At 60.4% G+C, this 50,926-nt stretch carries 41 protein-coding genes, 1 tRNA gene and 1 pseudogene; 20 read left to right on the top strand and 23 right to left on the bottom strand.

Annotated features, from left to right (window positions below):
• Positions 1-121: 121 nt before the first annotated feature.
• Positions 122-1,147 (bottom strand): tRNA (adenosine(37)-N6)-threonylcarbamoyltransferase complex transferase subunit TsaD, encoded by a 1,026-nt coding sequence (gene tsaD / locus EGJ86_RS09225; RefSeq protein ID WP_125834882.1) that lies wholly within the window; start codon positions 1,145-1,147, stop codon positions 122-124.
• Between the two features lie 204 nt (positions 1,148-1,351).
• Between tsaD and rpsU the strand changes: the two genes are divergently transcribed.
• From rpsU to EGJ86_RS09195, 6 genes are all read left to right on the top strand, one after another.
• Positions 1,352-1,567: a 30S ribosomal protein S21 gene (gene rpsU / locus EGJ86_RS09220; protein WP_003290642.1), complete on the top strand. Its 216-nt coding sequence runs from the start codon at positions 1,352-1,354 to the stop codon at positions 1,565-1,567.
• A 144-nt stretch (positions 1,568-1,711) separates the two neighbouring features.
• A complete protein-coding gene (gene dnaG, locus EGJ86_RS09215; RefSeq protein ID WP_125834881.1) occupies positions 1,712-3,688 on the top strand; it encodes a DNA primase in 1,977 nt (658 codons plus the stop codon).
• Positions 3,689-3,782: 94 nt separating this feature from the next.
• Positions 3,783-5,630, top strand: a complete 1,848-nt coding sequence (gene rpoD / locus EGJ86_RS09210) for an RNA polymerase sigma factor RpoD (protein WP_106733212.1) — start codon at positions 3,783-3,785, stop codon at positions 5,628-5,630.
• Positions 5,631-5,786: 156 nt separating this feature from the next.
• On the top strand, positions 5,787-9,521 hold the full coding sequence (locus tag EGJ86_RS09205) for an EAL domain-containing protein (protein WP_125834880.1): 3,735 nt from the start codon (positions 5,787-5,789) through the stop codon (positions 9,519-9,521).
• Between the two features lie 494 nt (positions 9,522-10,015).
• A tRNA-Ile gene (locus EGJ86_RS09200) sits at positions 10,016-10,091 on the top strand.
• 124 nt (positions 10,092-10,215) lie between these two features.
• Positions 10,216-12,066 carry a reverse transcriptase domain-containing protein gene (locus EGJ86_RS09195; RefSeq protein WP_125834879.1) on the top strand — a complete coding sequence of 617 codons (1,851 nt, stop codon included), beginning with the start codon at positions 10,216-10,218 and terminating at the stop codon, positions 12,064-12,066.
• Positions 12,067-12,312: 246 nt separating this feature from the next.
• On the opposite strand, the gene EGJ86_RS09190 is transcribed toward EGJ86_RS09195, so the two are convergent.
• Positions 12,313-13,257 carry an SH3 domain-containing protein gene (locus EGJ86_RS09190; RefSeq protein ID WP_125834878.1) on the bottom strand — a complete coding sequence of 315 codons (945 nt, stop codon included), beginning with the start codon at positions 13,255-13,257 and terminating at the stop codon, positions 12,313-12,315.
• 18 nt (positions 13,258-13,275) lie between these two features.
• Positions 13,276-13,437 (bottom strand): annotated as a pseudogene (locus EGJ86_RS25310) (integrase); the annotation flags it as partial.
• 311 nt (positions 13,438-13,748) lie between these two features.
• On the opposite strand from EGJ86_RS25310, the gene EGJ86_RS09180 reads away from it, so the two are divergent.
• The 3 genes from EGJ86_RS09180 (at position 13,749) to EGJ86_RS09170 (ending at position 14,595) form a co-directional block, all read left to right on the top strand.
• Positions 13,749-13,982 carry a type II toxin-antitoxin system Phd/YefM family antitoxin gene (locus tag EGJ86_RS09180; RefSeq protein WP_256672401.1) on the top strand — a complete coding sequence of 78 codons (234 nt, stop codon included), beginning with the start codon at positions 13,749-13,751 and terminating at the stop codon, positions 13,980-13,982.
• Between the two features lie 10 nt (positions 13,983-13,992).
• Positions 13,993-14,277 carry a type II toxin-antitoxin system RelE/ParE family toxin gene (locus EGJ86_RS09175; RefSeq protein WP_125834876.1) on the top strand — a complete coding sequence of 95 codons (285 nt, stop codon included), beginning with the start codon at positions 13,993-13,995 and terminating at the stop codon, positions 14,275-14,277.
• A gap of 132 nt (positions 14,278-14,409) precedes the next feature.
• Positions 14,410-14,595: a hypothetical protein gene (locus tag EGJ86_RS09170; RefSeq protein WP_125834875.1), complete on the top strand. Its 186-nt coding sequence runs from the start codon at positions 14,410-14,412 to the stop codon at positions 14,593-14,595.
• Positions 14,596-15,134: 539 nt separating this feature from the next.
• On the opposite strand, the gene EGJ86_RS09160 is transcribed toward EGJ86_RS09170, so the two are convergent.
• The 12 genes from EGJ86_RS09160 to EGJ86_RS09105 form a co-directional block, all read right to left on the bottom strand.
• Complete coding sequence (locus EGJ86_RS09160; protein ID WP_125834874.1) at positions 15,135-16,364, bottom strand: OprD family porin; 1,230 nt, start codon at positions 16,362-16,364, stop codon at positions 15,135-15,137.
• Positions 16,365-16,408: 44 nt separating this feature from the next.
• Positions 16,409-16,966 (bottom strand): TetR/AcrR family transcriptional regulator, encoded by a 558-nt coding sequence (locus EGJ86_RS09155; RefSeq protein WP_125834873.1) that lies wholly within the window; start codon positions 16,964-16,966, stop codon positions 16,409-16,411.
• Between the two features lie 9 nt (positions 16,967-16,975).
• On the bottom strand, positions 16,976-17,773 hold the full coding sequence (locus EGJ86_RS09150; protein ID WP_125834872.1) for a CoA ester lyase: 798 nt from the start codon (positions 17,771-17,773) through the stop codon (positions 16,976-16,978).
• Between the two features lie 54 nt (positions 17,774-17,827).
• Positions 17,828-19,030: an MFS transporter gene (locus EGJ86_RS09145; protein ID WP_256672395.1), complete on the bottom strand. Its 1,203-nt coding sequence runs from the start codon at positions 19,028-19,030 to the stop codon at positions 17,828-17,830.
• Positions 19,023-19,793, bottom strand: a complete 771-nt coding sequence (locus tag EGJ86_RS09140; protein ID WP_125834871.1) for a GntR family transcriptional regulator — start codon at positions 19,791-19,793, stop codon at positions 19,023-19,025. The genes EGJ86_RS09145 and EGJ86_RS09140 overlap by 8 nt, the downstream gene beginning before the upstream one ends.
• Before the next feature lies 1 nt (position 19,794).
• On the bottom strand, positions 19,795-20,979 hold the full coding sequence (locus EGJ86_RS09135; RefSeq protein WP_125834870.1) for a CaiB/BaiF CoA-transferase family protein: 1,185 nt from the start codon (positions 20,977-20,979) through the stop codon (positions 19,795-19,797).
• Positions 20,976-22,127, bottom strand: a complete 1,152-nt coding sequence (locus tag EGJ86_RS09130) for an acyl-CoA dehydrogenase family protein (protein WP_125834869.1) — start codon at positions 22,125-22,127, stop codon at positions 20,976-20,978. Before EGJ86_RS09130 ends, EGJ86_RS09135 begins: the two co-directional genes overlap by 4 nt.
• 30 nt (positions 22,128-22,157) lie before the next feature.
• Entirely contained in the window at positions 22,158-23,549 is a 1,392-nt protein-coding gene (locus tag EGJ86_RS09125; RefSeq protein WP_125834868.1) for an MmgE/PrpD family protein, read from the bottom strand.
• A gap of 11 nt (positions 23,550-23,560) precedes the next feature.
• Positions 23,561-24,832, bottom strand: coding sequence for a TRAP transporter large permease (locus EGJ86_RS09120; RefSeq protein ID WP_125834867.1), 1,272 nt, complete (start codon positions 24,830-24,832; stop codon positions 23,561-23,563).
• 9 nt (positions 24,833-24,841) lie between these two features.
• Complete coding sequence (locus tag EGJ86_RS09115; protein ID WP_125834920.1) at positions 24,842-25,402, bottom strand: TRAP transporter small permease; 561 nt, start codon at positions 25,400-25,402, stop codon at positions 24,842-24,844.
• Entirely contained in the window at positions 25,402-26,397 is a 996-nt protein-coding gene (gene dctP / locus EGJ86_RS09110) for a TRAP transporter substrate-binding protein DctP (RefSeq protein WP_125834866.1), read from the bottom strand. Before dctP ends, EGJ86_RS09115 begins: the two co-directional genes overlap by 1 nt.
• A 180-nt stretch (positions 26,398-26,577) precedes the next feature.
• Positions 26,578-27,093 carry a MaoC family dehydratase gene (locus tag EGJ86_RS09105; protein WP_125834865.1) on the bottom strand — a complete coding sequence of 172 codons (516 nt, stop codon included), beginning with the start codon at positions 27,091-27,093 and terminating at the stop codon, positions 26,578-26,580.
• A 442-nt stretch (positions 27,094-27,535) separates the two neighbouring features.
• On the opposite strand from EGJ86_RS09105, the gene EGJ86_RS09100 reads away from it, so the two are divergent.
• The 4 genes from EGJ86_RS09100 (at position 27,536) to egtD (ending at position 33,963) form a co-directional block, all read left to right on the top strand.
• Positions 27,536-28,306, top strand: coding sequence for a nuclease-related domain-containing protein (locus EGJ86_RS09100; RefSeq protein ID WP_125834864.1), 771 nt, complete (start codon positions 27,536-27,538; stop codon positions 28,304-28,306).
• Positions 28,307-28,453: 147 nt separating this feature from the next.
• On the top strand, positions 28,454-31,300 hold the full coding sequence (locus tag EGJ86_RS09095) for an ATP-binding protein (protein ID WP_125834863.1): 2,847 nt from the start codon (positions 28,454-28,456) through the stop codon (positions 31,298-31,300).
• A 417-nt stretch (positions 31,301-31,717) separates the two neighbouring features.
• On the top strand, positions 31,718-32,998 hold the full coding sequence (gene egtB / locus EGJ86_RS09090) for an ergothioneine biosynthesis protein EgtB (RefSeq protein ID WP_125834862.1): 1,281 nt from the start codon (positions 31,718-31,720) through the stop codon (positions 32,996-32,998).
• A 2-nt stretch (positions 32,999-33,000) separates the two neighbouring features.
• Entirely contained in the window at positions 33,001-33,963 is a 963-nt protein-coding gene (gene egtD, locus EGJ86_RS09085) for an L-histidine N(alpha)-methyltransferase (RefSeq protein ID WP_125834861.1), read from the top strand.
• A gap of 177 nt (positions 33,964-34,140) precedes the next feature.
• Here the strand turns inward: egtD and EGJ86_RS09080 are convergent, their stop codons facing one another.
• Positions 34,141-34,299 carry a YqaE/Pmp3 family membrane protein gene (locus EGJ86_RS09080; RefSeq protein WP_003084988.1) on the bottom strand — a complete coding sequence of 53 codons (159 nt, stop codon included), beginning with the start codon at positions 34,297-34,299 and terminating at the stop codon, positions 34,141-34,143.
• 160 nt (positions 34,300-34,459) lie between these two features.
• On the opposite strand from EGJ86_RS09080, the gene EGJ86_RS09075 reads away from it, so the two are divergent.
• The gene (locus EGJ86_RS09075; RefSeq protein WP_125834860.1) at positions 34,460-35,095 is read left to right on the top strand and encodes a response regulator transcription factor; all 636 of its coding nucleotides are present in this window, start codon (positions 34,460-34,462) and stop codon (positions 35,093-35,095) included.
• Positions 35,096-35,098: 3 nt separating this feature from the next.
• Here the strand turns inward: EGJ86_RS09075 and EGJ86_RS09070 are convergent, their stop codons facing one another.
• On the bottom strand, positions 35,099-36,730 hold the full coding sequence (locus EGJ86_RS09070) for a hybrid sensor histidine kinase/response regulator (RefSeq protein WP_125834859.1): 1,632 nt from the start codon (positions 36,728-36,730) through the stop codon (positions 35,099-35,101).
• Positions 36,731-36,926: 196 nt separating this feature from the next.
• On the opposite strand from EGJ86_RS09070, the gene EGJ86_RS09065 reads away from it, so the two are divergent.
• Positions 36,927-37,295, top strand: a complete 369-nt coding sequence (locus EGJ86_RS09065) for a hypothetical protein (protein WP_106733238.1) — start codon at positions 36,927-36,929, stop codon at positions 37,293-37,295.
• Between the two features lie 7 nt (positions 37,296-37,302).
• Here the strand turns inward: EGJ86_RS09065 and EGJ86_RS09060 are convergent, their stop codons facing one another.
• From EGJ86_RS09060 to EGJ86_RS09045, 4 genes are all read right to left on the bottom strand, one after another.
• The gene (locus tag EGJ86_RS09060) at positions 37,303-38,403 is read right to left on the bottom strand and encodes a GGDEF domain-containing protein (protein WP_125834858.1); all 1,101 of its coding nucleotides are present in this window, start codon (positions 38,401-38,403) and stop codon (positions 37,303-37,305) included.
• A gap of 83 nt (positions 38,404-38,486) precedes the next feature.
• Positions 38,487-39,782: a TRAP transporter large permease gene (locus EGJ86_RS09055; RefSeq protein WP_125834857.1), complete on the bottom strand. Its 1,296-nt coding sequence runs from the start codon at positions 39,780-39,782 to the stop codon at positions 38,487-38,489.
• Positions 39,772-40,248: a TRAP transporter small permease gene (locus tag EGJ86_RS09050; protein WP_106733241.1), complete on the bottom strand. Its 477-nt coding sequence runs from the start codon at positions 40,246-40,248 to the stop codon at positions 39,772-39,774. Before EGJ86_RS09050 ends, EGJ86_RS09055 begins: the two co-directional genes overlap by 11 nt.
• Before the next feature lie 163 nt (positions 40,249-40,411).
• Positions 40,412-41,413, bottom strand: coding sequence for a DctP family TRAP transporter solute-binding subunit (locus tag EGJ86_RS09045; RefSeq protein WP_125834856.1), 1,002 nt, complete (start codon positions 41,411-41,413; stop codon positions 40,412-40,414).
• A gap of 298 nt (positions 41,414-41,711) precedes the next feature.
• Between EGJ86_RS09045 and EGJ86_RS09040 the strand changes: the two genes are divergently transcribed.
• The 3 genes from EGJ86_RS09040 (at position 41,712) to EGJ86_RS09030 (ending at position 46,744) form a co-directional block, all read left to right on the top strand.
• The gene (locus EGJ86_RS09040) at positions 41,712-43,172 is read left to right on the top strand and encodes a sigma-54-dependent Fis family transcriptional regulator (RefSeq protein ID WP_125834855.1); all 1,461 of its coding nucleotides are present in this window, start codon (positions 41,712-41,714) and stop codon (positions 43,170-43,172) included.
• 563 nt (positions 43,173-43,735) lie between these two features.
• Positions 43,736-45,121, top strand: a complete 1,386-nt coding sequence (locus EGJ86_RS09035) for a GntP family permease (RefSeq protein ID WP_125834854.1) — start codon at positions 43,736-43,738, stop codon at positions 45,119-45,121.
• A gap of 69 nt (positions 45,122-45,190) precedes the next feature.
• Positions 45,191-46,744, top strand: a complete 1,554-nt coding sequence (locus EGJ86_RS09030; RefSeq protein WP_125834853.1) for an acyl CoA:acetate/3-ketoacid CoA transferase — start codon at positions 45,191-45,193, stop codon at positions 46,742-46,744.
• A gap of 156 nt (positions 46,745-46,900) precedes the next feature.
• Here EGJ86_RS09030 and speB read toward each other — a convergent pair whose 3' ends face one another.
• A complete protein-coding gene (speB, locus tag EGJ86_RS09025; RefSeq protein WP_125834852.1) occupies positions 46,901-47,866 on the bottom strand; it encodes an agmatinase in 966 nt (321 codons plus the stop codon).
• Positions 47,867-47,923: 57 nt separating this feature from the next.
• Entirely contained in the window at positions 47,924-48,997 is a 1,074-nt protein-coding gene (locus EGJ86_RS09020) for an extracellular solute-binding protein (protein ID WP_125834851.1), read from the bottom strand.
• Between the two features lie 283 nt (positions 48,998-49,280).
• Here EGJ86_RS09020 and EGJ86_RS09015 point away from each other — a divergent pair, with 283 nt between their 5' ends.
• Both EGJ86_RS09015 and EGJ86_RS09010 read left to right on the top strand, forming a co-directional pair.
• Positions 49,281-50,174 carry a LysR family transcriptional regulator gene (locus tag EGJ86_RS09015; RefSeq protein ID WP_125834850.1) on the top strand — a complete coding sequence of 298 codons (894 nt, stop codon included), beginning with the start codon at positions 49,281-49,283 and terminating at the stop codon, positions 50,172-50,174.
• Between the two features lie 81 nt (positions 50,175-50,255).
• Positions 50,256-50,810: an NADPH-dependent FMN reductase gene (locus EGJ86_RS09010; protein WP_125834849.1), complete on the top strand. Its 555-nt coding sequence runs from the start codon at positions 50,256-50,258 to the stop codon at positions 50,808-50,810.
• The last annotated feature ends 116 nt before the right edge of the window (positions 50,811-50,926 follow it).

Genomic DNA, 50,926 nt, shown 5'->3' with positions numbered 1-50,926 from the left:
GTCCGCCTCCCTCATCGTTTTTTTTCCACCAAAAACATCACCTTCGGGCCCTCTGCCCTCCCCCACAACCAAATCGGCGCCCTCCCGCCCCCCGCTCCTACGCGTAAATACCAAATGGTGCTCAAATCGCCGGCAGCGACTCCATCGGCCAGCGCGCCTGCACCTTGATCGCCAGATCCTCATGCTGCCCGGCCAGCAAACGCTGGCAACCGGCATAGGCGATCATCGCGCCGTTGTCGGTGCAGAAACGCGGCCGCGCATAGAACACCTTGCCCTTCATCTCGCCCAGCATGCGCTCCAGGTGCTCACGCAATGCCTTGTTGGCACTCACGCCACCGGCGATCACCAGGCTGTTCAGCCCGCTCTGCTTCAGCGCGCGCTTGCATTTGATGGTCAGAGTCTCGACCACCGCCTGCTGGAAGGCCAGCGCGATGTCGCGACGGGCTTGGTCGAGGTCGTCACCGCTGTCGCGGCATTGCTGCCAGGTATTGAGCGCAAAGGTCTTGAGGCCGCTGAAACTGAAATCCAGGCCCGGGCGATCTGTCATCGGCCGCGGGAAGACGAAGCGCCCCGGCGTGCCCTGCTCGGCCAGCTTGGCGATTTCCGGACCGCCCGGGTAATTCAGTCCCATCAGCTTGGCAGTCTTGTCGAAGGCCTCACCGGCCGCGTCGTCCAGCGTCTCGCCGAGCAACTGGTACTGGCCGATGCCATCGACGCGCACCAACTGAGTGTGCCCACCGGAAACCAACAAAGCGACGAACGGAAAGGCCGGCGGCTGCTCTTCCAGCATCGGCGCCAGCAGGTGACCTTCCATATGGTGCACGCCGACGGCCGGCGCGCCCCAGGCAAAGGCCAGCGCCTGAGCGCAGGACGCGCCCACCAACAGCGCGCCGACCAGGCCGGGGCCTGCCGTGTAGGCCAGTGCATCGATGTCGCTGGCCTGTTTGCCCGCCTCATCCAGCACCTGGCGGATCAGCGGCAGCATGCGTTTGACGTGATCGCGCGAGGCCAATTCGGGCACTACGCCGCCGTAGACACGATGCAGGTCGATCTGGCTGAACAGGGCGTCAGCCAGCAGGCCACGCTCACTGTCATAGAGCGCGACGCCGGTTTCATCGCAGGAGGTTTCCAATCCCAGTACGAGCATGGAGCTTGAGCCTTGATTTGCCGCGTGGAACAAAGGCGCGCATGATAAGCGCCGCCCGGCGGAGCGGCCAGCGCTTTTCGATCAGAGGCCTTTGCATTCCTCGGCTCGAGGGGGTAACATCCGCAACCCTTAAAAACCGACGCAACCTGAGCCATTTGCCGGGAGCGCGTCGAACACCGGTAATTAAACGAAGGTACGACCTGGATGCCAGCCGTCAAAGTTAAAGAGAACGAACCCTTCGACGTAGCCCTGCGTCGTTTCAAGCGCTCCTGCGAAAAAGCCGGCGTACTGGCTGAAGTCCGTAGCCGCGAATTCTACGAAAAGCCGACCGCTGAGCGTAAGCGCAAAGCCGCTGCCGCTGTTAAGCGTCACGCCAAGAAAGTGCAGCGCGAGCAGCGTCGCAGCGTTCGTCTGTACTAATCCGTACAGCAACGCCCGAATGCCCGGCCCTGGCCGGGCATTGCATTTGAAAGACTCCGCCTCGCGCTTCAGCGAGTAAGCGGAGTTTTTGCTTTTCTACCAATCGTTGTCCCGCGCTCGCGCCGGGCAGTATGCTGAGCGCCTATGGCCGGCCTGATTCCGCAATCCTTCATCGATGACTTGCTCAACCGCACCGACATCATCGATGTGGTAAGTTCGCGCATCCAGCTGAAGAAGACCGGCAAGAACTACAGCGCCTGCTGTCCTTTCCACAAGGAAAAGACCCCCTCCTTCACCGTCAGCCCCGACAAGCAGTTCTACTACTGCTTCGGCTGCGGCGCCGGCGGTAACGCGCTCGGCTTCGTCATGGACCACGATCAACTGGAGTTCCCCCAGGCGATCGAGGAGCTGGCCAAACGCGCCGGTATGGATGTGCCGCGCGAAGAAAGTGGCCGCGGGCACAAACCCAGACAGCCAGTCGACTCACCGCTCTACCCGCTGCTCAATGCCGCCGCCGAGCACTATCGCCAGGCACTGAAAAGCCATCCGCAGCGCAAATACGCCGTGGATTACCTCAAGGGCCGCGGCCTGACCGGCGAAATAGCCCGCGACTTCGGTATCGGCTTCGCCCCGCCCGGCTGGGACAACCTGCTCAAGCAACTGGGCGCCGACGCCCTGCAGCAGAAAGTCATGATCGACGCCGGCCTGCTGATCGAGAACGCCGAGAACGGCAGGCGCTACGATCGCTTCCGCGACCGCATCATGTTCCCCATCCGCGACAGCCGCGGCCGGGTGATCGCCTTCGGTGGCCGCGTACTCGGCGACGACAAGCCCAAGTACCTGAACTCGCCGGAAACTCCGGTATTCCACAAGGGCCAGGAGCTCTACGGCCTGTACGAGGCACGCAAGCACAACCGCGATCTCGACGAGATCATGGTGGTCGAAGGCTACATGGACGTCATCGCCCTGGCTCAGCAGGGCCTGCGTAACGCCGTGGCAACCCTGGGCACGGCCACCAGCGAAGAACACCTCAAGCGCCTGTTCCGCATCGTGCCCAGCGTGCTGTTCTGCTTCGACGGCGACGCCGCTGGCCGCAACGCCGCCTGGCGCGCCCTGGAGTCCACGCTGTCGAGCCTGCAGGACGGCCGCCGCGCGCGCTTTCTGTTCCTCCCAGACGGCGAAGACCCGGATACCCTGGTACGCGCCGAAGGCACCGACGCCTTCCGCGCGCGCATCAACCAGCACGCGCAACCGCTGGCCGATTACTTCTTCCAGCAACTTTGCGAAGAAGCCGACCCGCGCTCACTGGAAGGCAAGGCGCACCTGGTGACCCTGGCCGCGCCGCTGATCGACAAGATCCCCGGCAACAACCTGCGCGCCCTGATGCGCCAACGCCTCAGCGAGATCACCGGCCTTTCCGGTGAAGCACTGAGCCAGGTCGCTAGCGCCCCGCGCAATCATGCGCCGAGCACCACCAGCCAGGCGCCCAGCAGCGACTACCCGGATTACGGCGACATCCCCGACAGCGCCTACTACGACAATCTGCCGGACGTCGGCGGCTACGAGCAGCCCGCCCCACCTCACCAACAGCACTACGAGCGCAACAACGAAGGCGGCAAAGGCAGCTGGAAAAAAGACGGCGGCGGCAAGTGGAACAAGAAAGGCAAAGGCGATTTCGCGCCACGTGCCCCGCGCACCGCGGTAAGCGTCGAATCACCGCACCTGATCGCCCTGCGCACGCTGCTGCACCATCCGCAGCTGGCGCAAAAAGTCGAAGATGTCAGCCATTTCGCCGACGAAGACGACACCTACGCTCAGCTTCTCGTGGCCTTGGTCGGTGCCCTGCAGAAAACGCCCAACCTGCGTTCACTGCAACTGATCGCCCGCTGGCACGGCACCGAGCAAGGCCGTCTGCTGCGGGCACTGGCGGAGAAGGAATGGCTGATCCAGGGCGACAACCTTGAACAGCAGTTTTTCGACACCATTACTACACTTGCAAACAGTCAATCGCAGAGGCGGCGTGAAAAGGCGCTCCGCAGCATCATTCATAAAAGCCCCAGCGAGCTCACCGACGAGGAAAAGACATTGCTCAGAGAGCACTACAGCCTGGCCTCCTCCTAGAGCAGCAAGTCCCCAACTGGCGCCTAAAGCCAAAACCGAGGTATAATCCTCGGCTTGTTTTCAGCCCGCCAAGACCTTCAGTGGATAGGGTGTTATGTCCGTAAAAGCGCAGCAGCAATCTCGTATCAAAGAGTTGATCACCCTGGGTCGTGAGCAGAAGTATCTGACTTACGCAGAGGTCAACGACCACTTGCCTGAGGACATTTCAGATCCTGAGCAGGTGGAAGACATCATCCGCATGATCAATGACATGGGGATCCCGGTACACGAGAGTGCTCCGGATGCAGACGCCCTGATGCTGGCCGATGCCGACACCGACGAGGCTGCAGCCGAAGAAGCCGCTGCCGCCCTCGCCGCTGTCGAGACCGATATCGGCCGCACCACTGACCCAGTGCGCATGTACATGCGTGAAATGGGCACCGTGGAACTGCTGACCCGCGAAGGCGAGATCGAAATCGCCAAACGCATCGAGGAAGGCATCCGCGAAGTCATGAGCGCCATCGCTCACTTCCCCGGCACCGTCGACGGCATCCTCGCCGAGTACACCCGCGTCACCACCGAGGGCGGTCGTCTGGCCGAAGTCCTCAGTGGCTACATCGACCCGGATGACGGCAGCGTGCCTGACGAAGCCGCCGCTCCCGTACCTGTAAAGGATGGCGCCGCCGCTGAAGAAAGCGACGACGACGAGGAAGACGGCGACAGCGACGACGAGGAAGAAGAAGGCGACGGCGGTCCGGACCCGGAAGAAGCCGCACGCCGCTTTGGTGCCGTCTCCGAGCAGCAGGACAAAGTCCAGAAAGCGCTGAAAAAGCACGGCCGTGGCAGCAAGCAGGCCACCGAAGAGCTGGCCACCCTGGCCGAGCTGTTCATGCCGATCAAGCTGGTGCCCAAGCAGTACGACGCCCTGGTCACCCAGGTGCGCGATGCTCTCGACCGTCTGCGTGCGCAAGAGCGCGCCATCATGCAGCTGTGCGTACGTGATGCGCGCATGCCGCGTGCCGACTTCCTGCGCCTGTTCCCGGGCAACGAAATCGACATGGACTGGTCCGCCGGCCTGGCCAAAGGCAAGGCGAAATACGCCGAAGCCCTGGGCAACCTGCAAGCTGACATCCAGCGCTGCCAGCAGAAACTGGCTGACCTGGAAGCCGAGTGCAGCCTGAGCCTGGCCGAGATCAAGGATATCAACCGTCGCATGTCCATCGGTGAAGCGAAAGCTCGCCGCGCCAAGAAGGAAATGGTCGAGGCGAACCTGCGTCTGGTCATCTCCATCGCCAAGAAGTACACCAACCGCGGCCTGCAATTCCTCGACCTGATCCAGGAAGGCAACATCGGCCTGATGAAGGCCGTGGACAAGTTCGAATACCGCCGCGGTTACAAGTTCTCGACCTACGCCACCTGGTGGATTCGCCAGGCGATCACCCGCTCGATCGCCGACCAGGCGCGCACCATCCGTATTCCGGTGCACATGATCGAGACCATCAACAAGCTCAACCGCATCTCCCGTCAGATGCTGCAGGAAATGGGTCGCGAGCCCACTCCGGAAGAGCTGGGTGAGCGCATGGAAATGCCTGAGGACAAGATCCGCAAGGTATTGAAGATCGCCAAAGAGCCGATCTCCATGGAAACCCCGATTGGTGACGACGAAGATTCGCACCTGGGCGACTTCATCGAGGACAGCACCATGCAGTCCCCGATCGACGTAGCCACGGTTGAAAGCCTCAAGGAAGCCACTCGCGAAGTGCTGGCCGGCCTCACTGCCCGTGAAGCCAAGGTCCTGCGCATGCGCTTCGGTATCGACATGAACACCGACCACACCCTCGAGGAAGTGGGCAAGCAGTTCGATGTCACCCGTGAGCGTATTCGTCAGATCGAAGCCAAGGCGCTGCGCAAACTGCGCCACCCGACGCGAAGCGAGCATCTGCGCTCCTTCCTCGACGAGTGATACCAGAACCCCCGGCCCAGGCCGGGGGTTTTGCTTTCTGGGCAGTGCGCCTAATCACTCGCCAGCCACAGGCAAGCACGGGCACTGCAATCAAACTGCCATCCCGGCAATAGCCGATCTACACTAGAGCGATACTGATCTCGAAACGAGGCTGCTATGCCCCGCTTGCCGGCCATTGTGCTGTTGTGCCTGGCGTATTGGATGACCCCGGCCCTAGCCCTGACACTCAACGAGGACGAGCGTACCTGGCTGGCAGCCCACCCCGAACTACGCCTGGGTGTCGATGCATCCTGGCCACCCTTCGAATTTCGTGACGAACAGGGCAACTATCACGGTCTGACCGCCAACTACGTGCGGCTGATCGAGGAGCGCCTTGGCGTCGAGCTGCAACCCGTCGAGCCCAGCAACTGGAGCGCGATACTGGAACGGGCACGCAGGGGCCAGGTCGACCTGCTTCCCGGTGTGATGTCGACACCTGAACGCCAGGAATACCTGACCTTCACCCGCCCCTACCTGGACTTCCCCATCATCATCCTGGCCCGCACTGGCGGACCACAGCCCAAGCAGCTCAAAGACCTCTACGGCCTCAAAGTCGCCGTCGTCAGCGATTACGCCCCGCACGAACTGCTGCGTCAGCAACACCCTGACCTCAACCTGCTGCCCCTGCGCAATACCGCTGCAGCGCTGCAGGCGCTGGCGACCAACGAGGCTGATGCCATGGTCGGCGACCTCGCCTCCAGCGTCTGGAGCCTACGTCAGCTCAAGCTAGACGGCCTCTATATCAGCGGCGAGACGCCCTATCGCTATCAGCTGGCAATGGCCGTACCCCGTGGGCAGACCATGTTGATCGGCATTCTCGACCGCCTCTTCGCCGAACTCAGCGCCGAAGAAATCGCCGACCTGCAGGAACCCTGGGTCGGCAGCGTGCTGGACAAACGCAACGTCTGGCACGAAACCCTGCTCTACAGCCTGCCCGCTGTGCTTGGCCTGCTGGCGATCATCGCCATCATCCTGCGCATCAACCGCCGCCTGAAACGCGAGATGCGCAACCGCGAAGCGCTGGAGCAGGAGCTGCACAACCGCGAGCAGCACTTTCGCGACATGGTCGAAAGCCTCTCGGCCATTACCTGGGAGACCGAGTCCAGCGGGCTCACCTACACCTACGTCTCGCCCCATGCGGAAAAGCTGCTGGGCTATCCCCTGCACGAATGGCTGGAGCCCGGCTTCTGGCAACGCCATCTACACCCGGACGATCACCAGCGCACCCTGCGCAACTGCCTGGAACAATGCGCAAGTGGTAACGACCATGCCCTGGAGTATCGCCTGCTCGCCGCCGACGGGCGCACGGTGTGGGTGCGCGATATCGTTACCCTGCTGCAACGCGACGAACGCCAGGTGATTCGCGGCCTGATGGTCGACATCAGCGACGCCAAGCAGACCGAGCAGGCGCTGCGCCTGTCAGAACAGAAGTTCGCTTCGGTGTTCCAGCAGTGCCCGGACATCCTGATCATCACCCGCCGTGTCGACGGCGTACTGCTGGAGGTCAACAGCACCTTCGTCGAGCAGACGGGGTTCAGCGTCGAGCAATCCATCGGCAAAACCGCCACCGAACTCGACATGTGGGGCGTGCCCGGCATCGGCCCGAGCCTGCTGCTGCGTCTGCAGGACGAAAGCCTGCGCAACCTGGAGATGCCCTTCCGCCGCGCCGACGGCAGCCTGTTTACCGGGCTGATTTCGGCCAGCCCCTTCGTGCTCGACAACACCCCCGCGCTGGTCGTGGTGGTACGCGACATCAGCCAGTTGAAGACCACCCAGCAAAAGCTGCAGATATCCGAGGAGAAGTTCGCCAAAGCCTTCCACGCGTCGCCTGACGGTCTGCTGATCACCCGCTTGCGTGACGGCCTGCTGGTAGAGGCCAACGAAGGATTCAGCCACATCACCGGCTACAGCCTCGACGAGATAGCCGAACAAAGCACCCTCAGCCTGGGCATCTGGGCCGACCCGAAAGATCGTGAACGCCTGGTGCAACGCATTCGCGAGCAAGGCAGCGTGCGCGACCTGATCGCCCCGATACGTACCAAGAGCGGCCACCTGCGCCTCTGCGAACTCTCCGCGCAGCCACTGCCCATCGGCGGCGACGAATGCCTGCTGACCATCGCCCGCGACATCACCGAACGCCAGCAGATGCAGGAAGAACTGCAACAGGCCGCCACCGTCTTCGAAAGCACTGCCGAAGGCGTGATGATCACCGACCTCGAGCAGCGCATCACCGCGGTCAACCGTGCGTTCACCCAGATCACCGGTTACAGCGAGGCCGAAGCCCTCGGCCAGCGCCCCAGTCTGCTAGCCTCCGGGCAGCACGACCAGGCCTTTTACGCCGCCATGTGGCACAGCCTGGCGGCCGACGGTCACTGGCAGGGGGAAATCTGGAACCGGCGCAAGAACGGCGAACTGTACCCCGAGTGGCTGACCATCAGCGCCGTGCGCAACAGCGATAACCAGACCACCCACTTCGTCGGTGTGTTCGCCGACATCTCCAGCCTCAAGCACGCTCAGGCACGCCTCGACCACCAGGCCCACCATGACCCGCTGACCGGCCTGCCCAACCGCCTGCTGTTCGAGAATCGCCTGCGCAGTGCGCTGGATGGCTCACGCGCCGACGATCAACTGGGCGCCGTGCTGTTTCTCGACCTCGACCGCTTCAAGCAGATCAACGACAGCCTCGGCCACCCGGTCGGCGACCAGTTGCTCAAGGCCATCGCCGCGCGCCTGAAACTGCAGCTGCGCGATATCGATACCGTGGCCCGGCTCGGCGGCGACGAATTCATCATCCTGCTGCCCGGCCTGCAACAGCCGCAGGACGCCGAACAGGTCGCGCAGAAACTGCTCGAATGCTTCGGTGCGCCGTTCCAGCTAGATAACCACGAGTTCTTCATCAGCGCCAGTATCGGCATCAGCCTCTACCCCAAGGACGGCCTCGACGTCGCCACCCTGGTGAAGAACGCCGACGCGGCCATGTACCAATCCAAGGCCAAGGGCCGTAACCGCAGCGAGTTCTATACCCGCTCGCTGACCTTCCAGGTCAACGAACGCATGGCCATGGAACAGGAACTGCGCCGCGCTCTGGAGCGCGACGAACTGTGCCTGTACTACCAACCCAAGTTCTGCCTGCGCAGCCAGAGCCTGGTCGGCGCTGAGGCATTGGTGCGCTGGCCGCACCCGGTGTTCGGCGACATCCCGCCGGATCGCTTCATTCCGGTGGCCGAAGAAAGCGGGCTGATCCTGCCGCTGGGCGACTGGGTGCTGGAACAAGCCTGCCGCCAACTGCAGGACTGGCAGGAAAGTGGCCGCGGCTTCGGCACCCTCTCGGTCAACCTCGCCGGCGCTCAGCTGCACCAGCCCAGCCTGCTACCGCGCATCAGCGCACTGCTGCAGCGCTACAACCTGGCGCCGGAGCTGCTGCAACTGGAGATCACCGAAAACTTCATCATGAACCAGGCTGGCGAAGCGCTGGACATCCTCCACCGCCTCAAACAGCTCGGCGTGCAACTGGCCATCGACGACTTCGGCACCGGTTACTCCTCGCTCAGCTACCTCAAACGCCTGCCGCTGGACGTACTGAAGATCGACCAGTCCTTCGTCCGTGGCCTGCCGGACGACCCACACGACCTGGCGATCACCCGCGCCATCATCGCCCTGGGCAACAGCATGCAACTGACCGTGATCGCCGAAGGCGTGGAAACCAAAGCCCAGGAACTCTGCCTGGCCGCCGAAGGCTGCCTGCAGATCCAGGGCTACGTGGTCAGCTGCCCGCTTTCTGCCGAGGCCTTCACCCGGAAATTTCTCCCGCCAGGTCAAGCGGTTGGCGCTGGCGAGAACGCGCCGGTATAATCCGCCGGCCTTCTGGGGGCCTATAGCTCAGTTGGTTAGAGCAGAGGACTCATAAGTGCGCCGTAAGATGGCGCAACAACGTTGTGGTTAATAGCCACCTCCCTGTGACATTGGGAGTAAAACAGCGGCTTACCGGAGGGGGAAACCCCGTAAGGGAACAGAGCATGCCGTGAAAAGGCTCTCTGCGGTGGAATCTCACCACCAATAGAGGGAGTCAGTTAGTGCAGGTCATGGTCAAGGCTGTATTGCTTGAAGCCTAGGTGAAGTGTGGGTAGCTCGGCACCGGGGTGGCACTGAGATTGACGCCACTTCCTTTGTGTGAGGGAAAACGGTTATGAGTTTCCCTCAAGTCACTACAAAGGCACTAGCGCTGGTAGCGTGAAAAACAACCGAAAGGGCGACCTAAAACCTGAGCACGTTGTTGTGTTAACTGCGGGATCACCTAAAGGGAGTAATCCCCATGGTGACGGAAGGTTCGTAGTACCTATTTGCAAGGGCCGGTAGCATAACGGTTAATGCAGCGGCCTCATAAGCCGTTGAGTGCGGGTTCGAATCCCGCCCGGCCCACCATCTTTCGAGGTGAGGGGCTGTGCCCGTCATCTATCGCCACCCACCGCATATACGACCGGTTAATCCCCGGTGAAAGGGAAGGAACCTAGGATGTAACGTTTCTAGGACGGTGAGGGTATGCGCGATGCAGAATAAAAGCTTCACCAGAATAGAGGCAATCAGGAAGGCCAACGCCGACCCGACCTATGTGAATGATCGAATCTATCGACTCATGTTCAAGGAAGACTTGTACATAGCCGCATACGAAAAGATCAAAAGCAAACCCGGCAACATGACAGCGGGTGCAGATGGTACAACCCTAGATGAATTCTCGATTAGAACAATCAAGAACATCATCGAAAAGATGGAAAACGAAAGTTTCTCATTCAGAGGTGCCAGAAGGGTTCTCATCCCCAAGGCAAACGGCAAAACCAGAGCACTATCGGTAGCGCCACCGACTGACAAGGTTGTACAAGAGGTCATGAGAATGATCTTGGAAGCCATCTTCGAGCCTACGTTCAGCTCCAACAGCCACGGGTTTAGGTCTGGAAGAAGTTGCCACACAGCTCTGAAGCAGATCCGGAAGAATTGGTCAGGAGTAACGTGGATCATCGAAGGAGACATCAAAGGCTGCTTCGACAATATCGACCACGAGAAACTAATCAGGGAACTGGCTAAGCGAATCAAGGATGAGCGATTTATTAACCTTGTAAGGAAGGCACTCAACGCGGGCTACTTCGAGGACGGGGCATTCTTCAGCGGTGAACTCGGTACGCCACAGGGAAGCATCATCTCCCCCATATTGGCGAACATCTTCCTGCATCAACTCGACCGTAAGGCTGAGGAGATCATTGAGGAACACGAGATCGGCGAAGAAGATAAGAAAGCCCTCAACCCCGAGTACAGAAAGGTCGTGAAGAGGAGAGCCTACCTCCAGAAAACTCTTGAAAAGAAAGAAGGTGTAGAGCGAGAGGCTGTCATCGCCGAAATTCGAGCGCTGAACAACCAGTCTCTAACCATGCCCCCAAATCTGATCGCGAGTAATGGATTCATCAGGGTTAAGTACGTCCGATACGCCGACGACTGGGTCATAGGGGTCAATGGGCCGAAGGAACTAGCTGAAACGATCCGAGCGGACATCGGGGCCGCCCTTTCCAACATGGGTCTCGAACTCAGTCTGGAAAAGACACACATCCGACACGCAAAGACCGAATCCGCAACATTCCTAGGAACCACCTTCAGGGTGGGCTCCGCAACACCCAAGATCATGAAGGTCAGCCGAGGGGGTAGGATATTCAAGAAGAGAGTAGCGGGGTGGACTCCCCTGATGTACGCGCCAGTCGGCGAAATCATCAAGAGACTAAACGCTAAAGGGTTTTGTGATCCTAAAGGCAACCCCACCACAATCAACAAATGGATATACCTGGACGACACACAAATCGTTGAGCAAGTTGGAGCGGTATGGAGGGGGATCTGCAACTACTACTCCTTCGTGGACGGATTCGCTAAGCTTTCGAGAATCCAGTTCATCCTCCAACACGCAGCAGCCAAGACCCTGGCGACCAAGCATCGGTCGTCGCGTAGCAAGGTCTTCTCTAAACACGGCGCAAGCCTACGATTTAGGGTCAGGAATGGGGCTGGCGAGGTGGTTAAAACGGTGAGCTTCCCGCTTGTAAAAACGTGGAAATCATCGCCAGACAGGTTTAAATCGAATGAAGTTGACATCAACTTCCTCGAACGCAACCTCAGGCTTCGAACGAGGTCTAAACTGGGATCACTATGCGTCATCTGCGGAAGTGGCGACCGTGTGGCCATGCACCACGTGAAACACATAAGGAAGTTGGGCAAAGAGGTAAAAGGGTTCAACCGCGTAATGGCAATCCTAAATAGAAAGCAAATACCGGTATGTCATGAGTGCCACCACAAGATCCACAGTGGGAAGTACGACGGCATCTCCCTTAACCAATTCGCCTTACCTCATGTGGCAGCCGCCTGATTACATCTGGAGAGCGCAGTGCTTGGAAACCTGCACGCTGCGTTCGGAGGAAGCCTGTTGGTCACCTAACTCCGGAAGGAGAAGGTACTGGTAGGCGATCCTACTCCTTTGGTCCACGGTTCGAGTCCGTGTGGGCCCACCACCTTTCAAAGCCGCGCATTGCGCGGCTTTTGTCTTTCTGTGATCAGGAGATCGGGCATTTCTCAACGCATCAACGTCCACAAATCGTCCATACAGAAAACCAAACTACCTCTTCACCTTCTTCAAGTAAGCAGTAGAAACGTATCCCTCGATCATGTACCCCTGGTGCTCGTAAGACACCAAACGCCAGGTTCGCCCCTCCTTCCCATGCACAACAACGACCGAGTCCCTGGGCAAAAGGAGTAGTACGTCTGACTTCATTCCAGGTGCTGCACGCAACCGTACATTGCTACCTGTAACCAGACGGAAGTCACCAGGCTTTCCGGCAAGCTCGGTGCGGATAAAATTCCTGACATTTGCTAACGACTCAGTTTGAGGAAGCCGGGCATTTAGGTCGGCCAAACCTTCCCGCGCGCTCTCCCAGTTCGCGATCAAAAGCAACGTTGGAAGAAACACCCACATCCAAACAATCAGAACCCACGTCGGAACGTCGACAAGAGGTCGGCTCGGAGGCGTAGGTAAAACCACCTCACCGTAAAAGCTATCCGAAATACCTAGAGCGCTTTCAACCCCAGCATCAGGCTGGGGCTGATCAGTTGGGACAGGAGTGTTCTCAACGTGATCAGTAGCCCTGGCAACAAACTCATGAACGACTTCATTGAGCGCTAAAGTGCTAGCACTCCACCATTTATCTGGAGCCAGTAAGGATGAATCAGTATCGGCCAATACCTTTGCAGCAGCGACCATGGCCTTCATCGACGTGCTCTGCTCAAACACCTTTGCAGCATCGATCGTGGCCTTCATCGATGGGCTCAGTTCGAACGCCTTTGCAGCAGCGGCAATAGCCTTCATCGACGTGCTCTGCTCAAACACCTTTGCAGCATCGATCGTGGCCTTCATCGATGGGCTAAGTTCGAACGCCTTTGCACTGGCGAAAGCTACCTTACTCAAATCACCCGCCAGGGCCGCATCACGAGGGTGGCTGGAGAACTTACCGCCTTCGACGCCGTCGTCCTGGGCACTCTTTGTTGCTTCGTCGTCATCACTCATGTCGAGCGCTCCTTGCTGCTATGTGACGGCTTTAGCCAGTGGATTCAGGTTCACCACATCAGCCAAATGCCCTGGGCTGAGGTGGGCGTATTTCTGCGTCATGGCCAGGGTGGCGTGGCCCAGGACGCGCTATAAGGTCAGGATGTCGCCGCCGTTCATCATGTAGTGACTGGCGAAGGAGCACCAGAAGAACCTGGTTCGACTGCTGAGCCTGCGCCTGGCTGAGCAGGAGGCTCCAGAGTGACTGTCCTATAGCTAGCCCCAAATGTAACGCCGCTCGTCGCCCCTATAATGTGCGTATTGTTTTACGCACGATTTAACGTATATTGATGGGGCGCGAGCCAATGTACTGTACGAAAGCACCGTAAAGCTACGCATACTGAAAACGACGAACGTACTTAAAACGAAGAACACACTGGAACTAAGACGCGAGGCAAAAGCGCATGAGTGCACTCCTAGACCGAGCTGAGCAGGCAGTGTCCGCTACAGCAATGGTTCGAGGGTTTAGCGCGAAACTGAAAGAAGTTACGAGCGGTGAAGTAACTCATTTGGTGATTTTCAAGGATAACGAGCCAGCAGCTGTACTGGTGGGTGTAGATGCCTACCAATCGTTGCAGGACGAACTAGAAGATCTTCGCGCTGAGCGTTTGGCCATTGAGCGCCTGTCCACTTTGGACGAACAGAATACAGTGAGCCTTGAGGACATGGAGGCTCGCTTCAATTAGGCAACAGCCAATGAATTGGAAGGTTCGCTTTCACCCAGATGTTGAACATGACCTCACTCAGCTAGGGAACGCTGAAGCCAAAAGAGTCCTTAAGGTGATCCGGGAACGGATCGTTGAAGGAGAACCAGACAAGATCGGCAAGCCCCTTCGCGGTGCTCTGGCCGGTCATCGTCGGATCCGGATAGGTGATGTTCGCATCGTCTATAAGATCCAAGGCAACCAGATCGTGCTGCTCCTGTGCATTGGGGCTCGACGCGACGATGAAGTATATGAGACCGCCAATAAGCGAGTCTGAACCTTGAACCCCGCTTCGGCGGGTTTTTTCATTCAACGCAGACATCGCCCCACCTAGTTCGGGGCTTTTTCGTTTCAGGACTCAGACTCCCGCGCCGCCAATAGTGGCAATCGGATATTAAGGAGTAATGCGATGGAATCCCTGGAGCTGACCCATACACCACCAACCTGGACGAGCTCTGGTCGATCCGCTGATATGAGCGTATCGGTGCTGATTCGCCTGCTAGAGGCGGCATGCTACGACCTGAAGCTGATCAAGGCCGGGCATCAGCGCACGATTGAAGACATCCTCGACGAGCAACGATCAGGTAGCGCTTGAGCATAATCCTCGACCTCTACGCCAGCTCGAGTCGGGTGGGCAGGCTCCATCGAGAGCACGACGAAAAAGAAGTGATCGAGGCCGCGAAGAACGAACCCGCCTGGCGCGACGTAGCCAAACATATGGTGCATGCCTGGAACTAAGGCATGGAAACAGTTCGCAGCACCAAAGCCGCCGCACACTTTCGTGGCTTCGATAGCGCCATCGAAGACGCCGGCTTATCCGGCCCGCGCAAACCCGAACGCAGCAGAGAAGTGATTGGCCGCTCCGAATTGCTGGCGAAGAGGCGCAGACCATCGCCACAGCAACCCAATACTCGCGCGACAGGCCAACGAACATCAGGCGACTGAACAGTGAGCCGAATAGGCTCGCTATTCGGCTCACTGGTTAACAATTCACACCAAGGGCCTGTTCTGGATCTGGCAACAGACCGATTGGCCGCACTCCAGCTGGAGTGCGCTCGCGGGTTCAAGATCCAGTTGACTCACGTTCTTTTGGACAGTCTGCTGCGTACCAGCAGACTGTCCACGCGCCTATATCTACATGATCGGTAGCGTATAGCTGAGGATCAGTCGATTCTGATCAATGTCATTGCCACCGCTACTGCGGTAAGTGCCATTGCGCCACCTGACTGCGAAGTTCTTCAACGCCCCGCTCTGGAAGGCATAGCCAATGTCGGAATTGCGCTCCCACTCCTTGGCGCCACTACCAGCTCGCTCAAAGCCATCCCCACGCACATAGCGGGTCATAAAGGTCAGACCGGGGATGCCCAAGGCGGCAAAGTCGAAGCTGTAGCGAGCCTGCCAGGATTTTTCGCCTGGGTTGGCGAAATCAGGCGAGAGCATGACGTAGTTGACCAGAAAGGCATCGGTGCCATTGATGGTGGGAAAGCCTGTGCCACCATTAACTTTCTGATAAGCCATGCTGACGGCGTGCCCCGAAAGGCTATAGGTGAACATTGCACCCCAGACAGTGTTGTCGACATTAGTGGCGCCATCGTCGGTGGAGCGGGCATAGCGCAAGTCGCTCTTTAGCGCTCCATCTCCAAGCGGGAGGCTGTGTACCACGTTCACCAGGTGCTGTTTGTAGTTGTCTTCCAGATGGCCATAGTTGTAGGAGGTGGTCAGACTCTTGTTCCAGGCGTAGCGCACGCCGGCAAAGTCGAACTGGTCGGTGAAACGGCCACCGCTGATGGCCCGGCCAGTAACGATCATCTCCTCACTGCTGCTGTCGTTTCGCAGGCTGTTGTGAGTCAGACGCCCACCGTCCAGGGTCAGCCCTTCGATTTCTTTCGACTCCACGTAGGCGCCACGAAAGGTCTGCGGCAACAGGCGCGACTCATTCGCCAGCACGGTGGGTATTTTGGGAATCAAGGTACCAATGCGCAGAGTGCTGTTCGAAACTCGTGCCTTTGCCGTCAAACCCAGCTCGCTATAGTCGTCCTGCGGGTTGCCGTCGTTATCCGCCGAGAGCAGGCCACTGTTGATCCGGTCCCGGCTGGAGTCGAGCTTGATACCGAGCATGCCAATGGCATCAACCCCTAACCCTATCGGCCCTTCGGTGAAGCCGGACTCGTATTTCAGCAGGAACCCCTGCGCCCACTCTTCACGCTTGGACTGCCTGGCGCCGGACTCACGGTAGTCACTGTTGAAGTAGAAATTGGTGAGACCGAGACTGAGTTTGCTGTCCTCGATGAAATCAGCTTGAGCTATCAAGGGCGACCCCAGCAGGGCCAGTGACAACGCGCAGGATGTGGGTTGTTTGTACATTGTTGTTCTCCCATCTGTTGTTGTGGTGGTGCGGGTAAAAAGTGCTAAGGCTGAAGGCGCTTCAAAATCAGTTGTTCAAGGTCGCCCAGGCAGTCGCTCAGAACATCACCGTCGCTGCCTGGTGGCGTGTTGAGCAGGTACAGGGTCTGGCGCGCCACCTTGGCGACCTGTAATGGAGGGCTCTTAGGCACCTGCTGCATGAGCAGGCACTGCAGCAGGTGCGCGTACTCCCTCTTCAACTCCTGCAGCTCCTGCTGCGCCCCTGCCGTCAGGTGGCGAGCCTCGGTCAGAGCGAGCAGATACCAGTGCGAATTGGCCTGGCGAAATGCCAAGTGGTGACGGAGAAAGGTCCGCAACCGTGGTGCTTCGGCCAGCCGTACCTGCATGCTGTGGATCAAGCTCTCGAAGCCCTCCTCGATCAGTTCCAGCAGCAGGGCATCCTTGCTTTCGATGTGCGCATACAGCGAGCCTGCGTGCAGGCCAACGGCCTGTCCCAGCTCACGCAGGCTGACCGCATGAAAGCCGCGCTCGGCAAATAGCTGCCTTGCCTTATCGAGCAGGAGTTCACGCGGGAGCGGCTCACGCCTGAGGACGGCTGTCATTAGGGGCCCCTAGATTTTTTCCAGAATGCGCTGGGCACGCAGGATCACCGGCAGATCGATCAGCTTGCCACTCAAGCTGATCGCGCCCACGCCACTGTGGGCCGCCACTGCCTCCATCACTTGGCGGGCCCACTGCACCTCATGCTCGGAGGGACGGAAGCCGTCGTTGATCGGTGCCACCTGCTTAGGGTGTACGCAAAGCTTGCCGGCGAAACCCTGCTGTCGGGCGCGCTGCACGTCGCTGGCGAGCAGCTCCAGGTTGGCCAGATCGATGGTCACACCATCCACTGGCGCACCAATACGTGCCATGGCCGAAGCAATCACCAGACGCGAGCGAGCGAACAGCAGCTCCTCGCCATCGCCGACGATGCCGGTATCGACCTGGAAGTCCACCGAGCCGAAGGCCAGGCACTGCACCTTCGGCGCTGCAGCGATTTGCTCGGCGTTCCAAACACCACGGGCACTCTCGACAATTGGCAGGATGCGCAGAGGCTCAGGCATGCGCTGAGCCAGAGCGGCAATCTGCGCGGCGTTCTCTGCCTTGGGCAGCGATACGCCCAACAGACCGGGAACCTCAAACAGCGAGCAGTCATCGGCGTGCCACTCGGTGTCGCTGCCATTGACGCGAACCCAGGCCTTGCCGCCAGCGTTCAGCCAGCTGCGAATAGACTCGCGGGCTTCACCCTTGCGCTCGGGGGTAACGGCATCCTCAAGGTCAAGAATCACCACATCGGCGCCTGCGGCGCAGGCTTTGTCAAAACGCTCTGGACGATCTCCAGGGACAAACAGGTACGAGCGGGCTGCCATGGCAGTTCTCCACGTTGATTGATTACAGGGATGAAAAGGTGAAGCGCAGCGGCGTCAGCCGGGATCGCCGCGCACCGAGGCTGTACCGGCGAAGCGCCAGAGCAGCAGGGCTATCAGCAGCATCAGTGCACCGAACAGCAGATAACCACTAGCCATGGATTGACTGAGGTGGGTCACGCCGGCGAATAGCGGCGGCCCCGCCACAACGCCGAAGTAGGTAAAAAACAACGTACCGCCGGTGTATTGCCCAGCCGAGCCAGCCGGAGCTAGACGAGCCACCTCAGCCAGGTACACACCGTTCCAACCGATGGCAGTGGCGCCAAACAGCATGCTGACCGCTACCACCAGGGCCATTGGCCAGCTCTGTGTGAACGCGGCCGTGAGCAGTGAAGAAATCGCCATCAAAAGGGCCAACAACGGCAGCAGTCGGCGTGGTTCCAGCCAGTGGTCTGCAACCCAGCCCCACAGCAGACGACCGACCACGCCAGCGCCCTGCGTGAGCGCGAGGATCACCCCGGCGCTGACCAGCGCCAGCCCGTAGTCTTCAGTCAGGTAGCTGACCAAATAAGTGGTCAGGCAAAGTTGCATCGCACCGAACAACAGCGAGCACAGTGCCAGGTTGCGCATGCGTGGCATGGCAAAGATCATCCGCAGCGGCTTGAACGGGTCGCGGCGCGCCTGACTGACTTGGGCATTGCGATCATCGTCGAGCCCTTCACGCACATATTGGGCAATCACTGCCATCAGCACGCAGGCCAGCGCCGCCACCAGCAGCGCTCCGCGCCAGCCCGCGACACCCACCAGACTCGGCACCAGCATGCCCGCCAGTACGCCACCGATTGGCACACCGGTTTGCTTCAAGGAAAACATGAGGCCCATCAGATGACGCGGCGTAGTGCGCGCCAGAATGTGCGAGCTGGCCGGCGTCACCGGACCATAGCCGGCCCCCAGCGCCAAAGCGCTCAACACCAGGCACCAGAGCTGACCGGCCGCCGCGATGGACAGACCGAGGCCGCACAGCAGCAGGCATACCTGGCTGATGCGGATGGCACCGTAACGCAGAATCCAGCTACCACTGAGTAGGCTGGAGACCATCGCCCCGAGGTAGATCAGCGCGACGAACAAGCCAATCAGGGCGATGCTCCCACCCAACTCGGGCAAGGCCACCGGCGCCAACACCGGCACGGTGAACGTGGCCATGGACACCAACGCCTGAATCGCCAGGGTGACCGCCAAGGCTGCGAAGCTGTTATTCACTGTTACTACCTTGCCAGATCAGGCGCTGGGCGATGGAATAGCTGAAGCGTTCGCCGGGATGCACGTTGACTGCCACTTCCAGCAATTCGTCGTTGCTACCGTAATACTTGCGCACGATATGCAGGCCCGGCGAACCCGTCTTGACCTGCAGAGCCTTTGCCGCCTCTGCATCCAGGTTCACCGCGCTGATGGTCTGGCGTACCTCTGCCATCTGCAGACCAAAACGCCGCTGCAGCAACTCGTAGATAGGCGTCTTGCCGTCACCGAAACCATCCAGTGCAGCGCCATAAGCACGCGGCACATAAACCTGCGTCCTGGCCAACGGCGCGCTGTCCCCCTCACGGTGACGCAGGCCAACAGCCATGATCCACGCCTGCCCCGGCTTGCATTCGAGCAATTCCGCCAACTCCTCATCGGCGCAGATCTCCTCGGCTGCGTTCAACTCCATACGCACGTCACGTACGTACTGATGCAGATCGGAAATACCTTCACTGGCCTGCACGTAGCGAGAAGCCACCTGGGTCGCCTTGACCCGAGTACCGACACCTTGCTGCTTGCTGATTAGCCCCAGCTCATTGAGCCGGCGAATCGCCTCCCGTACCGTGTGCCGGCTCACATTGAACTGCTTGCACAGTTCATGTTCGGTTGGCAGCAGACTGTTCAGTGGATAGCGCCCGCTCTTGATGGCGTCGACCAAGGCTTGCGCCAGCACCAGGTAGCGGGGCTGCCCACCGGACAGCAGGGAAGGTAATTCCTGATTCATCTTATCTCGCTCCAGCTTGCGTCTTGAGACCGGCGTCAGTACGCCGCAATGCGCCCAGTATCGACTGATTATGAGCACCCAAGCGAGGGGCAGGCTGGTTGGGGAGAAGCTCACCCGGGCAGCGAATTGGGCAAGCCAGCGTCTTGATCGTGCCGCGTACGGGATGCTCCACCTCGAAAATCAGTCCCTGCTCATGGGCAAACGGATTGTCCAGAGCCTGACTGACATCATTGACCGGCGCCGCCGGCACCTGCCCACCGAAATGCTTGAGCCAATAAGCCGTTGGCTGTTGCATGAGCACGGCATCGAGGTCGTCGGTCAACTGGTCGCGGTTGGCCAGGCGAGCCTTGAAGCTGCCATATTGCTCGTTGCTCGCCCATTCGGGCTTGTCGATCAACGCTGCCAGCACCGCCCAGAACTTCTCCTTGTTGCACATGATGAACATCCAACCATCCTGGGTCTTGTACAACTGGCTGGGGGTCAAAGAAGGATGTGCCGAACGCGGCGTGCGCTCGGTCTTCACACCTTCATTGAGATACCAGGTGCCCAGATAGTTGATGTTGTGCATGGCAACGTCGTACAAGCTGACGTCGACATCGCGACCGATACCCGTGGCACGCGCGCCAACCAGCGCCGAGACCAGCGCCAGGGCGGCCGTAGTGCCGGTCATCATGTCGATGATGGACAAGCCGAAGCGCGCAGGTGGTCCGCCCGGTTCGCCAGTCAGCGAGCAGTAGCCAGCCTCGGCCTGCATCAGGTAGTCGTAGCCTGGCCAGGCCTTGCGCGCGCCTTCACGGCCGTAAGCTGACAGGTGGCAGCAGACCAGTTTCGGGTTGTGCTGTTTGAGCTGTGCGTAAGTCAGCCCGAGCTTTTCTGGCAGGTCACCGCGCAGATTGTCATAGAGCGCATCGGCGGTTTTCAGCAGCTCGATCAGTTGCGCCTTCTCCTCGGGATTCTTGAGGTTGAGGGTGACGCTTTTCTTGTTACGGTTGAAGGACTGATAGAAATGGCTGTCGCCTTCCTCGAAGAAATACGGGCCGACATGACGCCCGATCTCGCCGCCATCGGCTGGGTTCTCGATCTTGATCACCTCGGCCCCCAGATCCGCCAGATGCTGGGTACCGAACGGGCCGGCGCCGTATTGCTCAACGGCAACGATGCGCACACCTTCCAAAGGCAGGCTCATACCGGATTCCTCTCGATCAGTTGCTTGGCGATGATGATGCGTTGCAGCTCGTTGGTGCCCTCACCAATAGTCAGCAGCGGTGCATCGCGATAAAGCCGTTCGACGTTGTATTCCTTCGAGTAGCCGTAACCGCCGTGAATACGCATGGACTCCATGGCATTTTCCACTGCAGCCTCGGTGGCCAAGTACTTGGCCATGCCGGCCTCCATGTCACAGCGTTCGCCCCTGTCGTAGGCCTTGGCCGCGGACTCGGTGAGCAACCGCGCAGCCTCTACACGGGTGGCCATTTCACCGAGCTTGAGCTGGATCGCCTGGTGCTCGCAGATCGGCTTGCCAAAGGTCTTGCGCACCTGCGAGTAGCTGACGGCCTCGTTCAGCGCAGCGCGCGCTACACCGACACCCCGGGCGGCGACATTAATGCGGCCCAGCTCCAGGCCCGACAGCACCTGCTTGAGGCCGACGCCCTCGACCCCACCAATCAGACAATCGACCGGCACCTTGAAGTTTTCGAACACCAGTTCGCAGGTATCGATGCCCTTGTAGCCAAGCTTCTCCAGCTTTCGGGCGACCTTGAAGCCCGGACCTTTTTCGGCGATCAGCCAGCTCATACCCTTGTGCCGTGGTTCGGCAGTCGGGTCAGTCTTCACCAGCAGGGCCACCACTCCGCCGTGCAGGCTGTTAGTGATCCAGGTCTTGGCACCGTTGACGACGTAGTGATCACCCTCACGCCGTGCGGTGGTGCGGATAGCCTGCAGGTCGGTACCCGCATCCGGCTCAGTGAAACCGACCGCACCGCGTAATTCACCACTGGCCATACGTGGCAGGAAACGCTGCTTCTGCTGCTCGGTGCCGTGGCGTTGAATCGCCGACGCCATGATCAGGTGTGAATTGATGATCCCGGACAACGACATCCAGGTGCAGGAGATACGCTCGACGATCTTTGCGTAGGTGGCGGTGGACAGGCCAAGGCCGCCGTACTCCGAATCAATGATGCAGCCGAACAGGCCCATGGCCTTCATCTTCTCGACCATCTCCTCCGGGTAAATGTCGTTTTTCTCCAACTCGTGGACGAAGGGCTTGGCTTCGGTTTCCAGAAAGCGATCCAGAGCGTCGAGGATCATGCTTTCCTGCTCGTCATATTCGTTCATCAAAGTGTCTCCCAATTGTTCTTGTAAGGGTCAGGCTGCGGAGGCCAGGGTGCGCGACAGCGCACGAGCGCTGCCGTTGTCGAGATTGAGTACGGCATCGAGAATTGCCTGGGCACGCTGTGGCGCGACGGCGGTCAGGGCGTTCTCGAGGAATTTGGCGACAATGTCGTCGCTGGACAGCGGACGATCGGCGGCTCCGCGATTGATCGCCTCGCGATGGCGCAGCTCGCGACCATCCTTGAGCGTGACGATCACCTCGCCGGAATAGTGGCGCGGGAAGCCGGAATCGGGGTCGACCTGATAGTGCACCTTATACATCAGCGCCAATGCCGCAGGGTCGGCGAAAGCCTCCGGCTCCAGATCCGGTAAGCCAAAGCGCCCACGCAACAAGCCACTGGCAATGGCGTAGTGCACGCTGAACTGCGCTTCGTAGCTGTTCGCTGGTTTGCGCTTGGCCACCTCCGGCTCGCAGACAATGCCAACGGTTTCATTGGGGACCAATGCAGTGATACGCACGATGTCTTCTGGACACACACCCTGGCCATGCAGGATCACTGCAGCATCGGCCACGCCGTGGGTGAAATGGCAGGCCGGCACCGGTTTAACCGCCACTTCGCCGACTTCCCAGACGCTACCTAGATCGGCTGTGGCCAAGGCGTAGTCACATTCAGCCTCACGCTCGCCCAAGTGGCTTTTGAACAGACCGAAGCGGCCTTCGTACACAGCCTTGGGCCCGGTAAATCCATGGCGCGCCAGGGTCGCAGCGGTCAGCCCGCCCACCGCGGCCCAACCCGGATGCATGCGCTTGGTCCAGGCACCATCCTCGAGAAACTCCAGGCTGCCGGAGGCCGTGCTCAGGGCAATGCCCTGGGTCATCGCCAATTGCGCGGCGGTTTGATTCTGCAACTTGCCAGCGATCAAAGCGCAGCCGAAGGTGCCGACCAGCCCGGTAGGGTGAAAACCGACCTGGTGAAACCCGCCTCTGGCCACGGCACCGACGCGGGTCGCCACCTCCATCCCGAGGATGTATGCGGTCAACAGGTCGCGCCCGCTGCTCTGGTATTTGGCGGCAATGCCCAGGGCTGCGGGAAAGCAACTGGCGGTGGCATGGATCACCCCACGCCCATGGGTGTCGTCATAGTCCAGGCCATGCACCAGCGTAGCGTTGAGCAGCATGGCATCGCGCAGCGATAGCTTGGCACCGAAACCGATTACGTCGCTGTCGCCCTCCCCCAGCTCTCGAGCCGCCGACAAGGTGCGCTGAGCGAACTCGTAACGGGTCGAGGCCAGAGCGATGCCCACTGCATCGAGAATCAGATGCTTGGCACGCTGGCGGGCAACCTCGGGGATCGACTCGTAGCGCAGCTCGGCAGCGAACTGCGCCAGGCTCAAGGCAATGTTTGTATCCGCGGAGGCATTCATTATTGTTGTCCTCAATTGACCAGCGTCAGAGAGATAGCCGGAATGAAGGTGATCAGCGCGAGGCCCAGAAGGCGCACGCCATAGAACGGCAGAACACCGCGCGCCACCTCATGCACCGGCTGCTTGGAGATACCGGCCATGACGAACAGGTTGAGGCCAATAGGTGGCGTCAGCGTGGCAATCTCGACGTTGGCCACCATGATCACGGCGAAGTGAATCGGATTGATGCCCAAGTGGGTGGCAATCGGAAACAGCAACGGCGCAGTAAGCACGATCAGGGCGATGCCATCGAGGAACATGCCCAGGATCAGCAAGATGATGTTGACCAGGATCAGGAACTGCCAAGGGCTCAACTCCATGGCCCCCACCAGCTCGACCAGACTGGCCGAAACCCCCATCCGGGCCAGGGCAAAGCCCACCAGGCTGCCCCCCATGACCACGGCAAAGATCATGGTGGTCTGCAGCAACGAATCACGCGCGGCCTCCCAGACACCGCCAAGCGTGACGCTGCGGTACACCAGCAAGCAGAGGATCGCTGCATAGGCCGCCGCGAATGCCGATACTTCGGTAGGAGTCAGGTAGCCGGTGTAGATGCTGCCCAGAATCAGCACCGGCATCATCAGTGCCGCACCTGCGCCGGGTAGCCGCCGACTGAAGGCCTTCCAATCGGCGCGCTGGACCTGGGCGCCATAGCCATTGCGCCGAGAGAAGAACATCACCGCAAGCATCAGCAGACAGGCTTCCATCAGCCCCGGCAGAACACCGGCGATGAACAATTGATCAACCGGCAGCCCGACGATAGAACCGATCAGGATGAACCCGAGAGAGGGTGGAATCATCAAGCCAAGGGTGCCGCCCACCGCAACAATGGCGGCAGAGAAACGTGGCGGATAGTTTTCCTTGGTCAGCCCGCCAACGGTCGAGGCACCGATAGCAGCAGCCGAACCCACGCTGGAACCAGAGACTGCTGCGAAGAACACACTCGCGATCATCGCCGTCAGCGCCAGACCGCCGCGTACGGCTTGCACCACACTCCCAACCAACTTGATCAGCAGATCAGCGATATTGCCGCGCATCATCAGGTTGCCGGCCAAAACGAACATCGGAATGGCCATCAGCGGATAGCTATTGACCGACTTGAAGGCGGTCTGGGCGATCACCGTGGTCGGCACACCGGCAACGAATAGAATAAGCCCGGTAGTGACAAGCCCCAGTGCCACGGCGACATGCGTGCCGATGGCGAGAAATGCCAACATCACCAGCAGAGCGGTAAACATCAACATAGTGACCTCCTAGAGCTTCGAGCCGTTGATCTCACCATTGCCAAACGGATCGCCACCCTTCAGGGCAGTGACCAGACAGCGCAGGTAGTAGGTGAGAAACAGCAGGGCACCAAGCGGCATCACGAGAAATAGAAACCACAGCGGCAGGTCGAGGTTGGACTCGGTCATCATGCCCATCGTGTAGTAACGATGAACCTGGGGCAGCGAGGCATAGAACAGCAAGCCGCAGAAGGCGATGCCCGCCAAGCTCGAGGCCACATGGCAGATAGACTTCAAGCGTGGGCTCAGGCGCTCCACCAGCAGCTCGGTGCGTATGTGATTGCCTGCATTACCTGCTACGCCAAGGGTCAAGAAGAATGCCCAGATCATCAGGTAACGCACACTCTCCTCGGCCCAGAACGCGCTGCTGTCGAAGGCAGCCCTGGAGATACCTTCAAACAGCATGATCGCCGTGGAGACGAGAAACATCACCGTAGCCACATTGAGCAGCACCTTGCGCTCGAAAAACTGCCAGAAGTTGCGTTCTGACTTGGCCTGCCGCAACGGCACCGCGGTCGTCTGCAGGCTCATCACAAGCACCTCTTCTCGATCGCATCCATGGCTGGCAGCACATCCGGATGCGCCTCGGCGAAGGTTTTCTTGCTCTTCTCGGCGATCTGCTCGTAAGCCTTGGTTTCTTCAGCGGTGGCCTGGGTAAAGGTCGCCCCACCTGCAACCATCTTGTCGATCAGCTTCTGATCCTCAACAACCACTTCCTTCCATTGTTTGGCACTGATCTCGTCCATGCTGCTGGTGATGGCGTCCTGCTCAGGCTCGCTCAACCCGTCGAACCAGGACTTGTCGACGACAACCGCATAGGTGGTCAACGAAAAGCTCGGTACGTAGTAGGCATACTTGCCGGTCTGCCCGATCATTTCGGCCCAGCCGCCGGCAGAGGTGAATACGCCATCAATGGCGCCCTGCCCCAATGCCGTGCTCATTTCCGAGGCCGGCATCGACACCGGGCTAGCCGCAAGACCGCGAATGGTGTCAAGGAACACCCGGCCGCCGATGACGCGAATCTTCGTACCCTTGAAATCGGCCATCTGCCGCACATCACGCTTACTCATGATGAAAAACAGATCGGCCGCCCGCAGCAGGCCCAGTATCTTCAGCTGACGAGGCTCCACATAGGACGACATCAGCTCGGTCAGCCCCTTGGCGTAGCACTGATTGTTCATCAGCTCATCAGTGAGGGTGAACGGCAGGTTGATAGCGCCCAGGCGTGGGTCGATGGTCTCGATGCGTACCGATACAGGCCATACCATCTGCACGGCCCCTGTACCGAGTGCGGCCAGCGCATCCTGATCGTTGTATAGCTGAGACGCGGGGAACACCTTGACGTCGATCTCGCCACTGGTGCGCTCGCCCACCCGCTCAGCGAACTCATTCATGTAGCCGGTTTTCCAGTGACTGGCAGCCACCTCATTAGGCAGCACCAACTCGGCGGCGATGCTGGCGGAAGACAGTGTCGCGAAGGTACAGGTTGCGGCGCAGGCCGCGATGACGCGCTTTAGCATGGACATGGTATTTCCTCGTATTTGTTCTTGTTGAGGAACGGCAGTACAGCATTAGCGAAGTGAGCTTGTTTGCCGGTCTATTGAGCTAGAGCCGCACAAGGTGAAAACGTGGGAAACCAGGCAAGTCGCGAGCGACTTAACAACTCCGTTTTCAACACCCTGTGGCGGATGCGCAGCAAATCGGTGTCAGTAGTTGGCGGCCTCGTCGAGGGTATTGCCCTCTCTCTTCTGGATCAGCACATTGCGCTCAAAGGTCATGAACACCGTACCGTCGGCCTTGGTGCCGGTGGTTTTGACGCTGATGATCCCCTGGTTTGGTCGCGACTTGGACTCACGTTTGTCGAGCACTTCGGACATCGCATAGATGGTGTCGCCAGGGAATACCGGTGCAGTCAGGCGGATATCGCTCCAACCCAGGTTGGCAATGGCCTTGCCGCTGACATCCGGCACCGTCATGCCCAGCACGATGGCCACCGTCAGACCGCTATTGACCAAAGGCTTGCCGAACTCGCTCTTCGCCGCATAAGCCGCATCGCAATGCATCGGGTGCAGGTTCATGGTCAACAGGGAAAACTGGATGTTGTCGGTTTCGGTGATGGTTCGCCCCGGACGATGCTCATAGATGTCGCCGACTTCGAAATCCTCGAAGTAGCGACCGATCTGTCCGCGGTAGCGCTGCGCACCAATCTGCTTGACGCTCATAAGTGGAACTCCTTCTTGTTGTTTGGCGATTCGAGATCGCATGGTTATCAGGTTGTCCGGACAACAGGATAGGAGACGAAAAATATTCCTGTCAAGCGCCTGCCTGCCAGATAAATGCCTATCGTTGTTCGATTGCTATGGCCACCGGGTATCAGCGCCGCGCAATCTCAGGCCCTGACCAAGGTTTCCAAAGCCGTCGCATCGCTCCAACTGAGCAGCTTGCTGAAAAAGGACTACATCGAGCGATTGCTCGATAGCGGGCGCAGCACGAGCACCGGGGCCGAGATCAACAGCCTCTGGTCGTAAGACCATGGTCGCGATCTCTTGAGTGATTGAAAGCAATTAGCCATTATCCAGATCAGTGCCAGGCAATTGGATTTCGGTACGCCTGCTCGCTCGTACAACGAGTGCCACCCAAGCGGCTTTGCTCACGGAAGAAAATATGGACGTCGGCCTCATTCTTCGCCCGCTTATAGACAGCCTGTTCTGGCTGATCCCGGCAGTACTGCTGATCGGCCTGCTCAAATCGCCCTGGGCCAAGGGGCAGATCGGTGAACTGCTGGTACGCCTGTTCGCCCACTGGCAGCTGGATAAGCAGACCTATCGCCGCCTGCACAACGTCACCCTGAACACGCCAGACGGCACCACGCAGATCGACCACGTATTTCTCTCGCCCTACGGCATCTTCGTGCTCGAAACGAAGAACATGAGCGGCTGGATCTTCGGCAGCGAGAAACAGGCGCAGTGGACGCAGAAGTTTCCCAAACGCAGCATCAAATTCCAGAACCCGCTGCGGCAGAACTACAAGCACCTCAAAGCCCTGGAAGCCACCCTTGGCGTTAACCCCGAGCACCTGCACTCGGTCATCACCTTTGTCGGCGGCAGCACCTTCAAGACCGAAGTGCCGGCCAACGTGACCCAAGGCATCGGCTTTATCCGCTATATCCAGTCATTCCAGCAGGCGGTATTCAGCGAGGCTGAGGTCGACGCCATGCTGCACACCCTGCAAACCGGCCGCCGCGCACCGACCCTCGCCACACATCGCGAACATGTGCAGAACCTTAAGCGCCGGAGTGATCCGACAGCCGAGCGGCAATGCCCAAAATGCGGTAATGCGCTGCTGATTCGTACTGTGAAATCGGGTGCGAAGGCGGGGCAGCAGTTCTGGGGTTGCTCAGCGTTTCCCAAGTGCAGAACGATGCAAAGCTTATAGATACAAGGGGCAGCGAAGAATCGTGCTCTGCCCCCCAAATACCTTAATCGTCGTAGCAGTCCGACAGCCGAGCGGAGTTACCCCAAACGCAAGGACTCCGCTCCTTGGAGCATACGCTCAAAATAATTAACGAATAGCGAGAACTTAATGTTAAGAATCCCCACACGAATCAAAACGCTTCTTGAGAAAAATCCAGGTCTACAAGGGCTTGTATTATCGAGCATATCCAACCTAGACGCATGGATCAGTGATAACAAGACCGTATTTTTCCCAGAATACACTGATCACGGATTCACACACCTAAACGAAGTACTACTAACTGCAGACAGTATAATTACCGACGAAAGCTGGCCACACTTAACCCCTCAAGACTCAGCAGCGATGATTATGTCTGTCCTCCTCCATGATTGCGCAATGCACATCTCCGAGGATGGATTCTATAGCCTAATCCAAGGTACTTACCCATCAGTGAATTCGCGCTATATAGAAGAAGAGCCCAAATGGAGCACTCTTTGGTCCGAATTCACAGCAGAAGCAAAGAGATTTCACGCCAAAAAACTGATAGAACTTTTTGGAGACGACAACCCGGTTCGAGACATTCCCCAAAGTAAAATAGACCTAAGTGGCCGAGACAAATTATTGATTGGCGAGTTTATTAGACGACATCATGCACGGCTTGCACATGAAATTGCCTTCAACGGCGTCCCAGGATGCAATGGCAACGTAATAAAACTACCTGAAGAACCAGAGACTGGCTTCCTAGATTTATGTGGCTTCATAGCTCGCAGCCACAACATGAGCCTCCGCAGCGCTACTGACAAACTTGAAAATAACAAAAAACAAGTCCACCTCAACACTCACACGCCTTTCGTTATGCTGGTGCTTCGCATCTCAGACTACATCCAGATCCATTCCGAGAGAGCTCCCAAGAAGCTCTTAAGCATCAAAGGGCTGGTTAGCCCAATATCAACTGGCGAGTGGAAAAAGCATGATGCCGTAATTGAAATAAACCAAGCCCACACCGACCCTGAAGCCATATATATCGACGCCGAACCTAGTGACGCCATAACATTTAAATCACTGACAGCTTTATTTTCAGGCATCCAGCAAGAACTAGATATGTCCTGGTCTGTCCTAGGAGAAATATATGGAAGATATGAACCGCTATGTGAGCTTGGAATAACCATTCGCCGAATCAGGTCATCCCTTGATGACATCAACGCCTTCACGGCCAGCAAAAAACCTAAATACATACCTAAGGTACTTACGTTCAGAACGGCCGATGCGGAAATGATGGAACTACTGATAGTCCCACTTTACGGAAACAACCCTGAAGTAGGCATTAGAGAGCTAATGCAAAACTCAATAGACGCCTGCGTCGAATTAAAAGACCTAGTTATAAAGCAACAGGCTAAGCTAGACCCCAACATAACAGAAGATGTGACCATCACTCTATACGACAGAGGTGAAAATGGAGGAGAGCTGGTCATAGCAGACAGCGGAATAGGAATGACACTAGATGTTGTTGAGAATTTCTTCCTAAATATAGGCGCTTCTTTTAGAAATAGCGATCGCTGGAAAAAAGATCATGAAACTCAGGGACGCTCAAATGTTTACCGCACTGGGCGCTTTGGAATTGGGCTTCTAGCTGCCTACTTACTAGGCGACGAAATCAAAGTTGAGACAAGGCATATCAATGCCAACTCTAATTCTGGCCTAAAATTTAACTGCAAAAAAGGCAGCAACTCCATTGTAGTATCTAACATCGAAAAGAATTACGGAACAACAATATCTATATCCTTATCAGAGACAACCACAAAATATTTATGTAAACATCAAGACAAATGGGATTGGTTTTGCCTCGAAAGCCCGGTAGTTACAAGAAAAATCGTAACCGATAAAGAGCACACACTCCCCCAATCAAGAACCGTCCCTGGAATTGATAGTCTTCTGGACGCAAGTGATTGGCATCGCACAGCTGCACCTGGTTTTGATGACGTCATATGGACATATTCTCCGATATCAAATAGACCCATACGATACCTGCCAAATATAAGTCTAATCTGTAATGGAATCGTAATAACTGACCGCATGTCTTTAAACATGCTCTACGTCTCCGAAGATTTGGATCTGATAGATGTATCACTTCCTTCCGTGGTTGTATTCGACCAAGATGGGCGCTTACCGATAAATTTAGAGCGCACAAATCTTGTTGGGAGAGAACTCCCATTCACCAAAGAGCTAACAAACGACCTTGCACTTTTATTAGCCAAAAATATCAATCAATATATAGAAACCATTACAAACAACAACACCCAAGAAACCTTAAGCAGAATCCTTGACATGACAATGCCAGGACTCGGAAGACACTACAGCCACAATGAAGGCATTTCCAGACTTCTAGTTTGCGGGGACTCTTTACTTCCTGTCGATCTAGACCTTTTAGAGCAAGCGCAGATAAATAGCATTTTTATAGACGCCTCAAATCTAGCTAGAGGACAAGGAGCTTGGACATCTGAAGAGTTCCAAAGAATATGCACCAACTACTGGCTCGTAGACAGATTAGATAGCACCAAAGGCGGAAGATCCTCTTGGGTTAGAAAGTTTTTTGAAATAAATGAAGACCGCACAAAACTAGCGAACCTCCCCATATGCGGACGTAGGATTCTAATAAACAAACAAGACAAGGACATTATAGTATCCCCCGGGTATGTACCTAAAACATTCTGGAACCGCCTAACCATCGAATGGGAGAGCGATCAATGGGGCTTGTATAGCATAGGAAACGTCCCGGCATTCGAATGTGACCTCAATACAATCTGCAACCAACTAAAAGCTTCCTCATCCCTTGGATTCTCAATTATCTATTTGGACTGGACATCTCGCTCACAAGCTCGAGAAAAAGACAGCATATCCCCATTTGCTAAAGCATGGTTAAAAACCAACAACGAAGAGCCTCTCAAGAAAATATCTTCCAGCAAAATATTCAACTAAACGCGAGCACCTTATCACGGCAACCCAACAAAATCTGCTAAGGCTTTCCTATCAGACGGCCTTAGCAAATATTTAAAGATATCTAACCGAAAAGTCCGAAATACAATTAAAAGGAAAAAGGGAAAGATTTATTTCCTTTGTGGTACGCCGTTCTGGATTTGCCAGAGAAACAATCGGGGACAGACCACGATTACGTCAGGCTGAAATGCGACTCCAGATGACGGATTCGCTAGCATAAACCGGTGCATGAACAGATCAGCGCCCACCTGATCGCAGCCATCAGCATGGCAGGTATGAAGTAGCCCGTTGCGGGCACCTGCCATGTAAATGCCACATTTTCCCCTGAACCTTTGCCCTTATTGCCCGGTCGGCTTTAAGTACCGTCGCGCTCCGCGGCGCCAGCAAAGGATGCGTGTTATGCGAGACCGCACCAGCAGGATCGCCGTTTCACCGCCGCACCTCGAACAGCTATGGCAGCGTTACCAGCGGGTGCGCGCCGCCAGCGAGCGGCTTTGTGAGCCGCTGGAGGCTGAAGATTATGTGATCCAGAGCATGGCGGACGTCAGCCCGCCGAAATGGCATCTGGCGCATGTCACCTGGTTCTTCGAGGCTTTCGTACTGCAGCCCTTTCTGCCGGGTCATCGCCCGCTGGATGAGCGCTACGACCATCTGTTCAATTCCTACTACAAGACTCACGGCACGCCCTTCGAGCGCGCGCGGCGCGGGTTGTTGTCGCGGCCGACGGTAAGCGAGGTGTACGCCTATCGCAGCCATGTCGACCTGGCCATGGCGCAGTTGCTGCAGTCAGGTAGTGAACCTGCCAACGAGGTGCTGCAACGGGTCGAGCTGGGGCTGGAGCACGAGCATCAGCATCAGGAGCTGCTGCTGATGGATATCAAGCACATCCTGGCGCAGAACCCGTTGCGACCGGTTTACCGGCATGACCTCAAGCCAGGCGGCGCTGACGCAAGCGAGCTGCGCTGGATTCAGTTCCCCGCCGGGCTGCGGCATGTCGGCCATGCCGGCGATGGCTTTGCCTTCGACTGCGAGCGGCCGCGCCATCGGGTGTTCGTTGAGGCCTTCCAACTGGCCAGCCGGCCGGTGAGCAATGGTGAGTATCTGCAGTTCATCCGTGATGGCGGTTATCGCAGCACGGCGTTGTGGCTGGCGGACGGTTGGGACCATATCCAGCGCGCAGGCTGGCAGGCACCGCTGTACTGGTTGCGCGAGGGCGACGACTGGCTGGAGCTGACTCTGGGCGGGCCGCGCGAGCTGGATCTGCATGCGCCGGTCTGCCACCTGAGCTACTTCGAGGCCGAGGCTTTCGCCACCTGGGCGCAGGCGCGTTTGCCGCGCGAAGAGGAATGGGAGGTGGCCGCGCAGGACGAACCGCTGTGGGGCAATTTCGTCGAGAACGATCACCTGCAGCCGGTGGCTGCGGGCGCGGGCGATGGCCTGCAGCAGCTCTATGGCGATGTCTGGGAATGGACGGCCAGTGCCTATCGGCCCTACCCCGGCTTTCGCCCGCTGGGCGGCAGTCTGGGTGAGTACAACGGCAAGTTCATGTCCGGGCAGATGGTGTTGCGTGGCGGCAGCTGCGCCACGCCTGAAGACCACGTGCGCCCCACCTATCGCAACTTCTTCTACCCCACCATGCGCTGGCAGTTCTCCGGCCTGCGCCTGGCCAAGGAGCTCTGAGCATGGCATTGGCAATCCGTACCCACGAACAATCCCTGAGCCCGGAACAGGAAAGCCTGCGCGAAGAAGCGCTGCGCGGCTTCGCGGCCAGCCCGAAGACGATGTCACCGAAGTTCTTTTACGATCATCGCGGCTCGCAGCTGTTCGAGCTGATCTGCCAGCAACCGGAGTACTACCCGACGCGCACCGAGGAAACCATCCTGCGCCTGGCGGCCAACGATATCGCCGAGCTGGCCGGGCGCAACGCCAGCCTGGTGGAGCTGGGCAGCGGTGCTAGCCGCAAGATTCGCCTGCTGCTCGAAGCCCTGCGCCCGACGCGTTATCTGGGCATCGATATTTCCCGCGAGTTTCTGGATATCTGCACCCGCCGTCTGGCCGCCGACTATCGCTGGCTCGACGTGCACGCCCTGTGCGCTGACTTCAGCCAGCCGCTGAAATTGCCCGCTGAGGCGCTGGGGCAACGCCCGCTGGCGTTCTTCCCTGGCTCCAGCATCGGCAATTTCGATCCGGATGAAGCCCGCGCCTTTTTGCGCAACCTGCATCAGGCATTGCCGGCTGGCAGTGGCTTGCTGATCGGCGTGGATCTGGTCAAGGACCGCCAGGTGCTGGAGCGCGCCTACAACGACCAGGCCGGGGTGACTGCACTGTTCAACCTCAACCTGCTCGAGCGCATCCGCAACGAGCTGCACAGCGATATCGACCCGCGCCGCTTCCAGCACCGGGCCTTCTACAACGAAGCCGAGTCACGCATCGAGATGCATCTGGTCAGCCGCCAGGCGCAGCGAGTGCGCATCGAGGATCGCGTGTTCGACTTCGCCGCCGGGGAAACCCTGCATACGGAGAATTCCTACAAGTACACGCCGAGTGGCTTTCGTGAGTTGGCGGGGGAATGCGGGTTCGCCTCGGTGGCCATGTGGCGCGACCCGGCGCAGTTGTTCAGCGTGCATTTTTTGCGGCGGGAGTGAGGGGATTCGGGGCGGTGAAAGAATTGGCAAGATTGTGGCACCACCTTCTCCCTCTCCCCCACCCCCTCTCCCATAAATGGGAGAGGGGAGCCGATCACCAGGCCTTAACGTCCGCAGCATTTCGCATCACGGATGTGCTCCTGCGAATCAACTGAGGCAAGTCGCTCGGCTTAGCCCTCAACGTTTGGCGATGATGTACACGGCGTGCACGATGCCGGGGATGTAGCCAAGCAGGGTGAGCAGGATGTTCAGCCAGAAGGCGCCGCCAAAACCGACCTGGAGAAACACGCCCAGCGGCGGCAGCAGGATGGCGATGAGGATACGAATAAGGTCCATGCGGTACTCCTTTACATTCCATAACTGGGTACATGAATAGACTCTGAGCAGCGCCTGGCAGTTCAGTCGCGGCGAGCAAGTCAGCGGCAATACTGAGAACCAGACGCTGGCGTCGCCAGGGATATGACTTTAGTCTGGCGCCAAGATGGAAGCGCCCCACATGCCTGAACAATCACAACAAGAACGCATCATCGTCGCCGACGACCACCCGGTTTTCCGCGACGGCCTGTGTCGTATCGCCCAGCGCGTCTTCCCTATGGCGTGCATTCTCGAAGCCGGTGACATGGATGAAGTGCTGAGCCTGGCGCAAGCCAGCACGGCGCCAAGCCTGTTCATGCTCGACCTGCTGTTCCCCGGTCAATCACCGCAGGCTATCAGTGCGTTGCGCCAGACCTTTGCGCGTAGCTCGATCGTGATCGTGTCGATGGTCGACAACCGCGAGTTGATCGATGAAGTGATGAACGCAGGGGCGGACGGCTTCATCGGCAAGGCGACACCGCCGGATGAAATCGCCGATGCGTTACTGGCCGTGCGCGCCGGCGAGTTCGTCCTGACCTTAGGCCCGTCCGGCGTGCCGGCCTTCGCCGAGGACCGTCATCTGCTGGAGCAGCTGACGCCGCGTCAGCAGGAGGTCTTGCTGCTGGTGGTGCGCGGCCTGTCGAACAAGGAAATCGCCCGCGAGCTGGCGATCTCGCCCTTTACCGTACGCATCCACGTGTCCTCGCTGCTGCGCACGCTGGATGTCAGCACCCGCGCAGCGGCCGCCGCCAAGGGTGCCAAAGCCGGGCTGGTGTGAACATCAGGCGGCCTTGAGCTTGAGTTTCAAGGCCACCAACAGCGACCGCAGCTCGGCGGGCTGTACCGGTTTCGACAGGATCGGGATATCGCTGTCACCCACCTGCTCCTGCACGCGGCGCACATCGTGCCCGGTCATGATGATCGCAGGCACCTTACGCCCACTGCTGCGCCGCACGTGCTGGATGCAGTCGGCGCCCGAAGCCTCGGTGCCGAGGTCGAAATCCGTCACCACCAGATCGAAATGCGCAGAGGCGTCGGGCAGCGTGCTGAAGGTGGCAACTTCGCAGCCCCATTTCTGCAGCAAGGTGGCGGTGGCCAGCAGCACGTTCTGGTCATCCTCGATCAGGCACACACGCAAGCCATCGAGCATGCGCGGCGCCTGCAGGGTGCTGCGTTTGGCGGAGGACGGCTCGCTCGGCGCCTCAACGCGTTGCAGGCCGTCGATGACCGCCCGCGTACCGCGCTTCTCCACGGAGCGAATGCTGACGCGCATGTCCATCAGCGTGCCCAGGCGTCTGACGATGGCCAGGCCCAGGCCCATTCCCTCGACGTCGCTGTCGCGCTGCTGACGCACGCGGTAGAACTCCTCGAAGACGCTGTCGAGATGGCCGGCGGCGATGCCGCGCCCCTTGTCGTAGACCTCGATGGCGACGCCCGGGCCACGACGCCGGCAGGCGATCAACAGCGGTTTGCCCGGCGCATATTTCAGGGCATTGGACAGCAGGTTCTGCAGCATGGTGGTGAGCAGCACCGGGTCAGCACGCACATACAGCGGCGGGCAGCGCAGGCGCATCTCGACGCCGGCCCAGCGCGCCGCTTCGGCATTCTGCTGGATGAGCTGCTGCAGCAGGCTGCGTAGCTCCAGCGACTCCAGTTGCGGCACCACCTTGCCGCTATCGAGCGAGTACATATCGAGAATGGTGCGGAACAGGCGTGCGACGCTGTGCAGCGATTTGTCGATGTTCTCCACCAGGCGCCGCTGCTCGGTGCCCAGGCTGCTGTCGCGCAGGCAGGCGGTGAACAGGCTGATGGAATGAATGGGTTGTCGCAGGTCGTGGCTAGCCTGGGCGAGAAACTGCGATTTGGCGCGGTTGGCGGCCTGCTCGGCCTCGGCCGCCTGGCGCGAGCGTTTGAGCAGGACATGCATATAGGTCGGCGCCATCAGGGTGGTGAGCAGCAGCGTGACGATCAGGTAGGGCTGGGACTGCCAGTACGTCGACAGGCTGGCGACCAGCGTCAGCGACAGCAACGCCATCAGGGTGGCCAGCAGCAAGTAGCCCGAACCGTAGCGCAAACCATAGCCGATGGTGATCCACAGCAGAATCGCGTAGACCGGCAGCATGGCCGTGCCGCCGCATGTCAGGACCACCGTGATACCGGCATAGTCGGTGAGCATGGTGATCAGCCGACGCCCACGATAGTTGCCAGGACGCCGCCTGATGTCGAACCAGATCAGCGTGGCGACAACGCTGAAGACGCACTCCAGAACGAAGATCTTCCATACCAGCGCCGGGTTGATCAGCGAGAAATAGTAGAGGATCACGATGTAGCAGGCCGCGACCGACATGAAGATCAGCCGCACCCCGGCCTGGGCGCGTTCGGTGTCGTAAGCGGTGGTAGCGGTCCCGGACATGACGTTTCCCTGCTGATTACAGCTCATGTTGTGCTGCCGGCACCTTAGGCCGGAGCCTGCAGCCGGCGCAAGGAACTGGTTGGCAGGCACAGCGACACTAGTACACCCGCACTATTTCGCACGGTCCCACCCCTTCCTAAAATCCGGGCAACGCCTCGGCACTGGGTCGAGGACCGGTCATTGAAGGGAATGTCTGATGAACATCAAAGGAACCCTGGGAGCCCTCATGAGCGCTGCCGTGCTGGCCTCGCTGAGCGGATGCCTGGCGCAGAACACGCAAACCCAGGGGCTGCAGAACACTCAGCTGGCTAACGATCCATGCGCGCCGAGCGCCACCAGCAACCTGATCGCCACCGGACGCAGCCTGTTGGATATGGCCAATACCGTGCTGGAAACTCAGCAGAGCTTCAATGGCAACTCGGCGACCTATGCGAAACGCATGGAAGTGGCGGAGAACGCGCAGAAGGTCAACCAGGGCAACAACGTGCTGAACAACATTGAAAACCTGGCCGGTGCCGGCCAGCAGCCCTGCGCGCCAGCCGCACCGGCCAGCGCAGCACGCTAGCTGGCACTCACAGCCGAACGTCGAATTTGTCCAGTAGCAGCTCGGTCGGTATGTCGCTGCTGACCAGTTGATTGCGGCCGCGCTGCTTGCCGCTGTACAGGCGGCGGTCAGCGGCACGGTAAAGCTCGGCGGCGCTGCGACCGTCTCTGGGCCAGGTGGCCAGACCAAAGGTGGCGGACAGCGTGATCTGCTCGCCGTCGTATTCCAGCGGCTGTTCGGCAATCTGCTTGCGCAACTTATCCACCAGCGGGTCAGCGCCGGTGTTGTCGGTGTGACTGAGCAGCAGGCCGAACTCTTCCCCACCCAGGCGACCGAGGAAGTCGGTCACGCGCAGACGCTGCTGGAGTATCTGGCAGATGTGTTGCAGCGCCATATCACCCGCCTCGTGTCCCCATTGGTCGTTGACCTGCTTGAAGTGGTCGACATCGAGCAGCACCAGAACCAGATGCCCGCTACTGCGTTCAGCCTCCTGAATGCTGCGTTGCAGCGCGTGCTGAAAGCTGCCGCGGCTGGCCACGCCGGTCAGCGAATCGGTCTGCGCCAGGCGCTCCAGCTCCTCGTAGGCCTGCATGCGCAAGCCGTCGTAGATGTGCACGAACACCAGGATCAGCACGCCGCACAGGGCGGCGTTGCCCAGGTCGATCAGGCCGCGGGTGTCCAGGGTCAGGTGATTGTCGGCGAAGTACAGCAAAAGCCCGGCGAGCATGAACGGCGCGGTGAGCAGGAAGGCGCGCTGCTTGCCCAGCAGCAGGTAAGCCAGCAGCGGGATCATGTACAGCCAGACGAATGCCGCTGATGAGGCATCCGGCATGACGATGATGTAGAGGATGAAGCAGAAGGTCGGGATCAGGTACAGGTAGATCCACAGGTACAGATGGCGGGCGCGTTCGATGCGCCAGGCGCCGAACAGCAGCAAGGCGGTGCACAGCACTTCGAGGATGGCGAAGGGATAGTTGCCGGCCAGGGCCTGCAGCACGGCAAAGCCGCCCAGGGTCAGGCCGGTGGCGAGCAGGATGGTGCGCATCAGCGCACGCTTGCCTGATTCGCGCAGCCCTTCGCAGTGCCCCGCGCCTACGTCCCTGTGATCGTTATAGTTGCCGTCGCCCATTTTATTGCCCAGCGCCGCCGCCCTCAGCGGTACGCAGCCCCCCGCTGCGCACCATCAGGCAACTATAGACGGCCTTGCCTGTTTTACACCGCATAACCCAGCACACGCGGCAGCCACAGGGCGATTTCCGGGAAGATCGCCACCAACAGCAGGGCACTGGACATCACCACGACGAACAGCGCGGCCCAGCCGACGGTTTGTTCCAGGCGTATCTTGGCGACCTCGGCCGTGACCATCAGGTTGATCGCCACCGGTGGGGTGAACTGGCCGATGGCGATGTTCATCGCCAGCAGGATGCCGAACCACACCGGGTTCCAGCCGAAGTGCTGCATGACCGGAATCAGGATCGGCATCAGGATCAGGTAGATGGAGATGGCGTCGAGCAGCATGCCGGCCAGCAGCACCGCGAGCATCACCAGCGCCAGCAACACCCAGCCGTTATCCGACAGCGAGATCAGCCATTCGGCCATATGACGGAAGGTGCCGAGCATGGTGCCGGCCCAGGCGAAGATGCCGGCCAGGGCGATGATCAGCATGACCACGCCGGAAATCACCCCCGCCTCACCGCACAGGCGCCAGAGGCTGCGCCAGTCCAGCTCGCGGGTGACGAACAGGCCGACCAGCACGCCATAGGCCACGCCGACCACAGCGGCTTCCGTGGGAGTGAACAGGCCGCTGCGCAGGCCGCCGAGGATCAGTATCGGAGCGAACAGCGCCGGCAGCGCCTGCTTGAAGCTCTCACCCAGCGGCGGGCGCTCGCCCTGCTCCGGGGACTCCCAACCATAGCGGCGCGACAGCAGCCAGGCCGGTAGCAACAGCACCAGGCCGGCGAGAATGCCGGGGAACAGGCCGGCGGCAAACAACGCGCGCAGGTCCACGCCCGGCACCACGATGGAGTAGAGAATCAGCGCGATGGACGGCGGAATCAGGATCGCCGTCGAAGCCGAAGCGGCGATCAGCGTGGCGGAGAACGGCTTGGGGTAGCCCGCCTTGGTCATGCTCGGCAGCATCACCATGGCCACGGCAGCGGCATCGGCCGGGCCGGAGCCGCTCATGCCGCCCATGATCAGGCAGACCAGCACCGCGACCATGGCCAGGCCACCGTGACGCGGCCCGATCAGCGCCTGGGCGAAGCGCACCAATCTGAGTGCTACGCCGGCTTTCTCGAACACCAGACCGGTGAGGATAAACAGCGGGATGGCGATCAGCGGGTACTTGGCGACGCCGTTGTAGGTGTTGGTGCCGAGGGTCGCGAGCATGTCCGGCGACAGGCCGGCGATGATGCCTATGGCGCCGGACAGGCCGAGGGCGAAGGCCACCGGCACACCGAGCGCGAGCAGCACGATGAAGCTGAAGATCAGCCAGAGATCAGGGCTCATCGCTGATTCTCCCGCGCAGGCGATCCAGGGTGACCTGGGTCAGGCGTACGAACACCAGCAGCGCCAGAATCGGTAGCCAGATCACGTACCACCAGTTGGGCAGGCCCAAACCTGGCGACTCGGAATCCCACTGGAATTCCTCCCAGGCAAATTGACCGCCGTACCAGCAGACCAGCCCCAGCACCAGCGCACCAGCCAGCCACTGCAGCAGGATCAACGGCGTGCGCAGGCGCGGGAACAGGCGCTCGAGCAGGCCGATACGAATATGTCGGTTGCTGCGCATGGCCACCGAAGCACCGGCGAAGGTGAGGATGACCAGCAGGAACACCGAGATTTCCTCGGTGAAGGCAAAGGAGGCATCGGTGAAATAACGCACCACGACGTTGGCCAGGCTGATCAGGCTGATGATCACCAGGGCCAGGGTGGCGAGCACGCGCTCCAGCGGCGCGTCGACTTGCTTGCTCATAAAAACCTCGAATGACCGACTTGGCGTTGTTCAGCGCAAGTGCCGCTGGCCCTCTCCCCCAGCCCCTCTCCCATAAATGGGAGAGGGGAGCTGATGGGTGTATTGCGACAGACTTGCAGCATCACGCCCCGAAACCCTTGGGCTTCCGGTCAGATAAAACGAATCAGGGCTGGGCCACGGCCTTGCGTGCGGCGTCCATCAGCTTATCGCCGATACGTGGCGCCCATTTTTCATGCACGCTGGTAGTGGCTTCGACGAAGGCGGCACGCTCGGCGTCGCTCAGCTCGATCACTTCCACACCGCGCTCACGTACGTCGACCAGACGCTGCGCCTGGGCGCCGCGCGACAGTTCGATCTCCCACTTGCCAGCGTCGATGGCGGCCTGGCTGAGTAGCTCGCGATCTTCCTCGGGCAGGGATTGCCATACGCGCTGGTTGACGGCGAACACCAGCGGGTCGGCCATGTAGTCCCACAGGGTCAGATACTTCTGGCCGACCTGGTCGACACGCGCCACGTCGAAGACCGACAGCGGGTTCTCCTGACCGTCCACCGCGCCGGTGGTCAGCGCCGGCTTGGCGTCGGCCCAGCTCATTTGCGTGGGGTTGGCGCCGAGGGCGTTGAAGGTGTCCTGGAACAACGGCGAACCGACCACACGAATCTTCAGGCCAGCCATGTCAGCCGGGCTGCGCACCGGCTTGGCCGAGTTGGACAGTTGGCGGAAGCCGTTCTCGCCCCAGGCCAGCGGCACGATGCCGCGCTGCTCGATGGCGGCGAAAGCCAGCTTGCCAGCCTCACCCTGGGTGATGGCGTCGAGGTCGGCGTCGTTCTTCATCAAGAACGGCAGGGAGAACAGGTTGAGTTCCGGCACCTGCGGCGACCAGTTGATGGTCGAGCCCACGGCCATGTCGATCAGGCCGGAGCGCATGGCGGAAAATTCCTTGGTCTGGTCGCCAGCGACCAGTTGCGCATTGGGATATACGCGCAGCGTGATGCGCCCTTCGGAGCGCTCGTTGACCAGATCGGCCCACTTCTGCGCGGCCTGCCCCCAGGGGAAGGCGTCCGAAAGTACGGTGGAAACGGAGTATTCACGCGAGTGCGCGGTGGCGCACAGGGCGGTCAGCGCAGCGCCAGCGGCGAGCGCGGAGAAGAGTCGCTTGAGTTTCATCGGGGCGTCCTTGTATGGATCTTGGTCATTGTCGTTGTGGCACCGGCAAAGCGGTGCGGATCCAGCGGCGAGCGGGTGGCTCGCCTGGCGCGCCTGGTCGGCACGCAAAAGGGACACGGCAGGTGTCACGACTGCCGGGCAGGCCTTGTGGGCGATCGGCAGGTGCCGGCGGGTTACGCGCAGCCGCCCAACTATTCCAGAAGCGCGCGGCGAATGCCATTGTCTGATGACTGTTGACGTTGCCCGGCCTGACCGGCGCTGCCCATAATCACCGGCATCTCACTCCGGACACTCGCCCATGGCCATCTCCCGCGACGACCTCGACCAACATGGCCTGATCATCGGCGTGTCGCCCGAACGCTTTCGCGCGGTGGCCATGCCGCTGCTGTTCGATCACCTCGACGCGCAATGCGAGGGCACCATCGCGGTCAATCGCCAGGCGCGTATCGTCTGGATCAACGACAAGTACGCGCAGAAGGGCGGCATCGCCGATGCGCGCACGGCGCTGGGCAAGGAAATCGAGGAGGTGCTGCCGGCCAGCCGCCTGCGCGAGGTGGTGGAAAGCGGCCAACCGAGCATGCTCGATCTGATGGCCTTCGGCAGCGAGCACTTCGTGGTGACCCGCATTCCGCTGCGTGACGAGGACGGCACCCTGGTCGGCGCGCTGGGCTTCGTCCTGTTCGACCGCGCCCGCCATCTCAAGCCGCTGATGGCCAAGTACAACAACCTGCAGACGCAACTGCTCGCCACCCAGCACGAACTGGCCAAGGCACGCCGTGCGCGCTACACCATCGCCGGTTTCATCGGCGCCAGCAGCGCGGCCAGCGAGGTCAAGCGCCAGGCCCGCCGCGCCGCGCAACTCGATGCCACGGTGCTGATCCGTGGCGAAACCGGCACCGGCAAGGAGCTGCTGGCGCAGGGCATTCACAACCTGTCGCCACGCGCCAACGGGCCATTCGTCGCGGTCAACGTCGCGGCGATTCCGGAGACCCTGGTCGAGGCCGAGCTGTTCGGTACGGCGCCCGGCGCCTTTACTGGCGCCGACCGCAAGGCGCGCATCGGCAAGTTCGAAGTGGCCAACGGCGGCACGCTGTTTCTCGATGAAATCGGCGACCTGCCGCTGCCGCTGCAGGCCAAGCTGCTGCGCGTGTTGCAGGAACAGGAGGTGGAGCCGCTCGGCTCTAACCAGGTCAAGCCGCTCAACGTGCGGGTGATCGCGGCGACCCATATCGACCTGGAAGCCAAGGTGGCCGCCGGGCAGTTCCGCGATGATCTCTACTACCGCCTCAACGTGCTGGCCCTGCGCGTGCCGCCACTGCGAGAACGTGCCAGCGACATTCCGGCGCTGATCGAACACCTGCTCGATGACCTGGCCAACCGCTCCGGCCTGGCGCCCATGGAGCTGACGGACGATGCCCTCGCCCTGCTCTGCGCGCAGCCGTGGAAGGGCAACGTGCGCGAACTGCGCAACCTGCTGGAGCGGGCGCAACTGGCGGTCGATGGGCGACTGGATGGCGAGGCCTTGCGCGGTTTGCTGGTCGACCCGGTCACGCCGAGTGCACCGATGCCCGCTACGCCAGTGATGATGAGCACGGCGCAGACGCTGGCCGAACAGCTGGCGCAGGCCGAGCGCCAGGCACTGCAGGCAGCACTGGCGGCCTGCGACGGCAATCGCCAATCGGCCGCCGAACGTCTGGGCATTTCCCGCGCCGGGTTCTACGCCAAACTGGCGCAGCATGGGCTGGGGCGGAGGGGTTGAGCACTGGTCGCTGGTCATGGGAACGGCTGGGCGGCATTCCGCTTCAGCCGCGATTATCACCGGACCGGAAATCGCTTCGCGGCTAAAGCCGCTCCTACAAATGCTGCCGCCGGCCGCGATTGCGTAGCCCGGATGAAATCCGGGGATCAGGCACCGCAAAAAACCCGGATTGCATCCAAGCTACGGTTCGGGCGTAGGGTGGATCACGCTTTATCGATCCACCATTGGCTACACCGCTGAACGCAACGGTGGAAATGAACAGCGATTTCCATCCTACGAAACGCTCCTGCCGTCTAGAAACCTGGACAAGTTACCCACCAAAAAATCCACAAATCTGGATTAATTCCAATTTTATGGACAAACGATTCTCCACCCCAGACTCCACGCCTACCCCCAAACTGGCCTGAAAAGCCCGCCTAGTGAGGCTTCCCGCACTATCGACGAAAGTCTCACCCCTGCCTGGCACGACTCTGGCTCTATATCCGGCAAAGGCGCACTGCCGCATCCGCGCCTTCTCGATAAACGGCCCTGAGCCGGTAGAACAACAACAAAAGGAACCACCCATGGGTACCCTCGGTATTCTGATTTCCCTCGCATTGTTGATGTACCTCGCCTACCGCGGCATCAACGTTCTGATCCTCGCCCCGCTGCTGGCCCTGCTGGCGTTGCTGTTCGCCGGCGACATCGCCCTGCTGCTACCCACCTATACCCAGGTGTTCATGAAGGCCATGGGCGGCTATGTGATTCAGTTCTTCCCGCTGTTCCTGCTGGGCGCGCTGTTCGGCAAGTTAATGGACGACTCGGGATCAGCGCGCGCCATCGCCCATGGCATCGTCGCCAAGGTCGGCAGTGAGCGCGCCATCCTGGCCATCGTGCTGGCCTGCGGCATCCTCACCTACGGCGGCGTATCGCTGTTCGTGGTGGCCTTCGCCGTGTACCCGATCGGCGCCGCGCTGTTCCGCGAAGCGGGCATTCCCAAACGCCTGATCCCCGGTGCCATTGCCCTCGGCTCGTTCACCTTCACCATGACCGCGCTGCCCGGCACGCCGGCTATCCAGAACGCCATCCCCAACCCCTTCTTCGGCACCGACGCCTTCGCCGCGCCGGGCCTGGGGGTGATCGCCGGCCTGATCATGTTCGGCCTTGGCACCTGGTGGCTCACCGCGCAGTCGCGCAAGCTGATGGCCGCAGGCGAAGGCTACGGCGAGCACCGCGATGACCCGGTCGTCGAAGAGCGCCGCGATATTCCCGGCTTCTGGCTGGCGCTGCTGCCGATCTTCGTGGTGATCGCGCTGAACTTCCTGATGGCCAAGCAGATTCTGCCGGCCGTCGACACCAGCTATCTGGCCAAGCCGGAATACGGCGGTCTGCAGGATGCCAAGTCGCTGATCGGTATCTGGTCGATCATCGTCGCCCTGGGCGCCGCCATCGTGCTGCTGATCGCCATGCACTGGAAGCGCTGGATGGATTTGAAGAAGAGCGTCAACGACGGCGCCTTCGGCTCCATGCTGCCGATCCTCAACACCGCCGCCGAGGTGGGTTACGGCACGGTGATCGCCTCCCTGGCCGGCTTCGTCATCATCCGTGACCTGGTGCTGGGCGTATCCAGCAACCCGCTGATCTCCGAAGCGGTGGCAGTGAACATCCTCGCCGGTATCACCGGTTCCGCCTCCGGCGGTATGTCGATCGCCCTGAAGACCCTAGGTGAGCAGTACCTGACCATGGCCACCGCCGCCGGCATCAGCCCCGAGTTGCTGCACCGCGTCGCCGCCATGGCCTCGGGCTGCATGGACACCCTGCCGCACAACGGCGCGGTGATCTCGCTGCTGGCGATCTGCAAACTCACTCACCGTGAGTCGTACAAGTTCATCTTCGTCAACACCGTGGCCTTCCCGCTGGTGGCGCTGGTGGTGGTGATCACCCTGGGCACGCTGTTTGGAAGCTTCTGACGAGCATGGCGCCCTCGGGCGCCATGCTGTCCGTAAGCCGTCTGGTTCAATCGCTTTCGAGTACCCGCAATGAGCAAGATCATGACCGCCGCCGAAGCCGTGGCGCGCATTCCGGACAACGCCAACCTGGCCACCGGCGGCTTCGTCGGCATCGGTTTCGCCGAGCAGATCGCCATCGCCCTGGAACAGCGTTTCGTGGCTGAACAGGCACCGCGCGACCTGACCCTGGTGTATGCCGCCGGCCAAGGCGACGGCAAGGGTCGCGGCCTCAACCATCTGGCCCATGAAGGCCTGGTGCGCCGGGTGATCGGTGGCCACTGGGGCCTGGTGCCGGGGTTGCAGAAGCTGGCGGTGGACAACCGCATCGAGGCCTACAACCTGCCGCAGGGAGTGATCTCCCAGCTGTTTCGCGATATCGCCGCCGGCAAGCCGGGGCAGTTGTCGCGCGTCGGTCTGGGCACTTACGTCGACCCGCGTCATGGCGGCGGCAAGCTCAATGCGCGTACCACTGCCGATCTGGTGCGGCTGATGCCCATCGATGGTGAAGACTACTTGTTTTACCCGACCTTCCCGATCAACGTCGGCATCGTTCGCGCTACCAGCGCCGACCCTGACGGCAACCTCAGTTTCGAGCGCGAGGCGCTGACCATCGAGAGCCTGGCCATCGCCATGGCCGCGCGCAACAGCGGCGGGCTGGTGATCGCCCAGGTCGAGCGCGTGGTCGAGCGCGGCTCGCTCAATCCACGGCAGGTGAAGATTCCCGGCATCCTGGTGGACTGTGTGGTGGTGGCCGAACCGGCTAATCATCAGCAGACCTTCGCCACCGCCTACAACCCCGCCTTCGCCGCCGAGACCCGCGTACCGGTGGACAGCCTAACGCCGATGCCGCTGGACGTGCGCAAGCTGATCGCCCGCCGCGCAGCGCTGGAGCTGAAAGCGGACGCAGTGGTGAATCTCGGCATCGGCATGCCCGAGGGTGTGGCGGCGGTGGCCGCCGAAGAAGGTGTGATCGAGCGCCTGACCCTGACCGCCGAGCCCGGCGTGATCGGCGGCGTACCGGCCTCGGGCCTGGACTTCGGTGCGGCGAGCAACCACAGCGCCCTGCTCGATCAGCCTTATCAGTTCGACTTCTACGACGGCGGCGGCCTGGACATCGCCTTCCTCGGCCTGGCCCAGGCCGACGCGGCGGGCAACCTCAACGTGTCCAAGTTCGGCAGTCGTCTGGCCGGGGCTGGCGGTTTCATCAACATCAGCCAGAACGCCAAGCAAGTGGTGTTCGTCGGCACCTTCAGCGCCGGCAAGCAGGACATCCGTATCGAAGACGGCCAGTTGCGCATCATCGAGGATGGCGACGTGCGCAAATTCGTCGCCGAGGTAGAACACCGCACCTTCGCCGGGCGCCTCGCCGCCGAGCGCGGCCAGCCGGTGCTCTATGTCACCGAACGCTGCGTGCTGCGCCTGACTACCGAAGGGCTGGAACTGATCGAAGTGGCGCCGGGCGTGGATATCGAGCGCGACATCCTCGCGCGCATGGACTTCGCCCCCATCGTGCGTGAACCGAAGCTGATGGATGCACGGCTATTCCGCCCCGAACCCATCGGCCTGGCGCAATGCCTGGACTAGCGCCAGGCCACTCTTTGAGCGTGAACTTACGGGCCTGAACAGGCCCGTTTTTTTGCCTGGAACTTAGCGCGAATCGTAGGGTGGACCGCGCTTCACCGATCCACCATGGGTAGCCAACGCGAATACCCCAGGTGGAAATAAACCGCGACTTCCACCCTACGTCTTTTCCCCCAGCTTATGCCGCGCGGCGTACAGGCAGATCATCTCCATCGCCAGGGTGGCGCCGGCCAGCGCGGTGACCTCGGCGTTGTCGTAGGGCGGCGCCACTTCCACCACGTCCATGCCGACCAGATTGATGCCGCGCAGCCCGCGCAGGATTTCCAGCGCCTGATGGCTGGAAAGGCCGCCACACACCGGTGTGCCGGTGCCGGGGGCGAAAGCCGGGTCGAGGCAGTCGATGTCGAAGGTCAGGTACACCGGATGCTCGCCCACCCTCGCACGAATGCGCTCGGCGATCTGCTCCGGCGTGCTGCGATGCACCTCGCGCGCATCGAGCACCTGAAAGCCCATCACATCATCATTGGTGGTGCGCAGGCCGACCTGCACCGAGCGCGCCGGATCGACCAGCCCTTCGCGCGCGGCGTGATAGAACATGGTGCCGTGGTCGATGCGTTTGCCCTCCTCGTCCGGCCAGGTGTCGCTGTGCGCGTCGAAGTGGATCAGCGCCAGGGTGCCGTGTTTTTTCGCATGGGCCTTGAGCAGCGGATAGCTGATGAAGTGGTCGCCGCCCAGGGTCAGCAGCGCGCTGCCAGCTTCAAGAATGCGCGTGGCATGCGCCTCGATCACCTCCGGGGTGTCCTGCGGCGTGCCGTGGTCGAACAGGCAATCGCCGTAGTCGACGCAGGCGAGTACATCGAAGGGGTCGAACTCCCAGGGAAAATGCCGCGCCCAGGCTGACTGGATCGAGGCAGCGCGGATCGCCCGCGGGCCGACGCGGCTGCCGGGCCGGTTGGTGGTGGCGGTGTCGAACGGCACACCGCTGATGGCCAGATCCACGCCGGTCAGATCACGGCTGTAGCGCCGACGCATAAAGCTGGTGATGCCAGCGTAGGTCGGTTCGGCAGCAGTGCCGTAGAGGCTGGCGCGGGTGATGGCCTGGTCGTTGTCGAAGGCTTGATCCATGGTCGAATACTCGTTTCGGTGATGTTCGCGAGCAGAGCTCGCTCCTACAGGGCCAGTTCAGTACTGGGTGCGGAAAGCGGCCCACAGGCGCGTGCGCTGACGCTGCTCGCGCAGGCTCAGTACCTGCTCGGCGAACAGGCGCGCGCGCACGGCTTCGGGCGGGTAGATGTCCGGGTCGCCGCTAACCGCCTCGTCCAGCAGCGGCGTGGCGGCGTGGTTGGCGTTAGCGAAGAACAGTTCGTTGGTCAGCTCGGCGATGGCCTCGGGTTGCAGCATGAAGTCGATGAACGCGCGAGCGTTCTGCGGATGCGGCGCGTCGGCGGGAATGGCCATGGTGTCGAACCAGATCAGCGTGCCTTCACGCGGAATGCGGTAGAGCACCTCGAAGGGTTGCCCGGCCTCGGCAGCACGCGCAGCGGCCATGCCGGCGTCGCCAGTGTAGGTCAGCGCCAGGCAGGTCTCGCCCTTGGCCAGATCGTCGATCTGCCGGGCATTGCCGATGTAGCGCAGGTTCGGTTGAAGCGCCGCGAGCAAGGCGCTGGCCGCCTCCAGATCGGCGCCTTTGGCGCTGTAGGGCGGCTTGCTCAGGTAATTGAGGGCGATGGCGATCACCTCCTGCGGCGAGTCGAGCACGGAGATACCACAGTCCTTGAGCTTGCTGGCGTACTCGGGCCTGAACAGCAGGTCGAGGCTGTCCAGAGCCACGCCGGGTAGACGCTGCTCGACAGCTTGCTTGTTGATCGCCAGGCCCACCGTGCCCCAGGTGTAGGGCACGCCATACTGGTTACCGGGGTCGACGCTGGCCAGCTTGGCCAGCAGTTCGGGGTCGAGGTTGCCGGCGTTTTGCAACGCCCCCACCGGCTGCAGCGCCTTGGCCTGGATGGCCCGCGACAGGCCGCTGGAAGCGGGAAAGACCACGTCATAGCCGCTGCCGCCGGTCATCAACTTGCTCTCCAGCACATCGGTGCTGTCGAAGGTGTCGTATTTGACCCGGATGCCAGTCTCGGCCTGGAAGCGCGCGAGCGCCTGCGGCGCCACGTAGTCGGCCCAGTTGTACAGGTTGAGCTGTTTCGGCTCCGCCATCAGGGGCGTGGCAACGGCCAGGAGTAACAGGCTTGCAGCGAGACGCATGGTTCTATCCTCGGGCAGATTCGGTGGGCCGTGCCTCTCTGATGGAGGCTAGGTTCTGTACGAAAAGTGCCTGCGCTCGGTGATGCTTCGTTAAAAATGGGTTCGGAATGCTCATTTACAGCTCGTAAACTCCGCTTCCTCACCCATTTTTGCCTCGCCTGACCTTCGCTCGACGACTTTTCGTACAGAACCAGGCATGTCGGCATCCTGCGCCCGGCGTTGCTTCGGATAAATACGAAGTGTTCTACTCCAACATTGACAGCTATCAATGTATGGAGCCCGCATGCTCAGCCAACTGCGCGACCTCGACCTGCAACTGCTGCGGCTGTTCGTCACCGTGGTGGAGAGCGTCGGCTTCAGCGCCGCGCAAGGCGAGCTAGGCATCGGCCAGTCGACCATCAGCACGCAGATGGCCAAGCTGGAAACCCGCCTGGGCTTTCGCCTGTGCGAACGCGGCAAGGCCGGCTTTCGCCTGACGCCCAAGGGCGAGCAGGTGCTGGCCGCCACGCGCAAGCTGTTCGCCGCCATCGAGACCTTCAAGGGCGAGGCCCAAGGCATGGCCGACAAGCTACTCGGCGAACTGCGCATCGGCCTGTCCGAAGCGTTGTCGGACGAGGTGCTGCAGCGCATCGGCGAGGCCATCGGGCGTTTTCGCCAGCGCAACCAGGCGGTACAGATCGAGCTGGTCAGCGCCATGCCCGCCGAGCTGGAACGGCGCCTGCTGCAGGACCAGCTACAACTGGCCATCGGCTATTTTTCCGGCAGCCAGACGGCGCTGGACTATCAGCCGCTGTTCGACGAGCGCCAGCGCCTGTACTGCGGCCGCCAGCATCCGCTGTTCGACCGGCAAACGCCGAGCGCCGCTGACCTGCAGGCCTGCGACCGCGTGGTGCATCCCTATCGTTTCATCGCTGCCGACGAACCCTGGCAAGGCGGCAGCAGCAGCGCGCGCTGCGAACAGGTCGAAGGCAGCCTGGCGTTCATCCTCTCCGGTGCTCACCTGGGCTATCTGCCCGAGCACACCGCCCTGCCCTGGGTAGAGCGCGGCGGCTTGCGCGCGCTGCCCGGCAAGTGGGATTTCACCGTGCAGTTTCGTCTGGCCAGCCATCGCGGCCATCCCGCCAGCGAGGCGCAGAAGGCCTTCGCCGACGATCTGCTGGACGCGTTCGGCGAGTGACGAGGCGCGTGCCCTGCACCTGCTGAAACATCCGGGGTCTATAGTGGTTGTTCCTTCCTCACCACAGCTTCTGGAGTACACATGAGCAAGACCTACAACGTCGCCGTGCTGGTCGGTAGCCTGCGCAAAGCCTCCATCAATCGCAAACTGGCGCTGGCGCTGGCCGATCTGGCGCCGGCCTCGCTGAATCTGGAAATCCTCGAGATCGGCGACCTGCCGCTGTACAACGAAGACGCCGACGGCGATACCGCTCCGGCCTCCTATGCGCCGTTTCGCAGCAAGCTCAAGGCTGCCGACGCGGTGCTGTTCATCACCCCCGAATACAACCGCTCGATCCCCGGCGCGATGAAGAACGCCATCGATGTCGGCTCGCGCCCATACGGCCAGAGCGGCTTCAGCGGCAAGCCTGGCGCCGTACTCAGCGCCTCGCCAGGTGCCATCGGCGGCTTCGGCGCCAACCACCACCTGCGCCAGTGCCTGGTATTTCTCGACGTGCACGTGCTGCAGCAACCGGAAGCCTACCTCGGCGGAGCTGGCAACTTCTTCGACGAGAACGGCGCGCTCAGCGACGGCATCAAGCCCTTCCTGCAGAAGTTCATAGACGCCTACGCGGCGTGGGTGGCCAAGCAAGCCTGACGCCCTGCGCCGCCCCGGGCGGGGGGGGGGGGACGGGGGCGCGATGGCCGGGTGGGGGGGCGGGATGCCGCAGGGGGCAAGAACGGACCGGGGGAAAGATATGTGGGGGAGTAGCC

The organism is Pseudomonas sp. o96-267 (assembly GCF_003935465.1).
Lineage (GTDB): Bacteria > Pseudomonadota > Gammaproteobacteria > Pseudomonadales > Pseudomonadaceae > Aquipseudomonas > Aquipseudomonas sediminis.
Note: the sequence above shows the minus strand (reverse complement) of the source record. Positions and strands in the feature narration are given on the sequence as shown.

What these genes read in the sequence shown, in the direction of transcription:
- EGJ86_RS09015 (WP_125834850.1), top strand. Translation starts at nt 49,281, where the DNA reads ATGCTCAGCCAACTGCGCGACCTCGACCTGCAACTGCTGCGGCTGTTC.
- EGJ86_RS09205 (WP_125834880.1), top strand. Translation starts at nt 5,787, where the DNA reads ATGCCCCGCTTGCCGGCCATTGTGCTGTTGTGCCTGGCGTATTGGATG.
- EGJ86_RS09105 (WP_125834865.1), bottom strand. Translation starts at nt 27,093, where the DNA reads ATGAGCGTCAAGCAGATTGGTGCGCAGCGCTACCGCGGACAGATCGGT.
- EGJ86_RS09010 (WP_125834849.1), top strand. Translation starts at nt 50,256, where the DNA reads ATGAGCAAGACCTACAACGTCGCCGTGCTGGTCGGTAGCCTGCGCAAA.
- EGJ86_RS09050 (WP_106733241.1), bottom strand. Translation starts at nt 40,248, where the DNA reads ATGAGCAAGCAAGTCGACGCGCCGCTGGAGCGCGTGCTCGCCACCCTG.
- EGJ86_RS09160 (WP_125834874.1), bottom strand. Translation starts at nt 16,364, where the DNA reads ATGTACAAACAACCCACATCCTGCGCGTTGTCACTGGCCCTGCTGGGG.
- EGJ86_RS09150 (WP_125834872.1), bottom strand. Translation starts at nt 17,773, where the DNA reads ATGGCAGCCCGCTCGTACCTGTTTGTCCCTGGAGATCGTCCAGAGCGT.
- EGJ86_RS09135 (WP_125834870.1), bottom strand. Translation starts at nt 20,979, where the DNA reads ATGAGCCTGCCTTTGGAAGGTGTGCGCATCGTTGCCGTTGAGCAATAC.
- EGJ86_RS09115 (WP_125834920.1), bottom strand. Translation starts at nt 25,402, where the DNA reads ATGAGCCTGCAGACGACCGCGGTGCCGTTGCGGCAGGCCAAGTCAGAA.
- EGJ86_RS09190 (WP_125834878.1), bottom strand. Translation starts at nt 13,257, where the DNA reads ATGAGTGATGACGACGAAGCAACAAAGAGTGCCCAGGACGACGGCGTC.
- speB (WP_125834852.1), bottom strand. Translation starts at nt 47,866, where the DNA reads ATGGATCAAGCCTTCGACAACGACCAGGCCATCACCCGCGCCAGCCTC.
- EGJ86_RS09195 (WP_125834879.1), top strand. Translation starts at nt 10,216, where the DNA reads ATGCAGAATAAAAGCTTCACCAGAATAGAGGCAATCAGGAAGGCCAAC.
- egtD (WP_125834861.1), top strand. Translation starts at nt 33,001, where the DNA reads ATGGCATTGGCAATCCGTACCCACGAACAATCCCTGAGCCCGGAACAG.
- EGJ86_RS09030 (WP_125834853.1), top strand. Translation starts at nt 45,191, where the DNA reads ATGAGCAAGATCATGACCGCCGCCGAAGCCGTGGCGCGCATTCCGGAC.
- EGJ86_RS09060 (WP_125834858.1), bottom strand. Translation starts at nt 38,403, where the DNA reads ATGGGCGACGGCAACTATAACGATCACAGGGACGTAGGCGCGGGGCAC.
- EGJ86_RS09100 (WP_125834864.1), top strand. Translation starts at nt 27,536, where the DNA reads ATGGACGTCGGCCTCATTCTTCGCCCGCTTATAGACAGCCTGTTCTGG.
- egtB (WP_125834862.1), top strand. Translation starts at nt 31,718, where the DNA reads ATGCGAGACCGCACCAGCAGGATCGCCGTTTCACCGCCGCACCTCGAA.
- EGJ86_RS09075 (WP_125834860.1), top strand. Translation starts at nt 34,460, where the DNA reads ATGCCTGAACAATCACAACAAGAACGCATCATCGTCGCCGACGACCAC.
- EGJ86_RS09020 (WP_125834851.1), bottom strand. Translation starts at nt 48,997, where the DNA reads ATGCGTCTCGCTGCAAGCCTGTTACTCCTGGCCGTTGCCACGCCCCTG.
- EGJ86_RS09065 (WP_106733238.1), top strand. Translation starts at nt 36,927, where the DNA reads ATGAACATCAAAGGAACCCTGGGAGCCCTCATGAGCGCTGCCGTGCTG.
- EGJ86_RS09155 (WP_125834873.1), bottom strand. Translation starts at nt 16,966, where the DNA reads ATGACAGCCGTCCTCAGGCGTGAGCCGCTCCCGCGTGAACTCCTGCTC.
- EGJ86_RS09035 (WP_125834854.1), top strand. Translation starts at nt 43,736, where the DNA reads ATGGGTACCCTCGGTATTCTGATTTCCCTCGCATTGTTGATGTACCTC.
- dnaG (WP_125834881.1), top strand. Translation starts at nt 1,712, where the DNA reads ATGGCCGGCCTGATTCCGCAATCCTTCATCGATGACTTGCTCAACCGC.
- dctP (WP_125834866.1), bottom strand. Translation starts at nt 26,397, where the DNA reads ATGTCCATGCTAAAGCGCGTCATCGCGGCCTGCGCCGCAACCTGTACC.
- EGJ86_RS09180 (WP_256672401.1), top strand. Translation starts at nt 13,749, where the DNA reads ATGGTTCGAGGGTTTAGCGCGAAACTGAAAGAAGTTACGAGCGGTGAA.
- rpsU (WP_003290642.1), top strand. Translation starts at nt 1,352, where the DNA reads ATGCCAGCCGTCAAAGTTAAAGAGAACGAACCCTTCGACGTAGCCCTG.
- EGJ86_RS09130 (WP_125834869.1), bottom strand. Translation starts at nt 22,127, where the DNA reads ATGAACGAATATGACGAGCAGGAAAGCATGATCCTCGACGCTCTGGAT.
- EGJ86_RS09045 (WP_125834856.1), bottom strand. Translation starts at nt 41,413, where the DNA reads ATGAAACTCAAGCGACTCTTCTCCGCGCTCGCCGCTGGCGCTGCGCTG.
- EGJ86_RS09055 (WP_125834857.1), bottom strand. Translation starts at nt 39,782, where the DNA reads ATGAGCCCTGATCTCTGGCTGATCTTCAGCTTCATCGTGCTGCTCGCG.
- EGJ86_RS09140 (WP_125834871.1), bottom strand. Translation starts at nt 19,793, where the DNA reads ATGAATCAGGAATTACCTTCCCTGCTGTCCGGTGGGCAGCCCCGCTAC.
- EGJ86_RS09040 (WP_125834855.1), top strand. Translation starts at nt 41,712, where the DNA reads ATGGCCATCTCCCGCGACGACCTCGACCAACATGGCCTGATCATCGGC.
- EGJ86_RS09175 (WP_125834876.1), top strand. Translation starts at nt 13,993, where the DNA reads ATGAATTGGAAGGTTCGCTTTCACCCAGATGTTGAACATGACCTCACT.
- EGJ86_RS09095 (WP_125834863.1), top strand. Translation starts at nt 28,454, where the DNA reads ATGTTAAGAATCCCCACACGAATCAAAACGCTTCTTGAGAAAAATCCA.
- tsaD (WP_125834882.1), bottom strand. Translation starts at nt 1,147, where the DNA reads ATGCTCGTACTGGGATTGGAAACCTCCTGCGATGAAACCGGCGTCGCG.
- EGJ86_RS09070 (WP_125834859.1), bottom strand. Translation starts at nt 36,730, where the DNA reads ATGTCCGGGACCGCTACCACCGCTTACGACACCGAACGCGCCCAGGCC.
- EGJ86_RS09125 (WP_125834868.1), bottom strand. Translation starts at nt 23,549, where the DNA reads ATGAATGCCTCCGCGGATACAAACATTGCCTTGAGCCTGGCGCAGTTC.
- EGJ86_RS09080 (WP_003084988.1), bottom strand. Translation starts at nt 34,299, where the DNA reads ATGGACCTTATTCGTATCCTCATCGCCATCCTGCTGCCGCCGCTGGGC.
- rpoD (WP_106733212.1), top strand. Translation starts at nt 3,783, where the DNA reads ATGTCCGTAAAAGCGCAGCAGCAATCTCGTATCAAAGAGTTGATCACC.
- EGJ86_RS09120 (WP_125834867.1), bottom strand. Translation starts at nt 24,832, where the DNA reads ATGTTGATGTTTACCGCTCTGCTGGTGATGTTGGCATTTCTCGCCATC.
- EGJ86_RS09170 (WP_125834875.1), top strand. Translation starts at nt 14,410, where the DNA reads ATGGAATCCCTGGAGCTGACCCATACACCACCAACCTGGACGAGCTCT.